Consider the following 54686-nt stretch of genomic DNA (forward strand, 5'->3'; position numbering starts at 1 on the left):
ACGTCAAAAGACGGAAGAAGAGGCGGCATCGTGACCGATGCGGTTAGAATTTAGACCCCGCGCAATGGGGTGGAGGGATCGGTCACGTTGTTAGCGAAATGACCGGTCACGATGAGCGAAATACGCACCCTCAGTCGCCGGAACCAGGAGGCATAGGGGATGTGCACCCGGATAGTCGCACGGGAAAAACAACGCGCCCTTTGAGTCGAATACAACGGTAGGTGGCCTGTTCGCCTGCGCAAAAGGTGGGTCCTTGGTTAGCGGAAATTCATCGAGCAACCCTGGCGAGCAACACCAATGCCTTTAAAATTGCAAAAGGGATCGCATAGTTAAGGTGCGTACGAAGCATCTGAAAGGCCGAGCCCCCATGTTAGAAATACTGGACGATCCAGAATTTCCGCGGAAGTTTATGTCCCATGCCTTATCTAACAACAAGTGGGAACGAGTTGACTCGACAAGCAGATCAATAGCAAACCGTGAAGTTTTCGACATAGACAATGATTCGCACGTGTTTTACCGGTGGACAGCGTTCTAGCAGTTCAGCCCAGCCAGCCACCCCTTGAGCGGGCGTTTCCGGTCAAGGGGATCAGCCCCCTGCTTCATGCCTGACCTGGCCAGCGCGCCGGGATCCCCAGGCGCGCTGTACAGGTCATGCTGCTCTACTGATTCAGCGATTCCAATCAGCTTGGAGTTACGGGCCACCCAAGGCCTGCTCTAACCACGCCCCATAAACAAACCCATCAATTTGAGATTCGGGTTTATAGAACTCCCGTATCAAACGGATTCTCCAAATACCCGCCTGAACAAACAAGGGCGACAGGCCATGCCATGGCGCGCACGTACAGGTGCCCCCTCCCCTTTTGACTTACGGAAGTCGACAGCCAATACGGCAATAGCTTTCGGAATGGAAAGAAGAGGTAACTGCTTCACAAACGCAGACTAATGAGCGAATCATGCCTCACCTTCGACGAGACAACTTGTCAAAAAAGCGGATGGGGGGACAAATGGGGGAACAAAACAGCCAAGCACAAAAAAGCCCCGTAAAAACGGGGCCTTTTAGTAGAATTTGGCGGAGAGATAGGGATTCGAACCCTAGGTACTGTCGCCAGTACAACGGATTTCGAATCCGTCCCATTCGGCCACTCTGGCATCTCTCCAACGGCGCGCATCATAACAGCCCATTTGCTGGAAGCGAAGCCCCCAGGCAAAAAATTTCCGTGCTATCAGATGCTTGCGTCGATTAAAGCGGTACGCCCAGACGCTTGGCAACTTCTTCGTAGGCTTCGATAACGTCTCCGAGACCCTGGCGGAAGCGGTCTTTGTCCATTTTCTTGCCGGTGGCTTTGTCCCACAGACGGCAACCGTCCGGGCTGAATTCGTCACCCAGGACGATTTCACCGTGGAATACGCCGAATTCAAGTTTGAAGTCGACCAGCAGCAGGCCGGCGTCGTCGAACAGCTTGTTCAAGACTTCGTTGACCTTGAGCGACAACTCTTTCATGCGAACCAGTTGCTCAGCCTTGCCCCAACCGAACGCCACGACGTGGGATTCGTTGATGAACGGGTCACCCTTGGCATCATCCTTGAGGAACAGTTCGAAGGTGTAAGGCTCGAGCTTGAGGCCCTCTTCGACGCCCAAGCGCTTGACCAGACTGCCGGCTGCGTAGTTACGCACGACGCACTCGACCGGGATCATGTCGAGTTTCTTCACCAGACATTCGTTGTCGTTCAGCAGTTTGTCGAATTGAGTCGGCACACCGGCTTCTTCGAGTTTCTGCATGATGAAGGCGTTGAACTTGTTGTTCACCATGCCTTTGCGGTCGAGCTGCTCGATGCGCTTGCCGTCGAACGCCGAAGTGTCGTTGCGAAACAGCAGGATCAAGCGGTCAGCGTCATCGGTCTTGTAAACCGATTTGGCTTTGCCGCGGTAGAGTTCTTCACGTTTTTCCATGATGGGCTCCGCTTGCTAAGTAGGTGGGCTAGGCGATATGTCGCCAGTCGAGCCCTGAATCTTGATCTGCCAATTGCAGCCAGTCCGGATCGCACCCAAGGGTGTCGACAAAACATTGCCGGGCCAGCTGCGGCAGGTTGTTCTTGCTGCTGAGATGGGCCAGCACCAAATGCTGCAAATCCTGCCATCCCAACTCTTCCACCAGGCGTGCGGCCTGATGGTTGTTCAAATGTCCCTCGTCCCCGCCAACCCGCTGCTTGAGAAAGTACGGGTAGTGGCCTCGGGCGAGCATGTCACGGCAATGGTTAGCCTCGATCATCAACGCATCCAGGCCGCGATAGCTGTCGAGCACGGTGGCGCAATACGAGCCCAGATCGGTCAACAGGCCGAATCGCCGTTGACCATCACTAAAGACGAACTGCGTCGGCTCCTGCGCATCGTGGGAGACGGAGATCACGCTGACGCACAAGGCTCCAACCTGAAATTGCTCACCACCTGCCACGAAGGCCGCCGGCTCAATGGGTTTGCGCATCCCGCGCAAGGTCCCGCGACTGAGATAGACCGGTAGATTGTAACGCCGAGACAGCAAACCCACGCCATGCACGTGATCGGCATGTTCGTGGGTTACCAGTATGGCGCTCAGTTGCGTCGGGCTTACACCCAGGCGCAGCAGGCGCCGCTCGGTTTCGCGCAAGGAGAAACCACAATCCACCAGAATGTACGTGTCATCACTGGCTATCAGCGTGCCATTCCCTTGGCTACCACTGCCGAGAACGGCAAAACGCATTTGATCAGCCCAGGTTGTCCTGAATCACGCCCAACACTTTGCGCGCCACGCTAGCTGGCGCAACGGTGTTGATGTTCTTCTCGACGGTGACTTGCACGGTATCGCCGACCTTGCTCAGGCGAACCTGATAACGCTCGGCGCGGGCTTCGATTTCTTCTTTGGCCGGCTTGCTGCCAAACAGCTTGCCGAAGAAACCTGGCTCGTCGTTTTTCTTCTCGGCTTTTTCAGCAAGGTTGATGTAGTACAGGCCCAGGCTGCGGTTGATGTCTTCAACACGCCATTCGCCGTGCTCCAAGGCACGGCCGACACTCGACCAGGCGCGGTCAAGGTCTTCACCGAGGTTAAGCACCACGTTACCGCTACCGTCTTCGGTGAGGCTGACGCGGTTAGGCGTATCGAAATCGCGCGCGGCCAACAAGGACACCGAACCACCCTTCTCGGAGGTCCGACTCATGCTGGCAAGCATTTCGTCGACCAGTGCCGCATCCAGGCCGGTGTTGACCGAACGGTTGGTAAAATCAACGTTGGCAGTGCTGCCGGCAGGACGCTCGGCACTGATCACGTAGACCTCACTGGTGTTGCGCTGTACGCCCGGCTCGATACGAACCCGCACACGGGTTTCGCTGTCGGACGCGATTCCAGCGCTGCTCAGGCGCTTGGCCATCGAAGCGGAAAGTTCGTCGGAGTGCTGCCAGGCAGTGGTGAACTCGCCGGTTTGTGGGCGCTGCTCATCGAGGCGAAAACCGTTGTCCTGGAAGAACTGCACGGCCACGGGCCAGACTTCAGCAGGTGGTCGCTGAGCCATTACCCAACGCGAGTCGCCGCTTTTCTGCAGGCTGTAATCGCTGGCATCGGCTACCGCCGACAATGGCTGAGGACGTGGAACTACGTATTCACCTTTGGCGGTGTCGTCGGCCACGTTGCGCGGAATCGGCAACAGTGGGTCGAGACGCTTGGCGGTGCTGACATTCGGCGGCAATTGCATTGGCGCGGTTTGTTGCGACTCCAGGTAATCGCTGCCACGGTCACGGAAGTAGCCTTCCGGGCCCCAAACCCAACCGCAGCCACTGGTGCTGGAGATAATCAAGGCAAGTGCGGAAAGTCCGGCCATTCGCTTCATGCGTAGTACTTCCTCAATTAAACCAATACGCCGGACTGGCGCATGGCCTGTCGCAGCGGTTCGTGACAGGCGGCACTGAGCCAAGTGAGCGGCAGACGGATACCGTCCGGCATCAAGCCCATCTCGTGCAGAGCCCATTTCACGGGAATAGGGTTGGATTCGATAAACAGGGTTTTATTGAGCGGCATCAGCTTTTCGTGGATCGCGCGAGCAGTCACGGCATCGCCACGCATCGCAGCGGCGCACAGGTCGCTCATGGCACGCGGGGCAACGTTGGCAGTTACCGAGATGTTGCCTTTACCGCCGAGCAGCATTAGCTCGACCGCGGTCGCGTCGTCACCGGAATACACCAGGAAGTCGCTGCTGACGCCAGCCAAGATGTCCTTGGCACGTTGCAGATCGCCAGTCGCTTCCTTCACACCGATGATATTTGGCACGGTGGACAGACGGATTACCGTCTCCGCCAGCATGTCGCACGCAGTGCGGCCTGGCACGTTATAGAGAATCTGCGGAATATCGACCGCTTCAGCAATGGTGCGGAAATGCTGATACAGGCCTTCTTGCGTCGGCTTGTTGTAGTAAGGCGTTACCAGCAGGCATGCATCAGCGCCGGCGTTTTTCGCATTAGTGGTCAATTCGATCGCTTCACGCGTCGAATTGGCGCCCGTACCGGCGATCACCGGAATACGCCCTGCAACTTGAGCTACCACGCGACGAATCACTTCGATGTGTTCGTTCACATCAAGGGTGGCCGACTCACCTGTAGTGCCGACCGCCACGATGGCGTTGGTGCCCTCTTGCAGGTGGAAGTCCACCAGTTTGCTCAGGCTGTCCCAGTCGAGACGACCCTGTGCATCCATGGGTGTGACCAGTGCCACCATACTGCCCGCAATCATGCAACCGCTCCTGCCGGAAAAAGAGAGCGGTAATGGTACTGGCGCCAAGATGCTTGTACAAGCAAAGTACTGCGCTCGCGCCATTCCCCTGAGCGATGGTTTTCGCTACCCTTCAGACTTTGATCGGTACTGATAAGCTTGTACGCCAGGTTTCAGCCTCCCTTTTCGGCATCCGAAGCCCCGATCCTGCGTTGCCACCCTTCGCTCTCGCCTCACTGGAGCTCGTTGCAACCTCTAGACTCAGGGTTTCTGAATTCGTATCCGGACGCTCGCACCCAGTACTCGAGCCCGCAGAAGTATCGACCGCTCATCGTTTTAGGAATGCTGCATGTCCACCCCCACAGTCCGCGAACAATTCCTTGTTATCAGTGCCCTCGGCGCCAACCCCATGGAGCTGACTAACGTCCTGTGCCGCGCCAGCCATGAAAATCGCTGCGCCGTGGTGACCTCCCGCCTGACTCGCCATGGCGAATGCAGCGCGTTGGTCCTGCAGATTTCAGGCAGCTGGGACGCCCTGGCGCGCCTGGAAGCCGGCTTGCCCTCTCTTGCCAAGAAGCACGCTTTCACCGTTAACGTAGTGCGTAGCGCGGCGCTGGAAAATCGTCCTGAGGCACTGCCTTATGTGGCGTATGTCAGTTCGGCCTATCGCTCGGACATCGTCAACGAGCTGTGCCAGTTCTTCATCGACCATAACGTCGAGCTGGAAAACCTGACCTGCGATACCTATCAGGCCCCGCAAACCGGCGGCACCATGCTCAACGCGACGTTCACCGTAACGTTGCCGGCTGGCGTACAGATCAGTTGGTTGCGTGACCAGTTCCTGGACTTTGCCGATGCGCTGAACCTCGACGCGCTGATCGAACCGTGGCGCCCACAGAACCCAATGTAAGGAAGCTTTCATGGCCGTTGCTATCGACCAACCTGTCGCCGACTTCGAAGCGCCTGCCACCAGCGGGCAATCCGTCAGCCTCGGCGGGCTCAAAGGCAAGCAAGTGGTGATCTACTTCTACCCGAAGGACAGCACACCTGGCTGCACCACCGAGGGCCAGGGCTTTCGCGATCAATACGCTGAGTTCAAGGCAGCCAACACCGAAGTGTTCGGCGTGTCCCGCGACAGCTTGAAGTCCCACGAGAACTTCAAGTGCAAGCAGGAGTTTCCGTTCGAGCTGATCAGCGACAAGGACGAAGCCATCTGCCAGCTGTTCGACGTGATCAAGTTGAAAAAGCTCTACGGCAAGGAGTACATGGGCGTAGACCGCAGCACCTTCCTGATCGACAAGGATGGCGTCCTGCGTCAGGAATGGCGCGGCGTGAAAGTACCTGGTCATGTGGATGCTGTACTGGCTGCAGCTCAGGCCCTGAACAAGGCCTGATCCGAACAAGCGGCACTCCAAAAGATCGCAGCCTGCGGCAGCTCCTACAGAAAACCGTGATCGGCGTAGGAGCTGCCGCAGGTTCGGGCCGCGTTCGGACGATCTTTTCAGCGGCAGCCACCGGCGTTTTACCTGGCAATGACATTTACAACAACGGCGCCACAATCGGCTCCTTGCGCGGCCAGGCATCCAGCACCGCTTTGAACAGGGTAGCCAGCGGGATCGCGAAGAAAATTCCCCAGAAGCCCCACAACCCGCCAAACAACAACACCGCACAGATAATCGCCACCGGGTGCAGGTTGACCGCCCCCGAGAATAGCAGCGGCACCAGCACGTTGCCGTCCAGCGTCTGAATGATTCCGTAGACCGCCATCAGATAGATGAACTGATCGCTCCAGCCCCACTGGAACAGCGCAATCAGCATCACCGGCACGGTCACGACCACCGCCCCGACGTAGGGCACCACGACCGAACCCCCTACCAACAGCGCAAGCAATGCCGCGTAGTTCAGACCCAGCGCAACGAAGGCAATGTACGTAACACCACCGCAAATGAAGATTTCGATGACCTTACCGCGGATGTAATTGGCGATCTGACGATTCATTTCCTGCGCCACCCGGGTGATCAACGCTCGCTCGCGGGGCAGGTAGCCACGGACCCATTGCCCGATCATTTCCCGGTCCTTGAGGAAAAAAAACACCAGGATCGGCACTAGAACCAGGTAGATCATGATATTGACCAGCAACGGCAGGCTGGACAGCGAGAACGTCAGTGCCCATTGGCCGAATTTGCCGATTTCACCGCGCGCCACTTCGATGGCCTGTAGCACCTGCTCATCGGACACTAGATGCGGATAACGCTCCGGCAGCAGCAACAGCAGTGATTGCCACTTGGCGAGCATGCCCGGCAACTCGTTGAACAAGGTGATCAACTGATGCCAGAGCAATGGCACAACCACCACGATGAACACCAGCAACACGCCCATAAACAAAGCGAACACCAGGCCAACCGCTGCCCCACCGGGCAAGCGCAGGCGCTCAAGTGTGCTGACCAGCCCTTGCATCAGATACGCCAGCACCATACCTGCCAATACCGGTGCCAGCATTCCACCCAGGGTGAGCACCGCGGTAAAGGCCAGGAACAAGAGAACGGCCAGCACCACGGCCTCTTCATCGGAGAAGTAGCGCTGAATCCAGTCGCGTAACACCTTGAACATCAATGATCCTTAAAAATGGGCGCTGCAGATTTCAGGCTTTGCGCAGCCAATAGCGATAGACACCGGCTTCATCTTCTTCACGAAGCAGCGTATGACCGGCCAAACGGGCAAACGTGCGAAAGTCGCGCTGGGAGCCGGCATCGGTGGCGATCACCTTGAGCACCGCACCGCTGGGCAGGCTATTGAGCGCAAGCTTGGCCTTAAGCAATGGCAGCGGGCAGTTCAGACCGCTGGCGTCCAACTCGGCGTCGTGCTCTACAGCGTCTGTCATCATTTTACTCCTGGCAGGTATTCGAGCCGCCTAGAATATCTGGTCCCAACGCAAGTGTCCGGCTACAGTAAGCTCTTTGTCGACTAAGGCTTTGTGCATGACTTTTTTGCGCCCTACCCTGCTGACGCTCGCTTGCCTGCTCGCCTCACCGGGCTTCGCCGACGACCTGCCGTCACTCGGCGACGCCAGTTCTGCCATCGTCTCACCGCAACAAGAACACCAATTGGGCCGTGCCTGGCTGGCGCTGTTGCGCAGTCAGGTGTCACAACTTAACGACCCGCAACTCAAGGATTACGTCGAAACCAGCGTCTATAAGCTGGTGGAAACCAGCCAGGTCTCTGACCGGCGCCTGGAGTTCATTCTGATCAACAGCCCGCAACTCAACGCCTTCGCGGCGCCGGGCGGGATTGTTGGGGTCAATGGCGGGCTCTTTCTGAATGCCCAGACCGAAGGCGAATATGCGTCAGTGCTGGCTCACGAATTGGCTCACTTGTCGCAACGCCACTTTGCTCGCGGCGTAGAAGCCCAGCAACGCATGCAGGTGCCGATGATGGCCGCCTTGTTGGCTGGTATCGTGATCGCCGCCGCCGGCGCCGGTGATGCCGGGATTGCTGCCATCGCTGGCACCCAGGCTGCAGCCATTCAAGAGCAACGACGCTTCTCGCGCCAGAACGAGCAGGAAGCCGACCGCATCGGCATTCTCAACCTGGAAAAAGCCGGTTACGACCCGCGCTCCATGCCGACCATGTTCGAAAGACTGATGCGCCAGTACCGCTTCGATGCCAAACCACCGGAATTCCTGTTGACTCACCCGGTCACCGAATCGCGGATCGCCGACACCCGCAACCGCGCCGAGCAATCCAAACCAGGCGGCACCGAAGACAGTCTGCGCTATCAATTAATTCGCGCACGGGTCCAGCTGAACTACGAAGAAACCCCAGGCCTTGGCGCCAAACGCTTCCGTGCCCAGCTCGATGAAAACCCGAAAAATGAAGTAGCCCGCTACGGCCTGGCGATCGCCCAGATCAAAGGCAGTCAGCTGAATGAAGCGCGCGAGAACCTCAAGCAACTGCTGGCCAAGTCACCGAACGACATCACCTATAACCTGGCGCAGATTGACCTGGACATCACCAACAACCGCCTGCCAGATGCCCAATCACGAGTCGATCGGATGCTGACGCAATATCCGGGCAACTACCCGCTGAACCAGGTGCGTGTTGATTTACTGCTCAAACAGAACCGTCCAGCTGACGCCGAGAAAGCACTAGAGGGCTTGCTCAAGACTCGTCCGGACGATCCGGATGTCTGGTACATGGTGGCGGAAACCCGCGGGCTTTCCGGCAATATCATCGGCCTGCATCAGGCCCGCGCCGAGTACTTCGCACTGATCGGCGACTACCGTCAGGCGATCCAGCAACTCGACTTCGCCAAGCGCCGTGCTGGCACCAACTTCCCACTGTCTTCAAGGATCGATGCGCGACAAAGGGAGCTGATGGATCAGGAGCAAATGGTCAAAGACATGATGCACTGACATTTATCCAGCCCACAAAAAAGCCCGTCTCTTTCGAGACGGGCTTTTTAATACCGCGAACAATGGGTTGCCCGATTATTCAGCCAGTTTAAAGGTGATAAAGCTGGCATGACCTTGACGCAGAACCCGCATCGACACCGAACGATTCTTCGGCAGCGCCTTGGCGATCTCCGTAAATTCCTTGGTCGAACCAATTGCCTGGTTGTTCAAGTGGGTAATCACGTCGCCCGGCTGCAAGCCGATCAAGGCTGCAGGACCATCCTGAATTTCCTTGATGACTACGCCGCCCTTAAGGTCGTTGGCCTTCTTCTGCTCATCGGTCAGCTCAACCACGGCAACGCCTAGACGGTTACTGCTGCGCTCGATGCCGGACTTAGGCAGGGAGTCCAACTCTTTACCTTCTTCCGGAATAGCGCCGACGGTCAGCTCGACATTTTTGTGTTTGCCGTCACGGATGACTTCAAGGTTGGCTTTGGAACCAGCCTTGAGCGCGCCCACAAGATGCGGCAGATCCGCAGACATGACGATCGGCTGATTGTTCATGCTCAGAATCACGTCACCCACCTGCAGACCACCTTTGGCCGCTGGACCGTCATCCTGGATCTGCGCCACCAGCGCACCGGCCGGTTTGTCCAGACCGAAGGACTCAGCCAGGTCTTTATTCACTTCCTGGATCACTACGCCCAGCCAGCCGCGGCTGACTTTGCCACCGCTCTTAAGCTGATTGGAAACGTCCATCGCGACATCGATCGGGATAGCGAACGACACGCCCATGAAGCCACCGGAACGGGTGTAGATCTGCGAGTTGATCCCGACCACTTCACCGGCAAGGTTGAACAGCGGACCACCGGAGTTGCCCGGATTGATCGGCACATCAGTCTGAATGAACGGCACATAGTTTTCGTTCGGCAGACTACGACCGATGGCGCTGACGATACCTTGGGTCACCGTGTGATCAAAACCAAACGGTGAGCCGATAGCGACCACCCATTGCCCGGCTTTCAGATCCTGGGATTTGCCCAGTTTCAGGACTGGCAGATCCTTGCCTTCAATCTTCAGCAATGCCACGTCCGAACGCGGATCAGTGCCGATCAACTTGGCTTTCAACTCACTGCGATCAGAAAGCCGCACGATGATTTCATCCGCATCGGCGATCACATGGTTGTTGGTCAGGATGTAGCCGTCGGGGGAAATAATGAAACCCGAACCCAGAGATTGGGCTTCGCGCTGACGGTCACCGCGTGGCGAACGTGGTTGCGGCATGCCGCGCTCAAAAAACTCACGCAACATCGGTGGCAGCCCTTCCAGATCCGGCATTTGAGCCGAATTGGAGACCTTGCGATCAGGGAGTTTTTGGGTGGTGCTGATATTCACTACTGCGGGCGAGGCTTGCTCGACCAACTGCGTGAAGTCAGGAAGCTCAGCCGCTTGGGCGGCGACCGTCTGACCAAGCAACAACACGGCGGCGACAATGGATAGATAAGACTTCAAGCGTGGTATCGACATACGGCTCCCGTTACAACGAGCGTGGTTAAGCGATATGGAGCAACAAATACCAGGGGAATATACGCCGGTACTTTTGTTCCGGGAACAACAAACAAGGCCAGAGCCGAGAGGCTCTGACCTATAGAAAAATTCTGGTTATTTTGCAAATTGAAATGCTCACCAAATATTTCGACATCTCAGTTGTGGAGTAGGCATTGCTGACCTCTTACACAATCAAGCGTTTTGATGAGCATCATTTCAGAAGCTCACTGCTTGGACGCAGTGGCATCGGTGCGCATGGAAAGCGCAATCCGTTCAGCAGTGCCAATTGGTATCTCACCAACCACCGTCACCATTACCTCACCGTTCGGCGTGGTCAGTCGCCGCGAGACCGCAACGGTCGGGCCCAGCTGAGTTCGAGTATCGGTGACCACCGCACCGTTCAGCGGCTCAAGGAACACCGAGAATCGTGCCAAGCCATCGTCATACATCAGACTATTGACCAGCGTCTTGGTGTCTGGATCTTTGCGTGCGCTGCTGCTGGTCAGTTCGAATCCCGGTGGAAGCCAGTCCGAATGCCAAACCTGAGCAGTCTTCACCGCCGAAGCCTTGTCACTGTCGAGAACCACAGGCTTGCATTCGGCGCTGGCTTGCAGCTCGCTGTCCTTTGGCATATCAGCAGTATCAAGCTGGGTAAACTGGAACCGCTCAAGCAATTGCCCTTTGTCATTCAACAGCAATGACTTCAACGGCAAGCCTGTTTCACGGTCAAGATGCAGTTCGAAACCATACCGATGCTGATCACGAGGCGTCAGGGAAACTATTACCGCCGGTCGACCGGCCACACGCGACTTGCCAATAACGGCAAGGTCGTACCAATTCTTGAGCTTTTGTGGATCAAGTGCACGAGCGGCAGAATCAGGAGCATCCCCCAGCCCCGCTATCAGGGTGCCGCTTACGCATTGAGTATGCCCATCAATGCGCACAACTTCCTGAGCTGAGCCGTCGAGCTGAAGCAAACGCTCGCGGACCTTACCATCCTGGACGCGGTGCCAGATGTTATGGGTAGAAAAACTACCGTTACGCTCGTAGACGAAAGTACCGTGAAAGCTTTGCTGTTGCTCGGCCTGGCCCAGACGGGTCAACCAGTCCTGGGCTTCATCGGCATGGACTGGAACAATGAACCAGCCACTGAGCAGAAGCGTAAGTAGAGGTATGGCGCGCATGATCCTCCTTAGCGATTTTCCAGGCTTGCCGCACGGGCATAAGGCAGAGCGCTTTCAGTGCCGTTCAATGCAGCTTGTTGAGCATGTTGACGCAGGTAGCTTGGCAGACGCTGATCGTGCCAGCCTGGCTGACCTTGCAGCACGCCGTTGGCCATAGGACCAGTGGCTTCCGTACTCTCACTATAGCCTGCCAACACCGCTGGTCCTTTGACCTGCGGAACAGTCAGACCTGGTTGAGTCGATTGCTGAGCCAATTCGACTCCTGCGATCTCATCGTGGTTATACAAGCGTACACCAGCCAGCACAGCAACAGTCACCGAAGCGGCAACAGCCAGACGACCCAGGCTGCGCCATGGACCACGAGTAGCTTTGGCAGGTACGGCTTCGTCAGCCAGAGCCGCAGAAACTGCTGCAGCGATGTCCAAACGAGGAAGCAACAAGTCTTTGTGCATCACTGCCCGAGCGATCTGATAACGAGCCCAGGTGTCGCGGGTTTCAACATCGTCAAAGGCATTCAATACCCGACGTAATTCCAGTTCGTCCGCTTCGTTATCCATCACTGCGGACAGCGATTCCTGCAGGGCTTCACGACTCATGGCGGTTCCTCTCTTGGCTGTCGCCGCTGTCTCGGTTAATCCTGCAACAACGGCTGCAGGGCTTTATCGATGGCTTCCCGAGCGCGGAAAATCCGGGAGCGCACGGTACCCACCGGACATTGCATGACGCTCGCAATGTCCTCGTAACTCAGACCATCGAATTCACGTAAAGTTAACGCCGTACGTAAATCTTCTGGCAGTTGCTGAATGGTTCGATGGACGGTGCCTTCGATCTCATCGCGCAATAATGCACGCTCCGGCGACTCGAGATCCTTGAGACCATGATCGCCGTCGTAGAACTCCGCATCTTCAGAACTGACATCGCTATCCGGCGGCCGGCGGCCGCGTGAAACCAGATAGTTCTTCGCCGTGTTGATGGCGATGCGGTACAGCCATGTATAAAACGCGCTGTCGCCGCGAAAATTACCAAGTGCACGGTAAGCCTTGATAAAAGCTTCTTGTGCGACATCCTGGGCTTCATGGGTGTCGTGCACAAAACGCACGATCAACCCGAGAATTTTGTGCTGGTATTTCAGCACTAGCAGATCGAAAGCTCGCTTGTCACCGCGCTGAACGCGCTCTACAAGCTGCTGATCCTCTTCCTGGGTTAGCATGAACACTCCTCGGTAAACTTGGAGGAGGCTCGCATTACCAAACGATCTAGCTTGCAAACATAGACTCGGGCTTTTCGCAAAAGTTCTCCCCCTCCAAGCAAGTTTCCTGCGCGCTCTGATTTGGCACGCACGAAAAGCGCAGCTCTGGCAAGGCCGGCTGCGCGAATAATCCTGTCGTCGAAAGCACCCACAAAGACCGGTATACCAGTCCTGCATGATTCCGACGCTGTTCCCTTCCATCGGGCAACCTTCTATTGAGCCTGTCTGCTCAGCAAAAGTTCCCAAAATTTATAGTCATGCGAAATGAACATTGTGCGACTCTGAAGCGAAAAATACCGGTTTATCCTCGATACAGTCGTCTAATCGACGATTTACCTGATAAATCAACCGGCGCCTTCTCTACCTGAAAGCAGCCTTTGAGCCACAGTAGTTTCACAATGCCACGACAGCCTGGCTATTGTGCCGATCCCCCCCTCTATATACTAGTAGGCTGTATGGCTGCTTGACTCGCCGATCCAGGTGTCTTGCGCCAACCCCGACCCGGGTCGCTTTGAGCGGAATCTGAAATGAGCCAACAGTTTCAACACGATGTTCTGGTGATTGGCAGCGGTGCTGCCGGCTTGAGTCTTGCGCTGACCTTGCCCGGTCATCTGCGCATTGCCGTATTGAGCAAAGGCGACCTCGCCAACGGCTCGACATTCTGGGCCCAGGGCGGTGTTGCTGCCGTACTGGATGACACCGACACTGTTGAGTCCCATGTCGATGACACACTCAATGCCGGCGGCGGCCTGTGCCATGAAGATGCAGTGCGCTTTACCGTCGAGCATAGTCGTGAGGCGATTCAGTGGCTGATCGATCAGGGCGTCCCCTTCACCCGCGATGAACAGTCCGGCACCGAAGACGGTGGTTTCGAATTCCACCTGACCCGCGAAGGCGGCCACAGCCATCGGCGCATCATTCATGCTGCCGACGCTACAGGCGCAGCGATTTTCAAGACGTTGCTGACCCAGGCGCGGCAAAGACCGAATATCGAACTGTTAGAACAACGGGTTGCAGTCGATCTGATCACTGAAAAACGTCTGGGCCTGGGTGGCGACCGTTGCCTTGGCGCTTACGTGCTGAACCGCGGCACTGGCGAAGTCGACACCTTTGGCGCGCGCTTCACCATCCTCGCCTCCGGTGGCGCAGCGAAAGTCTATCTCTATACCAGTAACCCCGACGGCGCCTGCGGTGATGGCATTGCTATGGCCTGGCGCTCGGGTTGCCGGGTGGCGAATCTGGAATTCAATCAGTTCCACCCCACCTGCCTGTATCACCCTCAAGCCAAGAGTTTCCTGATCACTGAAGCCCTGCGCGGCGAAGGTGCGCACCTGAAACTGCCTAACGGCGAACGCTTCATGCAGCGCTTCGACCCTAGAGCCGAACTGGCGCCGCGCGACATCGTCGCCCGCGCCATCGACCATGAGATGAAGCGTCTGGGCATCGACTGCGTGTACCTGGATATCAGCCACAAGCCGCAAGCGTTCATCAAAAGCCACTTTCCGACCATGTATGAGCGCTGCCTGGAATTCTCCATCGATATCACCAAGCAGCCGATCCCGGTGGTCCCGGCGGCGCACTACACCTGCGGCGGGGTGATGGTCGATCAACATGGCCGTACCGATGTTCCGGGCCTTTATGCCATTGGCGAAACCAGCTTTACCGGTTTGCACGGGGCCAATCGCATGGCTAGCAACTCGCTACTGGAGTGTTTTGTCTATGCCCGCTCGGCGGCGGCGGACATTCTTGAGCAGTTACCGCAGATCTCGCACCCTGTCGCCCTGCCCGCCTGGGACGCCAGCCAGGTCACCGACTCCGACGAAGACGTGATCATTGCGCACAACTGGGATGAGTTGCGGCGTTTCATGTGGGACTACGTCGGTATCGTGCGCACCAACAAACGCCTGCAACGGGCGCAGCACCGTGTGCGTCTGCTGTTGGATGAGATCGATGAGTTCTACAGCAACTATAAAGTCAGCCGCGATTTGATCGAGTTGCGCAACCTGGCTCAGGTTGCCGAACTGATGATCCGCTCAGCCATGGAGCGCAAGGAAAGCCGAGGCCTGCATTACACCCTCGATTACCCGAATATGCTGCCGGTTGCCCTCGACACTATTCTGGTGCCGCCCACCTACGCCGACTGAATTTGAGCCGAACCCGCAGGCGCCGGTGCACATCCGCCGCCTGCGAGTCACGCGGCACGCAGATCGACCGCACGCGCCGCTCACCGCGCAGACGAAAACGCAGCACGACAATCACTGGCAATGCCAGGCTATCAGGCCGCAACTGCACAGCCTGCCAGCCATGGGCGGCATTCCACAGTTGCCAGCCATCGGCATCACGGCGCAAACCGGTGAACGATGCGGGATGAGTCAACAGTATCTGCCGCGGTAGCGCCCACAGGCCATGAGTCAGGCACAGCGCAACACCGAGCAGACTCGCCCAGATCGGTATAGAGAGAAGAGACAGCGAACCCAGCGCGAACAGCTGAGCCAGAAGATAAGCCGCCAGCAACTGCCGCGAGGCATGCCAGCGGCATTCGAAATAACTACTTGGGCTGGACACGGTCCAGAATCATCCGAACCATGCGCTGCAGCTCAGGATCTTCCGATTCGGCGCGTTCCATGAACCAGCCGAACATGTCCTGATCTTCACACTCAAGCAGCCGGGTGTAGCATTCGCGGTCTTTGGCATTCAGATGCGGGTAGACCTCTTTCACGAATGGCACCAGCAATACATCCAGCTCAAGCATGCCGCGGCGGCTGTGCCAATAGAGGCGATTCAGTTCAACATCTTCGACCATGGAGCGCTCCTCAAATTAGAGCGCAAGTATACAGCCCGAGGCCACGGCGAACAGTCGGCTTTGGTCGGGACCAACTATCCTTTGTGAACTACCCATTTCAAGGGCGCCCCCTTATGATGTCCCTCAGACTCTTTACCCTGCGATGACCCATGGCTGATTCTGCTTTTTTCTGCACGTTGTCCCACGAAGGTGTTCTCGCCGTTCGCGGCCCGGACGCCAGCAAATTCCTTCAGGGGCAACTGACCTGCAACCTCAATTACCTGAGCGAAACCCAGGCCAGTCTCGGCGCACGCTGCACGCAGAAAGGCCGCATGCAATCGAGCTTTCGCATCCTGCTTGAAGGCGATGGCTACCTGCTGGCGATGGCCACCGAGTTGCTGGAGCCGCAACTGGCGGATCTGAAAAAGTACGCCGTATTCTCCAAATCCAAACTGACCGACGAAAGCACTGCCTGGGTTCGCTTCGGTCTCGGCCAGGCTGATGCCGCGCTGGCCGCCCTGGGTCTTGATCTGCCGCCAGAAACCGACGCCGTAGTGCGCGGTAACGGCCTGATCGCGATTCGTGTCTCCCCCGACAGAGCCGAACTCTGGACGGCCGCGGATCAGGCCCAAACCCTGCGTGGTCAATTGTCCGCGCAGCTAATCGAAGGCGATTTGAATCAGTGGTTGCTCGGACAAGTTCGAGCTGGCATCGGTCAGGTCATGCCAAGCACCCGCGAGCTGTTCATCCCGCAGATGCTTAACCTGCAAGCCATCGGCGGCGTGAGCTTCAAGAAAGGCTGCTACACCGGCCAGGAAATCGTCGCGCGCATGCAGTACCTGGGCAAACTCAAGCGTCGTCTGTATCGACTGCAACTGGACACTGCCGAGTTGCCAGAGCCCGGCACGCCGCTGTTTTCCCCGACCCATGGCAGTTCTATCGGCGAAGTGGTCATCGCCGCCCGTACCGAACAAAACATTGAACTTCTGGCAGTGCTGCAAGCCGAAGCCGCAGAAGGTGGCGTCATCCATCTTGGCGCCCTCGAGGGCCCTGCCCTGCAACTGCTTGACCTGCCTTACCAACTGGATCGCGATCGCGAAATCCAGCGTTAATTGCAGCACCTTTTTTGCAACACCCTAGAGAACAGAAATGAGTGAGCTGGCGGAAAAGGTCCAACAGGATTTGGTTGAGGCCATCGATAACGATGACCTGGTTCTGCCAACGTTACCGGAAGTGGCCCTCAGGATTCGCAAGGCTGCTGAAGACCCGGAAATCAGCGTCAGTACGCTAAGCAAAGTGATTGGGCTCGATACGGCGTTGTCGGCGCGCCTGATCAAGGTGGTCAACAGCCCGTTGCTGCGTGCGACCCAGGAAGTGACCGACCTGCACACAGCGATCACCCGGCTGGGCATCAACTACAGCAGCAACCTCGCCATCGGCCTGGTCATGGAACAGATTTTCCATGCCCGCTCCGAGGTGGTGGCGCAAAAAATGCGCGACGTCTGGCGCAGGAGCCTGGAAGTGGCGGGAATCAGTTATGCCCTGTGCCGCAGCCATACTCAACTGAAGCCGGATCAGGCGGCCCTCGGCGGGCTGGTGCATCAGATCGGGGTACTACCGATTCTGACCTACGCCGAAGATCACTATGAGCTGTTGTCGGACCCGGTCAGCCTCAACCATGTGATCGAGCACATTCATCCGTTGCTCGGTGACAAGCTGCTCAGTGTCTGGGAATTTCCGGAAATGCTGGTGAAGCTGCCGGGGCAATACCTTGACTTCAAGCGTCAGTCAGAGCGGGTCGACTATGTCGATCTGGTGCAGATCGCCACGCTGTACTGCCACAAAGACACCGAGCACCCACTGGCCAGGATCGACATGATCAACGTGCCGGCCTTAAAAAAGCTGGGCATTGACCCCGAAAACAAGGCTATGTGCGTCGATCTGGAAGAATCTCGGTCGATGTTTTACTGATCAAGACCGAGGCGCCCCCATCGCGAGCAAGCTCGCTCCCACATTGAATCGAGCCGTACACAAACATTGTGTCCATTGAAGATCAACTGTGGGAGCGAGCTTGCTCGCGATGGGGTCAGTCCAGACACTGAATAACTACCCCGCAATAAAACTCACCCGAACCTTCAAGCCTGCCTGCGCACCGTCGTGCAGGCTAATCTGCGCCAAATGGGCGCGGCAGATTTCACCGACAATCGCCAAGCCCAATCCTGAACCAACGCCCTGCTGGTTACTCCGGTAAAAACGTTCGAACACCCGATCACGCTCCTCCTGTGGAATCCCCGGCCCGTCATCTTCTACTTCCAGCACGGCAGGAGCGGTGACGCGCAAGATCACATTGCCGCCCGGCGGTGTATGGGCCAGTGCGTTATCCACCAGATTGCTCAACAGCTCATTGAGCAACGTTGGTTCGCCCCGCAACCACACGGGTTCATCGGCCTCCAATGCCAAAGCAACGCCCCGAGCGTGAGCCAGCGGCGCCATGGCCATGCCCAACTCGCGGGCCAACTGGCTGAGATCAAGCAACTGCGCACCACCCTCGGCAATCGCCCGAGCGCCGTTTTCGATACGCGCCAGCGAGAGCAGTTGATTGGCAAGGTGCGTCAGGCGGTCCGTGCCCTGAGCGGCGCTTTGCAGCGTGGTGTGCCAGGTTTCGGGTTCCGTAGCACGCAGGCCCAACTCAAGACGCGCCTTTAAGGCTGCCAGCGGCGTGCGCAGCTCATGGGCCGCATCAGCAATGAACTGCGCCTGACGCTCGAACTGCCCGCGCAAACGCTCGGTAAAGTGATTGAGTGCCCGCACCAGCGGCCACAACTCGCGCTGCACTTCCACCAGCGGCAAGGCGCGCAGATCATCAGGTTGACGCTCCTCCACCGCGGTACGCAACCGCTCCAACGGGCGCAACGCGGCACTGACGGCAAACCACACCAACAGCAACGCGCCCATGGCCAGTAAGCCCAGACGCAGCAGGGTGTCGGTCATCAGGCTGCGGGCCATGCGGACCCGTGCCTCGTCGGTTTCCGCCACGCGGATTTCCGCCATGCCGTTCATGTTCGGCTCACTGACGGGCTTGAGCAGGCTCACCACCCGCACGTTTTGCCCTTGGTATTGGGCGTTGTAAAAGCGCGCCAACGCCGGGTAATCATCGGTACGTGGCGTACCTGGCGGCGGCCCGGGCAGGTTTTCGTAACCGGAAATCAGCTTCTGGTGAATGTCGTTGACCTGGTAGTAAATCCGCCCGGCGCTGTCATAGGCGAAGGTGTCGAGGGCGACGTAAGGCACGTCGGCACTGAGACTGCCGTCGCGCTGGGACAAGCCGGCGGCAATGGTTCTTGCCGAGGCCAGCAAGGTCCGATCATAAGCAGTGTCGGCGGCTTCTCGACCGTTCCAATAAGCGCTCAAACCGCTGGCCAGCATCAACACCACCAGCAACAGCGCAAGGTTCCACAGCAACCGCCAACGCAGGCTGCTGGGCTTATGCATCGCGGGTTTCCAGCAGGTAGCCAAGCCCGCGGAAGGTCACGATCGCCACAGGCTGACCATCGAGCTTCTTGCGCAAGCGGTGGACGTAGATTTCGATAGCGTCGGGACTGGCCTCCTCGTCCAGACCAAACACCTGGGAGGCCAATTGTTCCTTGCTCATCACCCGGCCGGGCCTGGCGATCAGTGCTTCGAGTACCGCCTGTTCGCGGGAGGTCAGGGTCAACAGATCATCGCCTAGAGTGAAGCGCCGCGTGTCCAGGTCATACACCAATACGCCGCAACGCTGCTGGCGCTCGCCGCCAAGCACGCTGCGGCGCAGCAATGCCTTGACCCGTGCTTCAAGCTCCGTGAGTTCAAAGGGTTTGGCCAGGTAATCGTCGGCGCCAAGGTTGAGCCCATGAACCCGATCCTTGACGTCGCTGCGGGCAGTCAACATCAGCACCGGCAGGTTTTTCCCGCGAGCGCGCAATCGCGCCAGCACCTCGAAACCGTCCATGCGCGGCAGGCCGACGTCGAGGATCGCCACTGCGTATTCCTCGCTGCTCAGGGCCAGGTCGGCGGCCACTCCATCGTGCAGCACATCGACGGTCAGACCGATGCTTTTCAGCGCCTGGGCGACACTTTCGGCTAGCTGAAGATGGTCTTCGACGAGAAGAACACGCATGGATCACTACCTCATTCAGGAACGGTCGACGCCATTCTTTGGCGCGGAGTTTACAGCCGCATCCGCCGCTGTGAAGCCTGAAAACAGTGAAAGTCTGCTGAAAGGTTAGCGAAAGGTTGGCCCGTTAGAGTCCAGCCACGGACAGTTTCGACTGCCGTGACTACTGAGGAGTAGTTACCGAAAAACGCCTCGAAGCGTTTTCGCCAATAAGAACAATAACGGAGTACTTCACCATGCTGTCCATGCAGCCTCAGGTTCGCCCACCTGTTCGTTTTTCCCGAATCAGCCAGACCACCCTTGCCAGTGTCGCCGCCCTCGCAGGCTTCTCGCCGTTAAGCCAGGCAGCCTTCTTCGAAGACAGTAGCGGCACGCTTGAAACCCGCAACATGTATTTCAACCGAGACTTCCGCGATGGCACCAGTGCCCAGCAATCCAAGCGTGACGAATGGGCTCAGGGCTTCATGCTCAACCTGCAATCGGGTTACACCGACGGCACCGTAGGTTTCGGCGTCGACGCGCTGGGTATGCTCGGGGTCAAGCTCGACTCCAGCCCCGACCGCACTGGCACCGGCCTATTGCCGACTCACGATGACGGGCGTGCCGCTAACGAATACTCCAAGCTCGGCCTGACTGGCAAAATGAAGATCTCCGCCACCGAACTGAAGATCGGTAGCCTGATCCCGGAACTGCCGATCCTCAAGCCCAACGACGGGCGCATCCTGCCGCAGACTTTCGAGGGCGGTCTGCTGACCTCCAAGGAAATCAAGAACCTGACCTTCACCGGCGGGCGTTTGAATAAAGCCAAGGATCGCGACAGCACCGACTTCGAGGACATTGCCCTCAACAACAAGAACAGCCGTTTCGTGTCGGGTGCCACCGGCAAACATTTCGACTTCGGCGGCGTAGATTACAAGTTCACCGACAAGATCACCGGCAGCTACCACTTCGCCCAACTCGATGATGTGTACAAACAGCACTTCATTGGCGCGGTCGCCTCGCAACCCTTCGGCCCCGGCACTTTCGCGACCGACCTGCGTCTGGCTATCAGTGACGACCAGGGTGCGGCCCGTGGCGGCAATATCGACAACAAATCCCTCAACGGTCTGGTCAGCTATGCCTTGAACGGGCATAAACTCACCGCCGGCTATCAGCACATGTCCGGCGACAGCGCATTTCCCTATGTCGATGGCAGCGACCCTTACCTGGTCAACTTCGTCCAGATCAACGACTTTGCCGGCGCCGAAGAGCACTCCTGGCAGGCCCGCTACGACTATGACTTCGCCAAGCTCGGTATTCCTGGCCTGAGTTTCATGAGCCGTTACATCAGCGGTGACAATATCAAGCTGAAAAACGGTGAGACCGGTAAAGAGTGGGAACGCAACAGCGAGATCAAGTACGTGGTGCAAAGCGGCACCTTGAAAGACGTCGCCGTGCGCCTGCGCAATGCTACCTACCGCTCCAACTACTCAGCTCGCGACGCTGATGAAATGCGTCTATTAGTCAGTTACAGCGTTGCACTCTGGTAATCAAAAAACCAATAACAACTCCCGTGGAGACAACAATGAACTTATCACTGCGTACATTCGCCCTGGCCGCCAGCTGCATGCTCTTTGCTGGCCAATTGCTCGCCGAGCCGAAACGCCCGGAATGCATTGCCCCGGCCTCGCCGGGCGGTGGTTTCGACCTGACCTGCAAACTGGCGCAAAGCGCGCTGGTCAACGAAAAACTGCTGAGCAAACCGATGCGTGTGACCTACATGCCCGGCGGGGTCGGCGCGGTGGCTTACAACGCGGTGGTCGCTCAGCGCCCGGCCGACGCCGGCACGCTGGTCGCCTGGTCCAGTGGTTCGTTGTTGAACCTGGCCCAAGGCAAGTTCGGGCGTTTCGATGAAAACGCCGTACGTTGGCTGGCAGCGGTCGGCACCAGCTATGGCGCCATCGCAGTGAAAAGCGACTCGCCCTACAAGAACCTCGACGACCTGGTCCAGGCGCTGAAGAAAGATCCGAGCAAAGTGGTGATCGGTTCCGGCGGCACCGTCGGCAGCCAGGACTGGATGCAGACAGCACTGATCGCCAAGGCCGCCGGGATCAACCCGCGAGACCTGCGTTATGTCGCTCTGGAGGGTGGCGGTGAAATTGCCACGGCTCTGCTCGGCGGCCACATCCAGGTGGGTAGCACCGACATCTCCGACTCCATGCCACACATCCTGAGCGGTGACATGCGCCTGCTGGCGGTATTTGCCGAAAACCGCCTGGACGAGCCGGAAATGAAAAACATTCCGACCGCCAAGGAACAGGGCTATGACATCGTCTGGCCGGTGGTACGTGGTTTCTACCTCGGGCCAAAAGTCAGCGACGAAGACTACGCCTGGTGGAAAGCCGCCTTCGACAAACTGCTCGCCTCGGAAGACTTCGCCAAGCTGCGCGATCAGCGCGAACTGTTCCCCTTCGCCATGACCGGCCCGGAGCTGGACACCTACGTGAAGAAGCAGGTCGCCGACTACAAGGTGCTGGCCAAAGAGTTCGGTTTGATCCAGTGATCGCCTCTGTCTAGCGGTTGCGCCCCTGCGCATCAGGGGCGTGACCCAGGAGTTTCCCATGCTCTTACAACGCATTTTCGCGTCCGTGCTGCTACTGGTCTGCATTGGCCTGGCACTGATGGCGTGGCCGTATCAGGCCGCATTTTCCTACGAACCGGTCGGGCCTCGGGCCTTTCCCCTGCTGATGCTCAGCCTGATGGGGCTGGGTCTGCTTTACATGATTTTTCGCCCGGCGCCGATCGTGCACAGCGAAGACGAACCGCAACTGGACCGCGAAACGCTGACCAAGATCGGCATCTGCGTGGTGCTGTTGCTGGTATTCGCCGGAACTTTCGAACCGCTCGGATTTGTTGTTTCCAGCATCCTCGTCGGCATTCCAATGGCGCGTCTGTATGGCGGACGCTGGTTACCTAGCGTTGTGATCATCAGCCTGATGAGTATCGGTCTGTACCTGCTGTTTGATCGGGTAATGGACGTGCCACTGCCTTTGGGCCTGCTCGACGTTCTGGAGAATTGATATGGATACCCTGAATTATCTCGGCCAGGGTTTTGGCGTTGCGTTGACACCGTACAACCTGGTGACCGCGCTGTGCGGCACCCTGATCGGTACGGTGGTCGGCCTGCTGCCAGGCCTGGGCCCGATCAACGGCGTGGCACTGTTGATCCCGATTGCCTTCGCCCTCGGTCTGCCGCCGGAATCGGCGCTGATTCTGTTGGCTGCGGTTTATCTGGGCTGCGAATACGGCGGCCGCATCAGTTCGATCCTGTTGAACATCCCTGGTGAAGCCTCCACCGTAATGACCACCCTCGACGGTTACCCAATGGCCCGCCAGGGCATGGCTGGTGTGGCGTTGTCATTGTCGGCCTGGAGCTCGTTCATCGGCGCCTTTATCGCCACCTGCGGCATGGTGTTGTTCGCCCCGCTACTGGCGAAATGGGCAATCGCCTTCGGCCCGGCGGAATACTTTGTGCTAATGGTCTTCGCCATTGTCTGCCTCGGCGGCATGGCCGGCGATCGACCGCTCAAGACCTTCATCGCGGCGCTGATCGGTTTGTTCCTGTCGTCTGTCGGTATCGATGCCAACAGCGGCGTATACCGGTTCACCGGTGACAACATCCACCTCACTGACGGCATTCAGTTCGTCGTACTGGTGCTGGGTCTGTTCTCCATCAGTGAAATCCTCTTGCTGCTGGAAAAAACCCATCGCGGCCAGGAAGCGGTGAAAGCCACCGGCCGCATGATGTTCAACTTCAAGGAAGCGGCGTCGGTATTCACGGTGAATATCCGTTGCGGTGTGCTGGGTTTCATCATGGGCGTGTTACCGGGTGCCGGTGCGACCCTGGCCAGTGCCGTGGCCTACATGACCGAGAAACGTATCGCCGGTGCCAGCGGCACGTTCGGCCAGGGTGACGTGCGTGGTCTTGCGGCACCGGAAACCGCCATCGGCGGTGCTGCCTGCGGCGCGCTGGTGCCAATGCTGACGCTGGGTGTACCCGGCTCAGGAACCACCGCGGTGATGATCGGCGCGCTGTCGCTGTACAACATCACCCCCGGTCCGCTGCTGTTTCAACAACAGCCGGACATTGTCTGGGGCCTGATCGCCTCGTTGTTCGTCGCCAACGTTATGCTGGTGATCCTCAACATCCCGATGATCCGCATCTTCACCCGCATCCTCGCAGTGCCGAACTGGGCACTGGTACCGGTGATCGCCATCATCACCGGGATCGGTGTTTACGCCGTGCATGCCACTACCTTCGATCTGTTCCTGATGATCGGCATCGGCATCTTCGGCTACATCCTGCGCAAGCTCGACTTCCCGCTGTCGCCGGTCCTGCTGGGCTTCATTCTCGGCGGCCTGATGGAACAGAATCTGCGTCGTGCACTGTCGATTTCCAACGGTGCACTGGAGATTCTCTGGTCGAGCCCGATCACCTTCGGCGTCTGGGTGCTGACGGCGATCATGCTGTTGATGCCAATCCTGCGAATCTGGCGCAAACGTTCCGTAGCGCGGCGTGCAATCGCCGATGTTTGATCGACCCTTCAAAAGCTGGTGGGGAACACCGCTAGTCGGTCTGCTTGGCGGTTACCTCGCCAGCCAGATTGGCTGGCCGCTGCCATGGATGGTCGGCTCGTTGCTGGCGATCATTCTGGTGCGCTGCCTGACACCCTGGCAGCTGGCGGGCGTAAATGCGGTCAGTGGATCGTGGGCATCGGCATAGGCCTGCACTTCACCCCTGTGGTGATCGAGCAGGTCATGAGCCACTTCGGTTTGATCTTCTTCGGTGCCTTGGTCACCAGTCTGTCCAGCGTGGTCGGGGTCTGGTTGCTGCGACGCACCGGAGAGGATCGCGCCACCGCATTTTTCTCCAGCATGCCCGGCGGTTCCGGTGAGATGGTCAACCTCGGCGCACGCAATGGCGCGGTGCTCAGTCGCGTCGCGGCCGGGCAGAGTTTGCGGGTGCTGGTGGTGGTGTTATGTGTGCCGGCAGCGTTCAAGTACGTGTTGGGAGAAGGCGCTCCGGTGCTTCATCCAACGGCTGTCGATTGGCGCTGGCTGGCGGTGCTATTTCCGGCGGGCGCCCTGCTCGCCTGGCTCTGGCAGCGTTTGCGCCAACCTAACCCGTGGTTGTTCGGGCCGTTGCTGGTGAGTGCGGCGGTGAGCATTACCTGGGATCTGCATATCGGCCTGCCGAATGGCGGCAGCCAGATCGGTCAGTGGTTGATTGGCAGCGGTTTGGGGTGTCACTTCAATCGGCAGTTCTTCCGTCGAGCGCCATCGTTCATGGGGCGGACCTTGATCGGCACGGCATTGACCATGTTGATCGCCACCCTGGCGGCACTAGGCCTTAGCGCCCTGACGCAGCTGGACCTGCGTTCACTGACGCTGGGCATGATGCCCGGTGGCATCGCTGAAATGAGCCTGACCGCCGAAACCTTACAGCTGTCGGTACCACTGGTGACCGCGATGCAGGTGATGCGGTTGCTGTTTGTGTTGTTTCTGGCGGAGCCGTTGTTCCGGTATTGGAACCGACAACCGGATTCCGTCTGATCGACCGAGGTGCCTTCATCGCGAGCAGGCTCGCTCCCACACTGGATTTTCAGTGTTCACACAATCAATGTGGGAGCGAGCCTGCTCACGATGAGGCCCTACCAGTCAGCGCATCAAACCGGCGGCAATCGCCACTCGATCGGCGTCTCGCCATTCTGCTCAAGAAACTTGTTGGCCCGGCTAAAGTGCCCACAACCGAGGAACCCGCGATAAGCGGACAGCGGCGATGGATGCACTGAGGTCAGCACCAGGTGTTTGGTCGCGTCGATCAGTTTCTGCTTGCCCTGGGCATGGGCGCCCCATAGCAGGAATACCAGGTGCGGTTGGTGTTCGCTGACGATCTCGATAACCCGGTCAGTAAAATGCTGCCAGCCCTTGCCCGCGTGGGAGTTGGCGTTGGCGCGCTCGACGGTCATGGTGGTGTTGATCATCAGCACGCCCTGCTCGGCCCAGCTTTGCAGGCAGCCGTGTGTGGGGATGTCGATGTTCAGATCGCGTTTGAGCTCTTTATAGATGTTTACCAGCGACGGCGGTGCCGGAACGCCTGGTTGCACCGAAAAGCATAAGCCGTGAGCCTGGCCCGGACCGTGATACGGGTCCTGACCGAGGATCACCACCTTGACCTTGTCCAGCGGGGTCAGGTTAAGCGCGTTGAAAATCATCGGGCCCGGCGGGTAGATTTCCTTGCCGGCAGCATGTTCCTGACGCAAAAATTCGCGCAACTCTGCCATGTACGGCTGGTCGAACTCAGCACGCAGTGCCTCCTTCCAGCTCGGTTCGAGTTTGATACGGTCGTCAGAAGTCATCGCTTGGTCCAGAAAAAACAATGGGCGCACCCTAGGAAAGCTCGCCACGCTTGTCAATTGATCTGATGCAGAACCGGCACTTTCCCACACAGCGATCATACTGAACGCTCAATTCAGTCATCGAGGTCAAAATGAATCTGCACTTCGAAGAACTCACAGGCACCGACGGCGCACGTATCGGCATCGCCAGCCTGGATGCAGAAAAGTCCCTGAACGCCCTCTCCCTGCCAATGATCAACGTCTTGAGCGAACGCCTGGACGTCTGGGCCAAAGACCCGCAGATCGTTTGCGTATTATTACGCGGTAATGGCGCCAAAGCATTCTGCGCCGGCGGTGAGGTACGCAGTCTGGTTGAGGCCTGTCGTGCTCATCCGGGTGAAGTTCCGCCTTTGGCTGCGCACTTCTTTGCGGCGGAATATCGCTTGGACTACAGCCTGCACACCTACCCAAAACCGCTGATCTGCTGGGGCCATGGCTACGTGCTCGGCGGCGGCTTGGGGTTGTTGCAAGGCGCCAATATCCGCATCGTGACGCCGAGTAGTCGTTTGGCCATGCCGGAAATCAGCATCGGCTTGTACCCGGATGTCGGCGCCAGTTGGTTTCTCTCGCGCCTGCCGGGCAAACTCGGGTTGTTCCTCGGTTTGACCGGCGCCCATATGAATGGCCGCGATGCGATCGATCTGGACCTGGCCGACCGCTTTCTGCTGGATGAACAGCAAGAAGAACTGATCGAAGGCCTGCTGCAACTGAACTGGCAAGAACAGACGCCAATGCAGCTGAACAGCCTGCTCAAGGCTTTACAACAAGAAGCGGTCGGGAAGATGCCCGAGCCACAATGGTTGCCGCGGCGTCAGCAGATCGACGAGTTGCTGGATGTGAGTGATGTGCGCTGTGCCTGGCGCGCCATCAGCCTGCTGCGTGAGCACAACGACCTGCTGCTCAGCCGCGCTGCGAAGACCCTGAGCGAGGGTTGCCCGCTGACCGCACATCTGGTCTGGGAGCAAGTCAGCCGCGCTCGGCACCTGTCACTGGCCCAGGTGTTCCAGATGGAATACACCATGAGTCTAAACTGCTGTCGTCATCCGGAATTCCGCGAAGGGGTACGCGCGCGGTTGATCGACAAGGATCAGAAGCCGCATTGGCATTGGCCCGATATCAATGCAATTCCGGACGCGGTGGTCGAAGCGCATTTCCACAAAGTTTGGGAAGGTCGGCATCCGCTGGCGGATTTGTCCAACTACTGAAATCCCAGGCATAAAAAAGCGGCGCTTGATGCGCCGCTCGATAACAGTAGTGCTTAGCGGTTCCAGTCGCCTCCGTGGCCGCGGTCTCCGTGATCACGGTCGCCGTGACGGTTGTCGCCATGACGCTCCTCATGCCGATCCTCATGACGACTCTCACGACGGTCATCATGGCGATCATGGGAATCCCAACCGCGGTTTGGATAAGGCCGGTACGCCGCACGTGGAGCCTCGTAATACCGTGGAGCTGACTGGTAATACCGAGGCGCTGGGTAATAACGCGGCGACGGTGCGTAGTAGCGACTGCGGTCTTGATAGTAGGACCCGCCACCGTAGTAATAAGCCGGAGCAGGCGTGGTGTAGACCTCGGAACGGTAGTAGCTCGGTCCTCCATCGTAGTAAGGCACGCACGCAGTAAGAGACAAACCCAGTAAAGCAATCAGAATAAGTCGACGATACATGGCGGCCTCCTGGACCGCGAAAGAGCACACACCAGCGACGCTGGTCGGCGACAGCCAGCAATTAGCTGGCTGTCGAAACATCTGACAGCAAAAACGGAATCTGGTGCGATTGCGCACTACATAAATACAAGTGGCGTAAAGCCATGATCGCCCCATCCCAGTGCGAACAAGCGCCACAACAAAGCACGATAACCCACGTACATCTCCCAATGTTTTCGCCAAGCCTTCTAGATCGGAGCTCGACAACACAATTTGCAATAGCCGATTGCGGTAAAGGTTTGGGAGTTGCCGAGCAGTGAGTTGGGTTCGTTTCTGACCGGGATTCCCGCGCCGTTGGGATTGGGCAAGGTGCAGTTGGCGGATGGCCGTTGGGAAAGCGGGTTTATCTGTGAATCCTACGGACTGGAGGGCGCGACGGATATTAGTCATCTGGGCGGCTGGCGGCGGTATCTTGAGACCGGGGTCTGATCCGGCATCCGCCCCTCACCCTAACCCTCCCGGAACGCCGGACCGCCCCAAAGGGTAGAGGGGACTGACCGAGGTGTTTGGTCGATCTGCTGCGACCTGGAATTCGAGGTCGAACTCAAGCGTTGAAAGGCATGAAGATCGGCTCCCTTTCCCCTCGCCCCCTTGGGGAGAGGGCTGGGGTGAGGGGTGGATTTTCCAGACACCAAAATTTCAACGCATGTGCACCGCAGCCCCCACCATTCCCTCCACAAATGAAACGGTTATTTCCGTGCCGTGCCATTAGAATGCCCCCACCCGGTCTCTGCCAACGGAATCGCTATGCTGCTTCGCTCTGCGCTGTATTCGCAACGTTCGTTGGTGTTCACGCTGATCGCGCTGCTGGGCTGTGGCTTCCTCGCCACCTCGCTGCTCAGTTACTACGCGTCGCGGACGTCGATTCGCGACAACATCGTCAATACCGAGCTGCCGCTGACCTCGGACACGGTCTACTCGGAGATCCAGAAAGACCTGGTCCGGCCGATCCTGATTTCCTCAATGATGGCCCGCGACACCTTTATGCGTGACTGGGTGGTGGCCGGTGAACACGACCCCGAGCAAATGACCCGCTACCTCAACGAGGTCATGACCCACTACGACGCCTACACCGCGTTCTTCGTCTCCAACAGCAGCCTGACCTACTACCACGCCAAAGGTGTGCTGAAAAAAATCAGCGCCGAGGCGTCCCGTGACGCTTGGTACTTTCGCGTGCGCGACTTGGCCGAGCCGTATGAGATCAACGTCGATCTGGACATGGCCAACCATGACAGTCTGACCGTCTTCATCAACTACAAAGTCTACGACTACAAAGACCAGTTCATCGGCGCTGCCGGCGTCGGCCTGACCGTCGACGCGGTGATCAAGCTGATCGACAAGTATCAGCAGCGCTACCAACGCAGCGTGTACTTCGTCGACACCTTCGGCCGTCTGGTGCTCACCGGCGCCGAAGGCGGGCCACAAGGCGCACGGGTCGGGCAGACCCTCAGCGAACTCGATAGCATGAAAGACCTGCTGACCAAACAGCCCAAACCCCATAGCGGCAGCTATGAGTATTCGGCCCAAGGCCAGGGACATTTCCTCAACGTGCGGTTTATCCCCGAGCTGAACTGGTACCTGTTCGTCGATAAACGCGAAGACAGCGCCTTCGGTGAAGCCCGCCAGTCGCTGTACCTCAACCTGCTGATCTGCCTGATCGTCACGCTAATTGTCCTGACCCTGCTCAACCGCGTGGTCAACCGCTACCAACGCAAGATCGAAGCCCAGGCGACCCTCGACAGCCTCACCGGCCTGCCCAACCGTCGCGGCTTCGACCTACTGGCGATCCAGGCCATGCACGAAGCCCAGCGCGAACCGAAACCGCTGACGGCCTTGCTGCTGGACCTCGACCATTTCAAGCGTTTGAACGACACCTACGGGCACCTCGCCGGTGACCAGGTACTGGCCGGTTTCGCCCGTAATCTGGAAAGCTGCCTGCGCCAGTCAGACATCGTCTGCCGCTGGGGTGGCGAAGAGTTCATCGTGCTGCTCAAGGACACCGACAGCACTAATGCTCAGATGATTGCCGAGAAGATCCGTCAACAGATTGAGCAACAACGCTATGCCTATGAAGGGCAAGCACTGCAGATCACTGTCAGCATCGGTCTCACGACCCTGCAACCCGACGACACGCTGCACAGCCTGCTATCGCGCGCCGACCATGCGATGTACCGTGCGAAACAAACTGGCCGCAACCGAACCTGCGTGGAAATGCCTCGATCAAGCTATGAATAAACCTGACTTCTGCCCGGCCTGTGGCGCCCGCAACGACTGCGCCCTGGCCGATCCGCGAACCGCCGACCACGCCTGCTGGTGCTACGGCGTCAGCATCGACCCGTCGGTACTCGAAGCGCTGCCCGCCGAACTGCGCGACAAATCCTGCCTGTGCCCGCGCTGCGCGCAAGTCGAGGCGCAGTTATAAGCAGCCACCAAGCTGATCACGTAAGATGCGCGACCCTTTTCCGATCAGACGATATCCATGCGCGTTGACCGCTTCCTCAGCAACCTGCCCCGCTTCAACCGCAAACAAGTACGCTTGCTGCTGGTGGAGCGACGGATCAAGGTCGACGGGCAAGTGGTCAGCGATCCTCACTTTGATGTGCGCGAGTTCAGCCGCGTCGAGTGCGACGATGAAGTGCTGCAAGCCGGAAAACCGCCGCGCTACTTCATGCTGCATAAACCACCGGGCTGCGTCAGCGCCACCAGCGACCCTGAGCATCCGACCGTGCTCGACCTGATGGATGAGCCAGACAAACACGAACTGCACATCGCCGGACGACTGGACTTCAATACCACCGGCCTGATGCTGATAACAAACGACGGCAGTTGGTCGCGACGCCTGACCCAGCCGCAGACCAAACTGCCGAAGGTCTACTACGTCGAAACCGAACAAGATATCGGCCCCGAGTACGCGCAGACCTTCGCCCACGGCCTGTACTTCGCCTTCGAAGACCTCACCACCCAGCCGGCCGAACTGCTTGTGCTCGGGCCAAAGAGCGCGCGGCTGAGCATCGTCGAGGGCCGTTATCACCAAGTGAAACGGATGTTCGGCCACTTCAATAACAAAGTCCTGCGCCTGCACCGTGAACGCATGGGGCCACTGGTGCTCGACGACACCCTTGCATCCGGCGAGTACCGTTCGCTGACCGCTAAAGAAATCCAGCAAATCTAAAACCCGCTGCCGAGTCACGACCATTCAGCAGAAGTTGTCGAACAATTCACAAACGGCACTTGCGGGATGAGCCTCTCCCTGCTTGAATCAAGCCGTCGGCCTAAATGTGACCGATGAGTCACCACCATACTTCTAAGAAACCTTTTGCCGGCAGTGAGCCCTCAGGCTCCGCATTCCCCCGGCAGATCGCCCGCCTATAACAATACCCGTCGACCTGATTTCACCGGATCGACATGGGCTCAAAAATTCCAGGCGTATGCCTACCTGTCACAAAGCTCGTGCAATCTCATTGCGCGCATACCCGCTTGCCAGGAGTCTTATGACATGAGGCCAGAAATCGCCGTGCTGGATATACAGGGTCAGTTCAGGGTTTACACGGAGTTCTATCGCGCAGATGCCGCAGAGAAGACCATCATTCTGGTCAACGGCTCAATGGCCACCACTGCGTCCTTTGCTCAGACTGTGAAAAACCTTCATCCGCAATTCAACGTCGTGCTTTACGACCAGCCCTACGCGGGCAAGTCCAAAGCCCACAACCTGCACGAGAAAATGCTCACCAAGGAAATTGAGGGGCAGATTCTCCTGGAGCTGATCGACCACTTCGCCGCCGAACACGTGCTGTCATTCTCCTGGGGCGGCGCAGCGGCATTGGTCGCCTTGGCGCATCGTCCACGGCGTATTGAAAAAGCTGTGATCAGTTCGTTCTCCCCAGTGATCAACGAACCGATGCGTGACTACCTCGAACGCGGTGTCGACTACCTCGGCAGCCTGGACCGCGACCGTGTCGGCAACCTGGTCAACAGCACCATCGGCAAACACCTGCCGTCGTTGTTCAAACGCTTCAACTACCGGCACGTCAGCAGCCTGGCCGAACACGAATACGGGCAGATGCACTTCCACATCAGCGACGTGCTCAATGGCGATCGCCTGTGCTACCTCAACGTTGCCAAGAAAATCGACGTACCGGTGCTGTTCATGAACGGCGAATGGGATGAATACACCGCCGCCGGCGATGCCAAACTCTTCGCCAACCATGTGCAACACAGCACCTTCAGCACCATTCAGGCCACCGGGCACTTTCTCGACATGGAACACAAAGCCGCCTGCCGAGACAGCCGCCACGCCCTGATGGGATTCCTGAAACCTGCTCAGCACGAAAACCGACCGCGCTACCAGTTCGTCCAGGATCACCATGCATTCGCAATTTGATGAAACGTCATCGCGAGCAAGCCACGCCCTACAGAACTAATACATCTCTGTAGGAGCGAGGCTCGCCCGCGATAGACCGCAACGCGGTCTCTCATTTCATATGCGCCCCAGATCGTCAGCGCTGACCCCAGCCGCCGTCGACGATTGAATGCTGCCTGCCGCTCCCCGAAAAAACCACGTAAACACAGATACTCCAAAGAAAAACTTCAAATCCTCGCCCACATCTGGTACAAAGTCAGCCGCTCTGAGCGGGTGTCGTATAATGGTATTACTCCAGCTTCCCAAGCTGATCACGCGGGTTCGATTCCCGCCACCCGCTCCACTCAATTGAGTCCAACGTCGCGATGTTTTGACGAGGGACGTAGAAACAAAAAACCGGCCCACGTGGCCGGTTTTTTTGTGGGTGCCGTTTAAGTGCTGCTTTCAAGGCCCGCATACAGCCCGTGCCGAAAGAGTCTGGAAGGACGAGCGCTTTTACCGCGTCGCCACAATAAACAACCGTGGAAATGGCAGCAGCACTACACCATCAGCCAATGTGGGATACGCCTGTTCGATCGCAACGGTATAGCGCCTCAGGTACTCCTCGCGCTCAGCCTCGTCGAGTGGATCAAGAAAAGGCCGCAGGCCACTGCCCTTGAACCACTCCACCACCGCAGCGGCGCCGCCTGCAAGGGGGTGATGGTAGGTAGTACGCCAGACATCCACCCGGGCACAGCTTGAACGCAACACACCGTAGTAGCTGCTAGCATCGGCCATCGCCGTTCGCTGACCCGCGACGCCGGCGAGTTTGTCTGCCCAGGGACCTTGGCCAGCAGTTTCGCGCATCAGGCGGTGGGCAGGCTCGTTGAGGTTGTCTGGCATCTGAATGGCCAGGCTGCCACCCGGAGCGAGCCGAGCCACAAGAGACGGCAGCAGGGTCGTGTGGTCAGGCAGCCATTGAAGAACGGCGTTGGCCAGAATCACATCAAACGGACCAGGCTCATCCCACCCTTCGATGGCCACCGTGTCGAACTGAACATCCGGTAAGCGCTTGCGGGCGGCTTCGATCATGTCGAGCGAACTGTCCAACCCACGGACCGTCGCATTCGGAAAGCGCGCCGCCAGCAGCTCTGTTGAATTACCGGGGCCGCACCCGATATCAATCACGGAACGGGCTTGGGTCGTGGGTACGGCGGCCAACAGATCACGTGCCGGACGCGTACGCTCATCTTCAAAAGCAACATATTGCTTGGCAGACCAGCTCATCGCGTGCTCCTCGGTTCTTTGTCCTGATGGGTAGACCACTCTTCAGGTTAAACACGCTACATCGACAAACGTGCTTTGCCCCTGCGCTCGCCAAGGTATGCCGTGGCTGACATTCAGGCAATCACTGCCAAGCCCCGAAAAAATTCAGAAACACTCCAAGCCCCCCGCAATCCACACTATCGCGCCTCACCTTTCTACACTTGGACCCTTATGGCTTATCACCAACCATCAAATTTGTCGGTGGTTATAGTGTTGATAGGATTTTTTTCAGTAAGTATAGTAACCACCGACACACCACAAGGAGGTGATGTGAATAGCCGATTTTTGATATGCCAAATCGTCGCTGACGGTTGGTATCTGGTAAGGGTCAGAGGCCGTCATCACCACTTCAAGCATCCAACGAAGCCCGGACTGGTGACGATCCCACATCCGAAAAAGGATTTACTGAAAAAGACGGCCACCAGCATTCTGAAACAGGCCTTGCTTTGATGAGCCGGGCGCACAGCGCCCGCGGAGGACAACGAACATGCTTTACCCAATTGCGATTTCAATGGGCGATGACGCACACGCCTGGGGCGTAGAAGTGCCGGATATTCCTGGCTGCTTCTCGGCCGGCGATGACCTGGACGATGCCATGGCCATGGCACGGGAAGCCATCGAAGGGCACTTCGACATTCTGGCCGAGGACGGCGCCCCGATCCCGCAGGCCAACAAAGTCACTGTTCACGCGGCCAATCCACTATACGCGGGCTGCACCTGGGCTGTGGTTGATATCGATGTGACCAAGTATCTTGGCAAAGCCCAAAAACTCAACATCACCCTCCCCTGCTACCTGTTGACCCGTATCGACGAATACGTGCTGCATCACCCGGAAGAGAAAAGCCGCTCGGGATTTCTGGCCTCGGCAGCGCTCAAGGTGTTACAGCAGGGTTGAACGTCAGCGAAATGGAGCACCAAAAAAGATGACTCAAAACATCTACGACAACCCCGACTTCTTTGCAGGCTACAGCCAACTCGGCCGCTCTGTTGAAGGCCTGGCCGGTGCCGCCGAATGGCCTGCGCTCCAGGCGATGCTGCCGCCGATGACTGGCCTCAACGTCGTAGACCTCGGTTGCGGTTACGGCGCTCGACATCGAGGCACTCTTGCAGATTTAAACAAGACAGAACCGGCCTTGATCGCCGGTTTTTTATCGCCAATTGTTCACCAACCATACCATTCGTCTAGCTAATTGCCGTTTGTTTTGACAGCCATCCTTTCAGATCTATAGTCCAACCGCGGCCTGTTGGAAGGAACTCGGACCGTCACGTTAAAGGCAAGGAGCCAGGCCAGCTCGTACCCTGTGTTAGGTGGGTCCCGATAGTTTTGTGTAATTACAACAGCCGCAATGGAGTTTGTGCTGTCGTGTCTGGTTGATGCCAGGCATTCACTATGAAAAGGAGCTTTACGATGTCTAGAGTCACGGATGTGTTGGTCTCTATCGATACTGAAACCATTCTGAAAAACTACCCGAACATCAGTAAAAACCCCGCCTCGCCTACGCTTATCGATGTCAATCATGTGTACATGGTCACCAACCAGAACAACGTGATCAGTGGCCAGGCTGGCGGCGAGCTCAATCTGAAAGCCCAGGTCGGCGATCTGATTCGCTGGCGCGAAACCAGCCTGTCGCAGAGCTTCGAAACCGCAGTGATTTTCTACAAGTTCGTCGGCAACCAGGGCAATGACCTGATCTCGACACCCACGCCGCGCAAGGCTACCGCCTGCGTTGCAGTCCCCAATACCAGCAACCCGTCTGTGCCCAGCTGCCAGAAAGTCGATAACCATTACTGGTCTTCGGAAACCCTCTCCACCGGCAGCGTGACGTACCATTTCCACTTCCTGATCGTGGATCGCGACTGCCAGATCGTTGGCTGCTGCTCGTGGGATCCGTTCATTACCATCCGTAACTGACGTAGGCGGCCCCTTGGCGACAAGGGGCTTTCCGATCTCGCTTCCGCCCCCACTGGAACTGGATGTCGTGCTTGAGCCGGGGCGGCTGTCGCAATCCGTCTACATCATGAAAGGAATCCGTGATGTCCACAGACACGCTCCTCCCTCCTTCAAAAAATACCGAACCCGCCAATAATTTATTGCTCATCGTCGACGCTGAAACCTTGCTGTCACGCTATCCACAACCCAGCCTTGAACCGGACAGCCCGACACTGATTGACGACGGACTCATCTTCGTTACAGGTGGTACTCAAACAAAAAAATCCGTAAAAAATGACAGCCTTATTACACTGACCGCGACCAACGGAAAAACCTTTCACATCCGCGGCCGCACCGTCGGTCTGCAGGCTGAACACAGCGTGGTGTTTTACGACGTTACAGTCGGCGATGCCGGCGTGCTTTCGCCCCCGCAGCTGATTGTCCACAGTGGCCTGACCTTGCCTGCGCCCAACCCTGAGAATCCAACCCAACCGGTCAGTCAGAAGGCTGATGACCATTACTGGCAATGCAAGCAGCTAGCCCCCGGTGTGGAGAAGTGCGAGCTGAGTTTTGTGGTGGTTAACACGCGTTGCGAAGCGATGGGTTACTTCAGTTGGGTGGTTGAGGTGAAGCTGTCTAGTTAAGAAACACGCAGTACTTCGACGTAAACCGGAGACTTTCGGCGCATGCCAGATCTTTTTGGGGGGGCGTCCAGTGCTTAACTAACAGGCATTAGAACCCCCCTCGTCACAGGTTTTGCGCCCGGCGGTGCTTTTATCAGCCATCCATCCGGGTTGGCTGGCGGCTGACCTGCAACGCCCTGGCCATTTGCAGATGGTTTTCGAGTTTGGGCAAAGTTTCTTCGGCGAAGGCTTTAAGCTCAGGAACCTCAGAAGTCTGCGCTTGCTGTTGAATCTGTTGGATCGCCTCTTCAGTGGCTTTGACCTGGCTGGCGGCATAGGCCGCGTCGAAGGCGTCGCCGTCCTGTACATCAGGCATCAGCGTTTTGGCCTTGCTCACCACCTCTTCTCTGTCAGCGACCGGCAGCTCGAGTTTCTTGGCGATTTTGGCCAAATGCTGATTGGCCGTGGTGCGGTCATTGATGACCTGGATCGTGTAGTCCTTGACCTCTTTTGAGGAGGTTTTCTGGTGGGCCAGGCGACTGATTTCGATATCGGCGATGCCTTTGGCGGAGGCGTCGTTAATGAATTCGGCAGGCGATTGTGCAAAGGCACTGCTGGCGCCAAGACCGAGCAGCATGGCGAAACTGACGGTGCGTAATCGGGTGGCCATCCGACTCATTGGTCGCGCCCTCCTTAAAATGACAATTCAAGCGGGAGCTTGCGCCCCCGCCTCTCAATCAATGACTAGCTGCGTCCACTACCATGACCATGCTGGCCACCTTTGCGACCGGTTTCAGCTTTGGCAGGGTCTTTATCGACGGTCGTGGTGGTGGTTTTTCCACCTTTACGACCGGCTTCAGAGGCCTTGGTGCGGTCGTTAGGGGCGTGTCCCATGTTCGGGTTTTTTGAGGTAGGCATGATTCTCTTCCTCTTGTTGAATGTTTGTGGCGAGCGATGCCCGCATAGGATCTGAATTTTTTCGGCCGCAAAGGTTTAAAAAAGTTGCACCTGCCGCGACGAGCGGTGCCGATAAAGACACGAAAACCCGATCGGTGATCGGGTTTTCTGATTAAAAGGCGCCAGTGACAGGCTCCGCCAATTGATTGAGCTCAGGCGTGTATTCGCTGCGCCCACTTGACCGTATACATCGCCTCATCGGCGTGTTTGAACAGCTGCTTTTCTTCACTGCCGTGTTCGGGATAGAGCGCAATACCGATGCTCGGCAAGATGCTCAGGCTGTGACCGTCCAGACGCAGCGGCTGATTAAGGACGTGACAGATCTTATTGGCCACGGTGGTGGCGTCTTCCGGCGCCTGAACACTTTCGAGCAGGACCACAAACTCATCGCCGCCGATACGTGCCACGGTGTCGGTTTCACGTACACAGCCTTTGAGCCGATTGGCGACGGCTTGCAGCAGCAGGTCGCCAACAGCGTGCCCGTAGGTGTCGTTGACCTGCTTGAATTTGTCCAGGTCGACATACAGCAACGCCATTCGCCCAGACTCTTTTTGAGCGCCCAACAACGCTGCTTTCACCCGTTCGTGGAGCAACTCCCGGTTGGGCAGATGGGTCAACTGGTCGTACTGGGCCATGTACTGCAGCCGGGCATGCAGTTGCTTGCGCTCAATGGCCGCCGCGACCTGAACGCACACGTATTGCAGCAGCTCTTTGTCTTGTTCGGTGTAGCGCTCGCCACCCGGCGTGCTTTTTACAATCAGCGCACCGATGGTGCCCTTCTGTGAGTTGAGCGGCACCCCGAGCCAGCAGGGTGAATCCGGGGCGTTGATCAACCCCACAAACTCGGGCAACGGGCCATAGTTACCGGGGGTCAGCAATATCGGTTGGCCATTTCGAATCACTTCGGCGCACAGGCTGCCGGTCGTCGTACCCGCAGGCTCCGGACATAGCTCGTGGTCGCCGACATGGTAGGGAAAACTGATTTGCCCGCATTGTTCGTCGTACAGCGCCACAGAGAAGTTCAGCGCTGGCAGCCATTCGCCGATGATCCGGTGGATGCGCTCGAACAGCGCCAGCAAATCCTCGGCCGCATGAGCAGCCTCAGAGATCGCATAGAGCGCCGCCTGCTTGGATTCAGCCTGCTTGCGCTCGGTGATGTCGTGGGCCACGGCGATGCGCAGTTGATCGACCTCGGACCAACGCGCCGACCACATGATGTGCGCCACTTGCCCATCCTTGCGCACATAGCGGTTCTCGAAATTGGGCTTGGGTTGGCCATTCATAATTTCCCGGGCAGCTTGCAAGGTCCGGGCACGATCGGCGGGATGGACCATATTGATCATCTGCTGGCCGATCAGCTCATCAGGCGTATAGCCAAAAATACGCTCGCAAGCAGCGCTGACAAACACGAAGCGACCTTGGGCATCGACCGCACACACGGCGTCCAACAACAGGTCGATGTAGCTCGCCAGCGGCGCGGAGTTCTTGGTTGCCATCAGGAATCGATACTGTCCGTAAAAAATAAAACGCTGAGTATCAATCCATCGATCCGATCAACGGCTTTCGCCGATGAGCTGTTTTAGCTGCCGCAGCCTTGCAATCAGCCTCAAACCTTGTTCGCTAACAACCCTGGTACCGCGTGCAGCAATGCATTGATGGCAAAGCCAATAAACATCACCCCGCAAATACGGGTGATCGCCAGCTCATGCCGTTGGTACACCGTGCGCACCCGCTGCGCGCCGACCACTGCGATGAGGATAGCGTATGCGGCGATCCCGCCAACGAAACTCAAAAAAATCAGCCAAGGCAGCATCGACCAGTGCAACAACTCCACACGGCTGGAGAGCAACGCAGTGAAGGTCGCTACCGCCACTGGATAGGCTTTGGGGTTGGTCAGGCCAAACATGATCCCGTGCCAGAACGGTTGCCGTGCCGGGCCTTGAGGTGTTTCAGAGCTGCTGCGACGGGCGCGAATGGCTCGAGCGCCGAGCCAAAAGAGGTAGAGCCCACTGAGCACGCCCAATACATCAAACGCGGTGCTGCCGATTTCCCGCGCACCGACGATAGCGATCAGCGCAGTGCTGCACCAGACCACATCACCCAGCAGATGCCCACAGAGAAACCCCGCCCCGGCACGCCGCCCCCGGGCCGCGCCGATACCGAATACCGCCAGCACACCTGGCCCCGGAGTGATGCCATAGATAAAACCGGAAGCGAGTACAGCCAAGAGTAACGAAGGTGTCATCAAGGGTTTCTCATCAAGAACAATGCCCCAATCGGCGGGCGAATGGGCCGGATTCTATCGTAAGCCCGACGGGTTGCGGGATACCGTCCAGCAAGCGCTCATCAATACGCAAAAAACTGCCCCCGCCATTCCCGCACCGCCTCTCACCTTGAACCGCGCCCTACCACTTTCTCGATCTGCCCATTCAACCAATTCAGCGCCTGATCGCCGCTGCGGCGTTTGTGCCAGACGAGGTCGAAGGTGAATGAAGGGATGCTGAAGGGCGGTGACACTACGAGCAGTTCCTGCTGATCGATGTTGCGCAGGCCGCGAGAAGCGACGGTGAGGATCAGGTCGGTGCCACTGATGAATTCCGGGGCGACGCTCCAGTGTGGCAGGCTGATGGCGACATGGCGGCGAGAGCGAATGGCGGTCAGGGCCCGCTCGATTTCCGGAGTGCCGCTGCCGCGCATTTCCAGCTGGACGTGGGGGCGGGCCAGGTAAGTTGGCAAATCAAGAGCGTCGTCTGACGGCAAGCTGCTGCGATCCACCAGGCAAGCAAATTGTTCTTCGAACAACGGAGTGCAGCGCAGCTCGTTTGGCAGGTCGGGAAAGACCCCGGCGGCCATGTCGATGTCACCATTGAGCACTCCATCGAGCATACCTTCGCGACTGGCGTAGCTGATCACCAGATCGATGCCCGGCGCGTCCCGGCGCAATGCCCGGATCAACCCCGGCAGCAGGATCGCCGCGCCGTAGTCGGACATCGCCAGGCGGAAGGTGCGTTTGGCCGAGGCCGGGTCGAACTGGCTGGGCGCCAGTAACGATTGCACCTGAGCCAAGGCTTGCGCGAGCGGTGCGGCCAGCTCCAGCGCGCGCGGTGTCGGCACCAGACCTGCGCCCACCCGCACCAGCAATGGATCGCCCAGCATGTCACGCAGCCGCGCAAGGGCGTGGCTGACCGCCGGCTGGCTCAGGTGCAGACGCTCGGCGGCGCGGGTCACGTGTTGCTCGCTGAGCAAGGCGTCGAGGATGACCAACAGGTTGAGATCGATACGCCGAAGATCATTCATCAGGTGCATATTCTGGATAGGCAATTGGAATTTAAATTTGCGTGACGAATACCTTAGAGTCCAGCAAAACCTGTTGGAGAACGATCATGAGTACATTGCATTGGACTGGGTTGTTGCTGCTGGCCGCCATCGCCGGGGCTGTGGTGCCCTTTCAAAGCGCAATTAACGCCAATCTCGGGCGAGGCCTCGGGCATCCGCTGTGGGCGACTCTGGCGTCGCTGCTGGTGAGCATCGCGGTGTTGCTGCCGATTATCGTGATGATGCGATTGCCGTTGCCTTCGCTGGGGTTTATCAGCAAGGCACCACTGTGGATGTGGGCAGGAGGTGTGTTTGGAGTGTGCTTTATTTCGTTGGCGCTGATTCTGCTGCCCAAGCTGGGAGCGTCAGGGTTTATTGCGCTGGCACTGGCCGGGCAGATTGTTGCGTCCCTGGTGCTCGACCACTTGGGTTTGTTCGGTTTGATGGAACGGCAATTGACGCTGCCGCGATTGCTGGGCGCGGCGTTGTTGATTGCCGGAGTCGCGTTGATTCAGTTCAGTGGCACGTCGGGCAAAGTGATGGTGGCGGTGAGCTGACGCTCCACAGGCAAAGATCAAAAGATCGTCCGAACGCGGCCCGAACCTGCGGCAGCTAGCCGATCTCATTCGCTACCGAATCAGCGGATGCCTACAGGCATCGACCTATCAGTCGAGGCGTATGTTGATCTGGCTCAACACCCGGTCGTGATAAAGTCTGCGCCCTGCACACCTTCAGCCTTGAGACGACGAACCGCGATGATGGATTTCCAGGAATTTGATGCCGAACTTGAAGACTGGAACGCGTTGCGCGCAACCACCTCGTTCACCGGCCTGCTGGTGGGTAACGGCGCCAGCCGCGCGGTGTGGGACGACTTCGGCTATGACTCGCTGTTCGAAAACGCCCGAACCGTCGAAGAAAAACCCCTGAGCCAGTCCGAGCTGAGCGTCTTCGAGGCCATGGGTACCCGCAGTTTCGAGCAAGTACTGAGCGCGTTGAAGACCACCAGCCGAGTCAACAAGGCGCTGGCCATCAGCTCGGCTTCGCCGCGCAATCGCTACTACGCGATCAAGGAAGCGCTGATCAACACCGTTCATGGGGTGCACATTCCTTGGCGCCTGGTAGAGGCGTCGAGCCTGGCGAAGATCAATCAAGAGCTGGGCAGCTACCCAACAGTGTTCACCACCAACTACGACCTGCTCAATTACTGGGCGATCCTGCATGACTCACAGGCCATTACCGACCTGTTTATAGGCGCTGATTCAAATTTCGACTTGAGCAAAACCCAAACGGACAAGGCACGCATTCTCTACCTGCATGGCGGCCTGCACCTGGTGAGAAATTCGGACGGCACCGCGCGCAAGCTGACCTCGACTGAAGGCACGCTGCTCGGCAGTTTTGCCATCAACAACACCATCAAGACACTGGACGATGTGCCGCTGTTCATCAGCGAAGGCACGGTCCAAGACAAGCTCAAGACCATCCGCAGCTCGGACTATCTGTCGTTCTGCTACGAACAGCTGCTAACCCACAATGGCGCGCTGTGCATTTTCGGCCATAGTCTCGGCGAGCAGGACAGCCATATCGTCCACGCCCTGCGCCAGGCAAACCTCAAGACCATCGCCTTCTCGATCTACCCGCGCAGTGCGGCATTTATCCAGCATCAGAAGCGGCATTACACGAAGTTGTTCGAAGGGATGGATGTGACGTTGCGGTTTTTTGATTCCAAGAGCCATGGGTTGGGCAATCCGCAGCTTTCGGTGCCGGTGGAGCGTTGAGACAAAGATCAAAAGATCAGAACACTGGCAAGGTCTTGTCCTTCACCACTGTGCTCGGTCCATTGGCCTTGACGCTTGCAATGCCTTTTTGCAGTGCCGACTCAGACGAATACGCTTCACTGCTACCAATGATCTGATGATTGGCAGCCTTGAGGTTGAAGTACGGATGACCATCCTTGGTGGTTTTTTTCTCGTAGCGTTCATCCAGCGGACTATTGACCTGAACCGAGGCGATGCCGCTCTCGGCAGCATTGTGGGTGGTGTACAGCTCGCTGGTGAGAATGGTTTCGGCGTTGGCCGCTTTAAGCACAAAGCGGAACTGACCATTACTGCTTTTGCTCAACTCATACCATCCAGACATGCTATTACTCCTGCCGATTGATAAGGCTTGCTGCGCCATCAGAGTAAAGACCGCGCCCAGCGTTTAGCCAATATCGCGACCGGATTTCCAAGGGGTTTTTCTGTAGGCCAAACGCGCTCCCTGTAGCAGCTGGCGGAGCCTGCGTTCGGCTGCGAAGCAGTCGTCATTCGGTCAACGCGGTGATTCTGAGGGACCGCGATTGCAGATTTACGACTGCTTGCAGCCGAACGTAGCCTTCGGCAACTGCTACGGGGATTATTCTCTGCACGCTCTACTTCACCGCCGAACGCACCACGCTCAACTCTGGCGTCACCGCACGCCTCTGGGTCAGATAGCGCGTGCAACTGACCCGCAGGAATGAGGCGAAATTCACCACTTCCCCGCGATAATCCATCACCTCTTCATACAGTTTGGCGATCAGTTGATTGGTGGTCATGCCGTCGACCTCGGCGATCTCGCTGAGGATGTCCCAGAACTGGTTTTCCAGACGCAAGGTGGTTACCACCCCGCAGATGCGTAGCGAGCGGGAGCGTGACTCGTAGAGAATCGGGTCGGCTTTGACGTAGAGCTCGCACATGCGATGTGTCTCCTACAGCGTGATCCTGGTACCCAGCAAACCGAGGAAACCCGCCAACCAGCTTGGATGCGCAGGCCAGGCCGGAGCCGTCGCCAGATTGCCCTGAACGTGGCCTTCGGTCACCGGGATATCGATGAACGTACCGCCGGCCAGGCGTACTTCCGGGGCGCAGGCCGGGTAGGCGCTGCACTCACGACCTTCAAGAATGCCAGCCGCCGCCAGCAATTGCGCACCATGGCAGACCGCCGCAATCGGTTTGCCGGCCTTGTCGAAGGCTTGCACCAGCTGCAGGACTTTTTCGTTCAAACGCAGGTATTCCGGAGCGCGACCGCCGGGAACCAGCAGTGCGTCGTAATCCGCCGCATCGACCTTGGCGAAGTCGAAATTCAGCGCAAACAGGTGGCCCGGTTTTTCGCTGTACGTCTGATCGCCTTCGAAATCGTGGATTGCGGTGCGTACCGTTTGCCCGGCGGTTTTATCCGGACACACTGCATGCACGGTGTGGCCGACCATCAGCAGCGCCTGAAACGGCACCATCACCTCATAGTCTTCGACGTAATCACCGACCAACATCAGAATTTTTTTAGCGGCCATGGGAATGACTCCTCAGGGAAATACGTGGGCGTGCAGTAGTATCCAAGGTAGTCCTAATCCGCAGGGTCGGGTAATAACCAGCTACTACGGCGTTATCGTTCATCGCGAGCAGGCTCGCTCCCACAGGGGAACGCATTTCAATGTGGGAGCGAGCCTGCTCGCGAAAGCATCCTCAAACTGTACGGATAACTCTGCGCCTAGCTGTAACACCGCAGCCTGCGCGGTTTGTGGCTAGATGAAGTCACGTCCAATCACCCCTGATTCTGGTTCCCGTTATGTCTTCGCGCGAAAACACCGGCATGGCCCTGGGCCTGCTCGGCGTCATTATCTTCAGCCTGACCCTGCCCTTCACACGGATCGTCGTGCAGGAAATCCATCCGCTGCTCAACGGCCTCGGTCGCGCGCTGTTTGCAGCGATTCCGGCAGCGCTGTTGTTGCTCTGGCGTCGGGAAAAATGGCCGACCTGGAAGCAGATCAAAGGCCTGAGCCTGGTGATCGCCGGGGTGATTCTAGGGTTCCCGGTGCTCTCGGCCTGGGCAATGCAGACATTACCGGCGTCCCATGGCGCGCTGGTCAACGGTTTGCAGCCGCTGTGCGTGGCGCTGTATGCCGCGTGGTTGTCCCATGAACGACCGTCGAAAGCCTTCTGGGCCTGTGCGGCGCTGGGCAGTGCACTGGTTCTGGCCTATGCCTTGATCAGCGGTGCAGGCAGTATCCAGGCGGGTGATTTGCTGATGCTCGGGGCGATTGCCATCGGTGGTTTGGGTTATGCCGAAGGTGGCCGGTTGGCCAAGGAGATGGGCGGCTGGCAGGTGATTTGCTGGGCGCTGGTGCTATCGACGCCGCTGCTGATCGGGCCGGTGGCCTATCTGGCGCTGCAACATCAGGGGGAAATTTCCAGCAAGACCTGGTGGGCGTTCGGTTATGTGTCGCTGTTCTCGCAGTTCATCGGCTTTTTCGCCTGGTATACCGGGCTGGCCATGGCCGGCATCGCCCGGGTCAGCCAGATCCAGTTGCTGCAGATCTTCTTCACCATCGCCTTTTCGGCGCTGTTCTTCGGCGAGCACATTGAACCGATCACCTGGCTGTTCGCCGCCGGTGTGATCGTCACCGTGATGCTCGGACGCAAGACCAGCGTGCGCCCGGCTCAGCCAGGCACACTGCCATCAGGGATTAAGCTCAAGCCCTTTAAATAAGAAGCCCGTCGGCCCGCAACAGGGTTTCCAGGCAGTGCTCACTGATGTTGTAGAAGGCTTTGAGCTCCTGAATCTTCACCAGCAGCTGAGCCGGATCGACCGGCTCGGCGCGCTTGATCGCAAGAATCATCTTGTTCTTGTTGGTGTGCTCCAGCGAGATGAACTCGAACACCTTAGTCTCGTAACCGCAGGCTTCGAGGAACAGCGCCCGCAGACTGTCCGTCACCATTTCCGCCTGCTGGCCCATGTGCAGGCCGTATTGCAGCATCGGCTTGAGCAGCGCCGGGCTCTGAATTTGCAGGCGGATCTGCTTATGGCAGCACGGCGAGCACATGATGATCGCGGCACCGGAGCGGATACCCATGTGGATCGCGTAATCGGTGGCGATATCGCAGGCATGCAGCGCGATCATCACGTCGATCGCGGTCGGGGTGAAGGTGCGCACGTCACCGTGCTGGAAAGTCAGCCCCGGATGCTCAAGCCGCGCCGCAGCGTTGTTGCACAGGGTCACCATGTCTTCGCGCAGCTCGACGCCGGTCACCAGCCCTTCGGCGTGCAAGGTGTTGCGCAAGTAATCATGGATGGCGAACGTCAGGTAACCCTTGCCTGAACCGAAGTCTGCGACCCGCACCGGCTGATCCAGCGCCAGCGGTGAGGACGTCAAGGCGTGACTGAACACCTCGATGAACTTGTTGATCTGCTTCCACTTGCGCGACATCGCCGGGATCAGCTCGTGCTGCTTGTTGGTCACGCCCAGATCGGCAAGGAATGGTCGGCTCAACTCCAGAAAGCGGTTCTTCTCGCGGTTGTGCTCAGCCGAAGGCACTTCGCGCTCCTGCTGAGTCTTGCCCTTGAACAGTGAGCTTTTGCCTTTTTTGCTGTATTCGAGCTGCACTTCATCGGTCAGCGACAGCAGGTGCGCATTCTTGAACGACTCGGGCAACAGGTCGGCAATCGCCGCCACACCGTCGACCAGCGAAAAGTTCTTGGTGATGTCGCGAGTCTTATAGCGATAGACGAAGGACAGGCACGGCTGCTCCTTCACGGTCAGTTGCTTGATGATCACTCGTTGCAGATCCGCCTCGGCCCCGACGTACTTGGCCAATACCAGTTTGATAAAGGAGTTCTGCGCAAGGCTGGTGTCCAGCAGACTCAAGAACTGCGCATGATGATCCGGCACAAGGCTGGCGGGGGTTGCGGTGACTGACATGTAAAAAAGTGCCTCGGGCGGTACGGGGGTGTGAATCGGGAATGGCGGGTATTTTAGGGGGGATAGGGTTTGAGGGCACGGGGTTATTTTCCAACGAGCCCGGATCGCGGAATCCAGGCCCCGAAGACAGCGGCCGTAACCTTACGGATCAACCAGTCTAAGCCGACGACTCGTAGGGGAATTGATGATGTGCTTGACGATCAGCCCCACCGGCACCGCCCAGGTGAGGCCGCTGGCCGGGTCCGTGACCACGGCTACGGTTTCGGAGCTGGCGGCGATGTCCAGGCGCCGACGGTCGTTGATGGATTTCAGCGTTCCATAGGCATGGCTAACCAATTTTTCCGCCAGATGCAGCGGTACATTCAATCCCTGCAAGTGCTTCACGGCACGGCAGAACAGTACTTGATCGTCGTTAGGGTGATCGCTTTCATGACGTGTCAGAAACGCTTGGGCCGTGGCCAATAGCTCCGAACTCAGCTCCAGGCTCTCGCCAATGCCATTCATGCTGACGACTCCACTTCTTTTTCCGTCAGCGGCTTGCTCGCCTCTACCGGCCGCGCTGCACGACGCAGATCGGGCCCTGCGCACGGCAACCTGACGGTTGGGTTGGGCATGCCGCTCGGAGAAAGCTCATGGGTCATCTCGAACTCTGCCCGGACTGACCAGCCGCATGCTTCTGACGTACATTGCAGGTACGCCACACGCAAGAAAATATGTCTGCCTTCGCTGGTTCGAATGCGCATTCGATTCAAGCAGTGCGGGCAAACCATTTTGTAGGTACTCATGTTTGACTCCCGGTCGTTAGTGGGTGGCAATCAACTTGATCAAACGCAATACTATTTAAAACATTGGCCAATCCAGTCCGCCCCTGTGGATAACGCTCGCCAAGCATAGGGAAGTGAAGCTGGCAGGCGCGTAGTAGATATGCGCAAGGGTTGCAGGAATTTTCCCTGTTACTATTCGGAAGTTTCAAAGCTAAGCTCGTCTGATTCATAGTTAATGACTGATTAAACACCCAAGAAAGTACTCATTACGCATAAATTAGTCACTCAAAACGAATAAGTCAAAAGGAAGAGACTCAAATTGCGTAGCAAGAAATCACAAGCTGTTCTAACTCGCTTAAAGCTGATCACCGGTACAAGTACCGATGCTGCTTTATCTTCAGCGCTGCAGATCAGTCCCCAAACCCTCAGCAGCTGGAAAGGTCGTGACAGCACGCCATACGCAATATGCATAGATATCGCGCAGACTCGCGGCATCTCCCTTGACTGGTTATTGCTTGGCGAAGGGCCGATGTTGCGGCACGTGGAAACCAACGCCACGGCAGTCATTCAGGAAGGCAACACGCGGGAAAGTACAATTCTCGCGTTGTGGCGGCTGTTGAACGAAGACGATCGGTTCGCCATTCAGAGTGCACTGGAAGAGAAGAAGCGCCTGCGGGATCTGGAACTCAAACTTGCAGAAATGGCCTCTACTCTGTCGACACTCCAATATTCGATCAATTCGCAAAAATCATAGTGGTTGGGCACCCGCTCATTTCGCGGTGCGCCAGAGCGCGACAACATTGCCGCCAGAGCGAATGATCAGGCCGCAAAACAAGACACTGATGAGCGCGCTCCACAGGCTGACGGGGTGACGAGCCAACAATACGTCGATGCCAGCAAGGCAAAAAATGACACCACACAGGCTGGTCAGCAGGCACCCATGCCAACCATTACGTTTTTCATCGCGCTGGTAGCACGCCAGCCTGAAAGCGCTAAGTAAGTAAGAAGCGGCTGTTACAAGCGTAAGAATGAACATCAGGATCCCCATTTCACCTCCCCCCCTTCAGACGCCGGATAATCTCTCCGAGAGTGGCGCCGTCGACCCACTGCATCGCCTTGATGCTGATCGGAATGACCATCAACGCGCACAAGAACGCAGCGACGCCGCTGGTCAGGAAGGGAGCGATCGGCAACGTGACCGGGGTGAACAGGTAGCCGACACCCGCGGATAGCAGCAATGAGCCAATGCGCTGCCAGGCCTTGACGTTTTTCCGGGTGGTGGTGACCAGCCACGCCCCAAGGGCCGCCCCAAGCAGGGCTTCGCCATCAATCGGCGGCAGTGTCGTTGCGACACCCAACCCAAGTAGCAGTCCGCTGATGCTGCTGTAGGTCGAATCAGTCATGCTCATGGGCGTCTCGATTGTTGCCACCCGTGGAAATAATCCCCAGCTCGATGGCCTTGAGCACTGCCGCGCTGCGCGAGCAGACTGCGAACTTTCGGCGGATATTGGAAAAATGAAAGTTGATCGTGGCTTCTGTGCACTTCTGAATCCGCGCGATCTCCCAAGAGGTTTTCCCTTGAAAACTCCACAGCAGAGCTTGCGTTTCTTTAGCTGTCAGCGTGACAGGAGTGTTTTTATCGGCCCCATGACGCTGAGCCTGACAGACGACGGGATCGTCCGATTGACGGTATGACATGATACAAATTCCCTCTATAGCTGAACGCCTGTGTGCAGAGCACTCATTAATAAAGAGAGATGTTGGACACACGCCTCGACCCCGGCAATGCACCGGGGTTGTAGCGTCGAAAGGGACAAGACCGGGGGTAGATACCTAGCCGAGAACCACCAACCGATTCGGCAATTCATTGCGCACATGAGTCACCGGCACATGCACTTTGAGCAGTTCACCACAGGCCTCGATACAGGTGAGGAAGCCCTGCAAGGTCTGGCCCTGTTTCACTTGCTGGGTAAAGACGGCGACGATTGCGTCCCAGCTTTTGTTGTCCAGGCGTTTGGAAATGCCCTCGTCCACCAGGATTTCCACATAACGCTCCGCCTCGCAGACGAAGATCAGCATGCCGGTGCTGCCGACGGTGTGGTGCAGGTTCTGTTCGAGGAACTGCCGACGCGCCAGGTTCGAAGCACGCCAATGGCGTACCGAGCGCGGGATCAAGTGGGTGGTGATCTTCGGGATTCGGAACACCAGGCAGAAGATGATAAAGCTGACCCACTGCACCAGCAGCAACGTATGCATGTTCATCCAGCCGGACAGGTAGTGCACGACGCCCGGCACGATCAGCGCCAGCAGGCTGGCCCAGAGCAGCGGGATATACGCATAGTCGTCGGCCCGTGCAGCGAGGACGGTGACCAGTTCGGCATCGGTGTGTTGCTCGACCCGCGCAATCGCTTCGGCGACCTTGCGCTGTTCGTGTTCACTCAGTAATGCCATGTCTTCAAATACCCATTCATTATTTTAGTTACCAGCCGCCGGACGATCCGCCGCCGCCAAAGCTACCACCGCCGCCACTGAAGCCTCCCCCACCGCCGGAGCCGCCGCCAAAGCCACCGCCTCCGAAACCGCCCGAGCCTCCCCGGCCACCACCACTGGGAAGAATACCGAGCATCTGGCAGACGAAAATCGTCACGATAAACAGCAACACCAAAAAGATGAATACACCTGGGTGGCTTTCGACAAAGTCACTGCCGCGCCCCCCTCCTGACCCGACTACGTTGGCAGGCTCATCCAACGGGTTACCGCCCAACACCACGAGCATTGCGGCAACCCCATCGCTGATGCCCTTGCTGAAGCTCCCGGTTTTGAAGGCGGGTGTGATGACCTGATTGATGATCACCGACGTCTGGGCATCGGTCAGGCGCTCTTCCAGACCGTAACCGACTTCAATGCGCAGTTTGCGCTCGTCGCGAGCAACGATCAGCAGCGCACCGTTGTTCTTGTCTTTCTGACCGATCCCCCAGTGCCGACCCAACTGATAACCGAAGTCTTCGATACTGGTGCCTTGCAGGTCAGGCAGGGTGACCACCACCAATTGCTCGCCGGTGGCTTGTTCGTGAGCCATGAGCTGTTGCGTCAACTGCTCGCGCACCGACGGCTCGATCATTTGGGCGTTGTCCACCACCCGTCCGGTCAACGCCGGAAATTTCAGCTCGGCCTGGGCCGTGACTGCAAACACCCAGAGCAACAGCACCAGGCCAACTCTCAACACGCGCATTGAAACCTCATCCGTGGTGACGCATAGCGTGATCTACCTGCAAACGCCCGACGCAGCCGTACGCGGCAGCCGGGAGCCCCGTACGAATCAGAACTTCACTTGCGGAGCTTTATCGGCATCCGGGCTGGTCGCCTCGAAGTTCTCACGAATAGGCAAATCGCTGTACATCAGGGTGTGCCACAGGCGACCGGGGAAGGTGCGGATCTCAGTGTTGTATTTCTGCACGGCGAGGATAAAGTCGCGACGCGCCACACTGATGCGGTTCTCGGTGCCTTCAAGTTGTGATTGCAGCGCTAGAAAGTTCTGGTTGGCTTTGAGGTCCGGATAGCGCTCGGACACCACCATCAAACGGCTAAGGGCACCGGTCAACTGGTCCTGTGCCTGCTGGAACTGCTTGAGTTTTTCCGGGTTGTCCAGGGTGCTTGCATCGACCTGGATCGAGGTGGCCTTGGCACGGGCTTCGACCACCGCTGTCAGGGTGTCCTCCTCGTGTTTGGCGTAGCCCTTGACCGTTTCTACCAGGTTGGGGATCAGGTCAGCGCGGCGCTGGTATTGGTTCTGCACCTGCGACCAGGCCGCCTTGGCCTGTTCGTCAAGGGTCGGAATGGTGTTGATGCCGCAACCGCTGAGGAATGTGCTCAACAGCATCAATACCGTGATTTGCCAGCCCGAGCGATAGCGCTGTTGTCCGTTCATGTTGGTGACTCTCCCTTATACAACCCTATGAAATGGAACCTGCGACCCTTTAAATCGAGCTCTTGGGGCATAATCTGCCGCCACTACTGGATTGCATCGAGCCAATCGGCTAAAAGATGCCCAGTGCGAAAAAGCTTCAGAAGTGTGCTGCATTTGTCCGAACAACAATAGTCGCTCCCTAAATTTTGGCTATTCAGCGCGTTTCAACAGCGACTGCTTATAAGCCTGCGAGAATAATATTCATGAAGAAGTTGTGTTTGCTGGGCCTTGTTATCAGTCTGGCCAGTCACTCTGTCTTGGCCGACACAAAGCCCGCACCCATTCAGAACAAGGACGCCTTCATCGCCAACCTGATGAAGCAGATGACCCTCGATGAAAAGATCGGCCAATTGCGCCTGATCAGCATCGGCCCGGAAATGCCCCGCGAGATGATCCGCAAGGAAATCGCTGCCGGGCGCATCGGCGGTACGTTCAACTCGATTACCCGCCCGGAAAACCGTCCGATGCAGGACGCTGCCATGCGCAGTCGGTTGAAGATCCCGATGTTCTTCGCCTATGACGTGATCCACGGTCACCGGACGATTTTCCCGATCAGCCTGGCCTTGGCCTCAAGCTGGGACATGGACGCGATTGGCCTGAGCGGGCGCATCGCCGCCAAAGAAGCCAGTGCCGACGGCCTCGACATCACCTTCGCGCCGATGGTCGACATCTCCCGCGACCCACGCTGGGGCCGCACCTCCGAAGGCTTCGGTGAAGACACTTATCTGGTCTCGCGGATCGCCAAGGTGATGGTCAAGGCCTTCCAGGGCGCCACTCCGAGTGCGCCGGACAGCATCATGTCCAGCGTCAAACACTTTGCCTTGTATGGCGCGGTCGAGGGCGGTCGCGACTACAACACCGTGGACATGAGCCCGGTCAAAATGTACCAGGACTACCTGCCGCCTTATCGCGCCGCCATCGATGCCGGTGCGGGCGGGGTAATGGTTGCCTTGAACTCGATCAACGGCGTGCCGGCCACCGCCAACATATGGCTGATGCAGGACCTGCTGCGCAAAGAGTGGGGCTTCAAGGGCCTGGCAGTCAGTGACCACGGGGCGATTTTCGAGCTGATCAAGCATGGCGTTGCCAAAGACGGCCGCGAGGCCGCCAAGCTGGCGATCAAGGCTGGCATCGACATGAGCATGAACGACACCTTGTATGGCCAGGAACTGCCGGGGCTGTTGAAGTCCGGGGAGATTGCCCAGAGCGATATCGATAACGCCGTGCGTGAAGTGTTGGGCGCCAAATACGACATGGGCCTGTTCAAAGACCCCTACCTGCGTATCGGCAAAGCCGAGGATGATCCGGCCGACACCAATGCCGAAAGCCGCCTGCACCGTAGCGAAGCCCGCGACGTGGCCCGCCGCAGTCTGGTACTGCTGAAAAACCAGGGTGAAACCCTGCCGCTGAAAAAGACTGCCAAAATCGCTCTGGTCGGCCCGCTGGCCAAAGCCCCGATCGACATGATGGGCAGTTGGGCCGCCGCCGGCGTACCGGCCCAGTCGGTCACCCTGCTCGACGGCATGACCCGGGCACTCGGCGATCAGTCAACGCTGATCTACGCCCGAGGCGCGAACATCACCGACGACAAGAAAGTCTTCGACTACTTGAACTTCCTCAACTTCGACAACCCGGAAATCGTCGACGACCCGCGCTCGGCAGCGGTGATGATTGATGAAGCGGTCAAAGCCGCGCAGCAGGCCGATGTGGTCGTGGCTGCAGTCGGCGAGTCCCGCGGCATGTCTCACGAGTCTTCGAGCCGCACCGACCTGAATATCCCGGCCAACCAGCGCGAGCTGATCAAGGCCCTCAAAGCTACCGGCAAACCGCTGGTGCTGGTGTTGATGAACGGCCGTCCGCTGTCGATTCTCAACGAGAAGGAGCAGGCTGACGCGATTCTCGAAACCTGGTTCGCCGGCACCGAAGGCGGCAACGCGATTGCCGACGTGCTGTTCGGCGACTACAACCCGTCCGGCAAATTGCCGATCAGCTTCCCGCGTTCGGTTGGGCAGATTCCGACCTACTACAACCACTTGAGCATCGGCCGGCCGTTCACCCCGGGCAAGCCGGGTAACTACACCTCACAGTACTTCGACGACACCACTGGTCCCCTGTACCCGTTCGGCTACGGCTTGAGCTACACCGACTTCAGCCTGTCCGACATGGCGCTGTCGGCCACCACGCTGAACAAGACCGGCAAAATAGACGCCAGCGTGAAAGTTAGAAACACCGGCAAGCGCGATGGTGAAACCGTGGTGCAGCTGTACATTCAGGATGTCACCGGTTCCATGATCCGCCCGGTCAAGGAGCTGAAAAACTTCCAGAAGGTGATGCTCAAGGCCGGCGAAGAGAAAGTCGTGCACTTCAGCATCGAAGAGAACGACTTGAAGTTCTACAACACCCAGCTTAAGTACGCTGCTGAACCGGGCATGTTCAACGTGCAGATCGGCCTGGATTCCCAGGACGTGAAACAGCAGAGTTTTGAGTTGTTGTAAGCATAAGGGGCTGACCCGAATTGAAGGTCGGCCCGCTTTACGTAGCCGCTGCCGAAGGCTGCGTTCGGCAGCGCAGCGGTCGTAAAACCTGACGACGCGATTCAACCTGGATGATGAGCCGTCTGGATTGCGAGCGCTGCGCACTCGAACGCAGCCTTCGGCAGCTGCTACGGGTTCTGCGTCGCCCTTACTTTCAGCACTTCACCCCCGCCGATCCAGCAGATTCACTACTAGCCGATCCACCCACCCCCAAACCCGCTGTTTGACCCGTCGCCACAGCGGCCGGGTTCTCCACGCTTCAAGGCTGACCACCTGGCTTTGGGCAAAGTCCGCCTCAAAACTAGCCGCCACAGCGCGTGTCAGGTCAAGATCGAGCGCCTCCAGATTGGCTTCCAGATTGAAGCGCAGAGTCCAGTGATCGAAGTTGCACGAACCGATGCTCACCCAGTCATCGATCAGCACCATTTTCAGGTGCAGAAAGCACGGCTGATACTCGAAGATCTTCACGCCGGCCTTGAGCAGACGCGGGTAGTAGCGATGCCCGGCGTAACGCACTGACGGGTGATCGGTGCGCGGCCCGGTGAGCAGCAAACGCACATCGATGCCGCGCGCTGCGGCTCTGCGTAACGAACGACGGACTTTCCAGGTCGGCAGGAAGTACGGCGTTGCCAACCAGATGCGCCGCTGCCCGCTGTTCAAAGCGCGAGTCAGCGATTGCAGGATATCCCGATGCTGACGGGCGTCGGCATAAGCCACCCGGCCCATGCCCGGGCCTATCGCGGGTACCTGAGGCAGCCGTTGCAAGCCGAAGTTCGAGGCAGGCTTCCAGGCCCTGCGATGACGGTTGGCGATCCATTGCCGGTCGAACAGCATCTGCCAGTCGAGCACCAGCGGGCCGGCGATTTCCACCATCACTTCATGCCATTCGCTGGTGTCCTCGCCAGGGGTCCAGAACTCATCGGTGACACCCGTGCCGCCGACCACCGCCAGACGTTGATCGACCAACAGCAGCTTGCGGTGATCGCGGTAAAAGTTGCGCACCCAATGCCGCCAGCTCAATCGATTGTAGAAACGCAGC

General features: G+C 57.9%; 59 protein-coding genes, 2 tRNA genes and 3 pseudogenes (1 of these 64 running past the window's edge). 28 read left to right on the forward strand and 36 right to left on the reverse strand.

The window, feature by feature from the left end:
* Positions 1-1067: 1067 nt before the first annotated feature.
* The 5 genes from ACZYSM_RS15535 to dapA form a co-directional block, all read right to left on the reverse strand.
* A tRNA-Ser gene (locus ACZYSM_RS15535) sits at positions 1068-1157 on the reverse strand.
* A gap of 83 nt (positions 1158-1240) precedes the next feature.
* Complete coding sequence (gene purC, locus ACZYSM_RS15540; RefSeq protein ID WP_489072367.1) at positions 1241-1951, reverse strand: phosphoribosylaminoimidazolesuccinocarboxamide synthase; 711 nt, start codon at positions 1949-1951, stop codon at positions 1241-1243.
* Between the two features lie 28 nt (positions 1952-1979).
* On the reverse strand, positions 1980-2738 hold the full coding sequence (locus ACZYSM_RS15545; protein ID WP_489072368.1) for an MBL fold metallo-hydrolase: 759 nt from the start codon (positions 2736-2738) through the stop codon (positions 1980-1982).
* Between the two features lie 4 nt (positions 2739-2742).
* Entirely contained in the window at positions 2743-3858 is a 1116-nt protein-coding gene (bamC, locus tag ACZYSM_RS15550) for an NlpB/DapX family lipoprotein (RefSeq protein WP_489072369.1), read from the reverse strand.
* A gap of 17 nt (positions 3859-3875) precedes the next feature.
* Positions 3876-4754 (reverse strand): 4-hydroxy-tetrahydrodipicolinate synthase, encoded by an 879-nt coding sequence (gene dapA / locus ACZYSM_RS15555; RefSeq protein WP_489072370.1) that lies wholly within the window; start codon positions 4752-4754, stop codon positions 3876-3878.
* Positions 4755-5082: 328 nt separating this feature from the next.
* On the opposite strand from dapA, the gene ACZYSM_RS15560 reads away from it, so the two are divergent.
* The gene (locus ACZYSM_RS15560) at positions 5083-5643 is read left to right on the forward strand and encodes a glycine cleavage system transcriptional repressor (protein ID WP_489072371.1); all 561 of its coding nucleotides are present in this window, start codon (positions 5083-5085) and stop codon (positions 5641-5643) included.
* Positions 5644-5653: 10 nt separating this feature from the next.
* Complete coding sequence (locus ACZYSM_RS15565; protein ID WP_489072372.1) at positions 5654-6127, forward strand: peroxiredoxin; 474 nt, start codon at positions 5654-5656, stop codon at positions 6125-6127.
* A 145-nt stretch (positions 6128-6272) separates the two neighbouring features.
* Here the strand turns inward: ACZYSM_RS15565 and ACZYSM_RS15570 are convergent, their stop codons facing one another.
* Both ACZYSM_RS15570 and ACZYSM_RS15575 read right to left on the reverse strand, forming a co-directional pair.
* Positions 6273-7343 (reverse strand): AI-2E family transporter, encoded by a 1071-nt coding sequence (locus ACZYSM_RS15570; RefSeq protein WP_489072373.1) that lies wholly within the window; start codon positions 7341-7343, stop codon positions 6273-6275.
* Between the two features lie 31 nt (positions 7344-7374).
* Positions 7375-7614 (reverse strand): sulfurtransferase TusA family protein, encoded by a 240-nt coding sequence (locus tag ACZYSM_RS15575; RefSeq protein ID WP_489072374.1) that lies wholly within the window; start codon positions 7612-7614, stop codon positions 7375-7377.
* A gap of 97 nt (positions 7615-7711) precedes the next feature.
* On the opposite strand from ACZYSM_RS15575, the gene ACZYSM_RS15580 reads away from it, so the two are divergent.
* Positions 7712-9145, forward strand: a complete 1434-nt coding sequence (locus ACZYSM_RS15580) for a M48 family metalloprotease (RefSeq protein ID WP_489072375.1) — start codon at positions 7712-7714, stop codon at positions 9143-9145.
* 75 nt (positions 9146-9220) lie between these two features.
* Here ACZYSM_RS15580 and ACZYSM_RS15585 read toward each other — a convergent pair whose 3' ends face one another.
* The 4 genes from ACZYSM_RS15585 to rpoE all read right to left on the reverse strand — a co-directional run bounded on the left by ACZYSM_RS15585 (position 9221) and on the right by rpoE (position 13066).
* Positions 9221-10651: a DegQ family serine endoprotease gene (locus tag ACZYSM_RS15585; RefSeq protein WP_489072376.1), complete on the reverse strand. Its 1431-nt coding sequence runs from the start codon at positions 10649-10651 to the stop codon at positions 9221-9223.
* Between the two features lie 245 nt (positions 10652-10896).
* Positions 10897-11856 carry a MucB/RseB C-terminal domain-containing protein gene (locus ACZYSM_RS15590; RefSeq protein ID WP_489072377.1) on the reverse strand — a complete coding sequence of 320 codons (960 nt, stop codon included), beginning with the start codon at positions 11854-11856 and terminating at the stop codon, positions 10897-10899.
* Positions 11857-11864: 8 nt separating this feature from the next.
* Positions 11865-12452, reverse strand: coding sequence for a sigma-E factor negative regulatory protein (locus ACZYSM_RS15595; protein WP_489072378.1), 588 nt, complete (start codon positions 12450-12452; stop codon positions 11865-11867).
* A 35-nt stretch (positions 12453-12487) separates the two neighbouring features.
* Positions 12488-13066, reverse strand: a complete 579-nt coding sequence (gene rpoE / locus ACZYSM_RS15600) for an RNA polymerase sigma factor RpoE/AlgU (RefSeq protein ID WP_150642086.1) — start codon at positions 13064-13066, stop codon at positions 12488-12490.
* A gap of 566 nt (positions 13067-13632) precedes the next feature.
* Between rpoE and nadB the strand changes: the two genes are divergently transcribed.
* Complete coding sequence (nadB, locus tag ACZYSM_RS15605) at positions 13633-15249, forward strand: L-aspartate oxidase (protein ID WP_489072379.1); 1617 nt, start codon at positions 13633-13635, stop codon at positions 15247-15249.
* On the opposite strand, the gene ACZYSM_RS15610 is transcribed toward nadB, so the two are convergent.
* Both ACZYSM_RS15610 and ACZYSM_RS15615 read right to left on the reverse strand, forming a co-directional pair.
* Complete coding sequence (locus ACZYSM_RS15610; protein WP_489072380.1) at positions 15218-15670, reverse strand: protein YgfX; 453 nt, start codon at positions 15668-15670, stop codon at positions 15218-15220. The two genes, nadB and ACZYSM_RS15610, sit on opposite strands and share 32 nt — an antisense overlap.
* A complete protein-coding gene (locus tag ACZYSM_RS15615; RefSeq protein ID WP_150642083.1) occupies positions 15654-15908 on the reverse strand; it encodes an FAD assembly factor SdhE in 255 nt (84 codons plus the stop codon). The genes ACZYSM_RS15610 and ACZYSM_RS15615 overlap by 17 nt, the downstream gene beginning before the upstream one ends.
* A 149-nt stretch (positions 15909-16057) precedes the next feature.
* Here ACZYSM_RS15615 and ygfZ point away from each other — a divergent pair, with 149 nt between their 5' ends.
* Together ygfZ and ACZYSM_RS15625 are read left to right on the forward strand one after the other, a co-directional pair.
* Positions 16058-16999, forward strand: a complete 942-nt coding sequence (gene ygfZ / locus ACZYSM_RS15620) for a CAF17-like 4Fe-4S cluster assembly/insertion protein YgfZ (protein WP_489072381.1) — start codon at positions 16058-16060, stop codon at positions 16997-16999.
* A gap of 37 nt (positions 17000-17036) precedes the next feature.
* A complete protein-coding gene (locus tag ACZYSM_RS15625) occupies positions 17037-17858 on the forward strand; it encodes an HDOD domain-containing protein (RefSeq protein WP_489072382.1) in 822 nt (273 codons plus the stop codon).
* 135 nt (positions 17859-17993) lie between these two features.
* Here ACZYSM_RS15625 and ACZYSM_RS15630 read toward each other — a convergent pair whose 3' ends face one another.
* Together ACZYSM_RS15630 and ACZYSM_RS15635 are read right to left on the reverse strand one after the other, a co-directional pair.
* Entirely contained in the window at positions 17994-19379 is a 1386-nt protein-coding gene (locus ACZYSM_RS15630) for a sensor histidine kinase (RefSeq protein ID WP_489072383.1), read from the reverse strand.
* Positions 19372-20043, reverse strand: a complete 672-nt coding sequence (locus tag ACZYSM_RS15635; RefSeq protein WP_489072384.1) for a response regulator — start codon at positions 20041-20043, stop codon at positions 19372-19374. The genes ACZYSM_RS15630 and ACZYSM_RS15635 overlap by 8 nt, the downstream gene beginning before the upstream one ends.
* A 233-nt stretch (positions 20044-20276) precedes the next feature.
* Between ACZYSM_RS15635 and ACZYSM_RS15640 the strand changes: the two genes are divergently transcribed.
* The 5 genes and pseudogenes from ACZYSM_RS15640 to ACZYSM_RS15660 all read left to right on the forward strand — a co-directional run bounded on the left by ACZYSM_RS15640 (position 20277) and on the right by ACZYSM_RS15660 (position 25632).
* Positions 20277-21569, forward strand: coding sequence for an OprD family porin (locus tag ACZYSM_RS15640; protein WP_489072385.1), 1293 nt, complete (start codon positions 20277-20279; stop codon positions 21567-21569).
* A 35-nt stretch (positions 21570-21604) separates the two neighbouring features.
* Positions 21605-22582 carry a Bug family tripartite tricarboxylate transporter substrate binding protein gene (locus ACZYSM_RS15645; RefSeq protein ID WP_489072386.1) on the forward strand — a complete coding sequence of 326 codons (978 nt, stop codon included), beginning with the start codon at positions 21605-21607 and terminating at the stop codon, positions 22580-22582.
* 58 nt (positions 22583-22640) lie between these two features.
* Positions 22641-23099 carry a tripartite tricarboxylate transporter TctB family protein gene (locus tag ACZYSM_RS15650; protein ID WP_489072387.1) on the forward strand — a complete coding sequence of 153 codons (459 nt, stop codon included), beginning with the start codon at positions 22641-22643 and terminating at the stop codon, positions 23097-23099.
* A 1-nt stretch (position 23100) separates the two neighbouring features.
* Entirely contained in the window at positions 23101-24615 is a 1515-nt protein-coding gene (locus tag ACZYSM_RS15655) for a tripartite tricarboxylate transporter permease (protein WP_489072388.1), read from the forward strand.
* A pseudogene (locus tag ACZYSM_RS15660) lies at positions 24608-25632 on the forward strand (AbrB family transcriptional regulator). Before ACZYSM_RS15655 ends, ACZYSM_RS15660 begins: the two are co-directional and overlap by 8 nt.
* Positions 25633-25745: 113 nt before the next feature.
* On the opposite strand, the gene ung reads toward ACZYSM_RS15660, so the two are convergent.
* Positions 25746-26438 carry a uracil-DNA glycosylase gene (ung, locus tag ACZYSM_RS15665; RefSeq protein ID WP_489072389.1) on the reverse strand — a complete coding sequence of 231 codons (693 nt, stop codon included), beginning with the start codon at positions 26436-26438 and terminating at the stop codon, positions 25746-25748.
* 131 nt (positions 26439-26569) lie between these two features.
* Here ung and ACZYSM_RS15670 point away from each other — a divergent pair, with 131 nt between their 5' ends.
* Positions 26570-27682, forward strand: a complete 1113-nt coding sequence (locus tag ACZYSM_RS15670; RefSeq protein WP_489072390.1) for an enoyl-CoA hydratase/isomerase family protein — start codon at positions 26570-26572, stop codon at positions 27680-27682.
* 53 nt (positions 27683-27735) lie between these two features.
* Here ACZYSM_RS15670 and ACZYSM_RS15675 read toward each other — a convergent pair whose 3' ends face one another.
* A complete protein-coding gene (locus tag ACZYSM_RS15675) occupies positions 27736-28140 on the reverse strand; it encodes a hypothetical protein (protein ID WP_489072391.1) in 405 nt (134 codons plus the stop codon).
* A 264-nt stretch (positions 28141-28404) separates the two neighbouring features.
* On the opposite strand from ACZYSM_RS15675, the pseudogene ACZYSM_RS15680 reads away from it, so the two are divergent.
* The 6 genes and pseudogenes from ACZYSM_RS15680 to ACZYSM_RS15705 form a co-directional block, all read left to right on the forward strand.
* Positions 28405-28608: pseudogene (locus ACZYSM_RS15680) on the forward strand (allophanate hydrolase-related protein); the annotation flags it as partial.
* A gap of 318 nt (positions 28609-28926) precedes the next feature.
* Positions 28927-30414: a sensor domain-containing diguanylate cyclase gene (locus ACZYSM_RS15685; RefSeq protein ID WP_489072392.1), complete on the forward strand. Its 1488-nt coding sequence runs from the start codon at positions 28927-28929 to the stop codon at positions 30412-30414.
* Positions 30407-30601 (forward strand): cysteine-rich CWC family protein, encoded by a 195-nt coding sequence (locus tag ACZYSM_RS15690; protein ID WP_489072393.1) that lies wholly within the window; start codon positions 30407-30409, stop codon positions 30599-30601. The genes ACZYSM_RS15685 and ACZYSM_RS15690 overlap by 8 nt, the downstream gene beginning before the upstream one ends.
* 57 nt (positions 30602-30658) lie before the next feature.
* A complete protein-coding gene (locus ACZYSM_RS15695) occupies positions 30659-31351 on the forward strand; it encodes a pseudouridine synthase (protein ID WP_489072394.1) in 693 nt (230 codons plus the stop codon).
* A 324-nt stretch (positions 31352-31675) separates the two neighbouring features.
* The gene (locus ACZYSM_RS15700; protein ID WP_489072395.1) at positions 31676-32560 is read left to right on the forward strand and encodes an alpha/beta fold hydrolase; all 885 of its coding nucleotides are present in this window, start codon (positions 31676-31678) and stop codon (positions 32558-32560) included.
* A gap of 248 nt (positions 32561-32808) precedes the next feature.
* Positions 32809-32882, forward strand: a tRNA-Gly gene (locus ACZYSM_RS15705).
* 152 nt (positions 32883-33034) lie between these two features.
* On the opposite strand, the gene tam is transcribed toward ACZYSM_RS15705, so the two are convergent.
* A complete protein-coding gene (gene tam, locus ACZYSM_RS15710; protein ID WP_489072396.1) occupies positions 33035-33805 on the reverse strand; it encodes a trans-aconitate 2-methyltransferase in 771 nt (256 codons plus the stop codon).
* A gap of 309 nt (positions 33806-34114) precedes the next feature.
* Here tam and ACZYSM_RS15715 point away from each other — a divergent pair, with 309 nt between their 5' ends.
* From ACZYSM_RS15715 to ACZYSM_RS15735, 5 genes and pseudogenes are all read left to right on the forward strand, one after another.
* On the forward strand, positions 34115-34294 hold the full coding sequence (locus tag ACZYSM_RS15715) for a type II toxin-antitoxin system HicA family toxin (protein ID WP_489072468.1): 180 nt from the start codon (positions 34115-34117) through the stop codon (positions 34292-34294).
* Positions 34295-34331: 37 nt separating this feature from the next.
* Positions 34332-34739: a type II toxin-antitoxin system HicB family antitoxin gene (locus ACZYSM_RS15720; protein WP_489072397.1), complete on the forward strand. Its 408-nt coding sequence runs from the start codon at positions 34332-34334 to the stop codon at positions 34737-34739.
* A 28-nt stretch (positions 34740-34767) separates the two neighbouring features.
* A pseudogene (locus ACZYSM_RS15725) lies at positions 34768-34929 on the forward strand (SAM-dependent methyltransferase); the annotation flags it as partial.
* Between the two features lie 323 nt (positions 34930-35252).
* A complete protein-coding gene (locus ACZYSM_RS15730; RefSeq protein WP_489072398.1) occupies positions 35253-35756 on the forward strand; it encodes an inclusion body family protein in 504 nt (167 codons plus the stop codon).
* 122 nt (positions 35757-35878) lie between these two features.
* Complete coding sequence (locus ACZYSM_RS15735; protein WP_489072399.1) at positions 35879-36418, forward strand: AidA/PixA family protein; 540 nt, start codon at positions 35879-35881, stop codon at positions 36416-36418.
* A gap of 133 nt (positions 36419-36551) precedes the next feature.
* On the opposite strand, the gene ACZYSM_RS15740 is transcribed toward ACZYSM_RS15735, so the two are convergent.
* The 5 genes from ACZYSM_RS15740 to ACZYSM_RS15760 all read right to left on the reverse strand — a co-directional run bounded on the left by ACZYSM_RS15740 (position 36552) and on the right by ACZYSM_RS15760 (position 40660).
* A complete protein-coding gene (locus ACZYSM_RS15740) occupies positions 36552-37076 on the reverse strand; it encodes a DUF4142 domain-containing protein (protein ID WP_489072400.1) in 525 nt (174 codons plus the stop codon).
* Positions 37077-37141: 65 nt separating this feature from the next.
* Positions 37142-37315 carry a con-10 family general stress protein gene (locus ACZYSM_RS15745; protein WP_489072401.1) on the reverse strand — a complete coding sequence of 58 codons (174 nt, stop codon included), beginning with the start codon at positions 37313-37315 and terminating at the stop codon, positions 37142-37144.
* Between the two features lie 191 nt (positions 37316-37506).
* A complete protein-coding gene (locus tag ACZYSM_RS15750; RefSeq protein ID WP_489072402.1) occupies positions 37507-38850 on the reverse strand; it encodes a sensor domain-containing protein in 1344 nt (447 codons plus the stop codon).
* Positions 38851-38960: 110 nt separating this feature from the next.
* On the reverse strand, positions 38961-39599 hold the full coding sequence (locus tag ACZYSM_RS15755) for a LysE family translocator (protein ID WP_489072403.1): 639 nt from the start codon (positions 39597-39599) through the stop codon (positions 38961-38963).
* Between the two features lie 143 nt (positions 39600-39742).
* Positions 39743-40660, reverse strand: a complete 918-nt coding sequence (locus tag ACZYSM_RS15760) for a LysR family transcriptional regulator (RefSeq protein ID WP_489072469.1) — start codon at positions 40658-40660, stop codon at positions 39743-39745.
* A gap of 77 nt (positions 40661-40737) precedes the next feature.
* On the opposite strand from ACZYSM_RS15760, the gene ACZYSM_RS15765 reads away from it, so the two are divergent.
* A complete protein-coding gene (locus ACZYSM_RS15765; protein WP_489072404.1) occupies positions 40738-41226 on the forward strand; it encodes a DMT family transporter in 489 nt (162 codons plus the stop codon).
* A gap of 198 nt (positions 41227-41424) precedes the next feature.
* Positions 41425-42444, forward strand: a complete 1020-nt coding sequence (locus tag ACZYSM_RS15770; protein WP_489072405.1) for a DUF4917 family protein — start codon at positions 41425-41427, stop codon at positions 42442-42444.
* Between the two features lie 16 nt (positions 42445-42460).
* Here ACZYSM_RS15770 and ACZYSM_RS15775 read toward each other — a convergent pair whose 3' ends face one another.
* The 3 genes from ACZYSM_RS15775 to ACZYSM_RS15785 all read right to left on the reverse strand — a co-directional run bounded on the left by ACZYSM_RS15775 (position 42461) and on the right by ACZYSM_RS15785 (position 43976).
* Positions 42461-42805 carry a YegP family protein gene (locus ACZYSM_RS15775; protein WP_489072406.1) on the reverse strand — a complete coding sequence of 115 codons (345 nt, stop codon included), beginning with the start codon at positions 42803-42805 and terminating at the stop codon, positions 42461-42463.
* A gap of 271 nt (positions 42806-43076) precedes the next feature.
* Positions 43077-43382 carry a ribbon-helix-helix domain-containing protein gene (locus ACZYSM_RS15780; protein ID WP_489072407.1) on the reverse strand — a complete coding sequence of 102 codons (306 nt, stop codon included), beginning with the start codon at positions 43380-43382 and terminating at the stop codon, positions 43077-43079.
* A 12-nt stretch (positions 43383-43394) separates the two neighbouring features.
* Positions 43395-43976: a DJ-1/PfpI family protein gene (locus ACZYSM_RS15785; RefSeq protein ID WP_489072408.1), complete on the reverse strand. Its 582-nt coding sequence runs from the start codon at positions 43974-43976 to the stop codon at positions 43395-43397.
* Between the two features lie 275 nt (positions 43977-44251).
* Between ACZYSM_RS15785 and ACZYSM_RS15790 the strand changes: the two genes are divergently transcribed.
* Complete coding sequence (locus ACZYSM_RS15790) at positions 44252-45172, forward strand: DMT family transporter (RefSeq protein ID WP_489072409.1); 921 nt, start codon at positions 44252-44254, stop codon at positions 45170-45172.
* On the opposite strand, the gene ACZYSM_RS15795 is transcribed toward ACZYSM_RS15790, so the two are convergent.
* The 3 genes from ACZYSM_RS15795 to ACZYSM_RS15805 form a co-directional block, all read right to left on the reverse strand.
* The gene (locus ACZYSM_RS15795) at positions 45165-46382 is read right to left on the reverse strand and encodes a class I SAM-dependent methyltransferase (RefSeq protein ID WP_489072410.1); all 1218 of its coding nucleotides are present in this window, start codon (positions 46380-46382) and stop codon (positions 45165-45167) included. The two genes, ACZYSM_RS15790 and ACZYSM_RS15795, sit on opposite strands and share 8 nt — an antisense overlap.
* Positions 46383-46523: 141 nt before the next feature.
* Positions 46524-46886 (reverse strand): hypothetical protein, encoded by a 363-nt coding sequence (locus ACZYSM_RS15800; protein WP_489072411.1) that lies wholly within the window; start codon positions 46884-46886, stop codon positions 46524-46526.
* Complete coding sequence (locus tag ACZYSM_RS15805) at positions 46883-47167, reverse strand: Ogr/Delta-like zinc finger protein (protein WP_489072412.1); 285 nt, start codon at positions 47165-47167, stop codon at positions 46883-46885. The genes ACZYSM_RS15800 and ACZYSM_RS15805 overlap by 4 nt, the downstream gene beginning before the upstream one ends.
* A gap of 298 nt (positions 47168-47465) precedes the next feature.
* Between ACZYSM_RS15805 and ACZYSM_RS15810 the strand changes: the two genes are divergently transcribed.
* A complete protein-coding gene (locus ACZYSM_RS15810) occupies positions 47466-47900 on the forward strand; it encodes a helix-turn-helix domain-containing protein (protein ID WP_489072413.1) in 435 nt (144 codons plus the stop codon).
* A gap of 15 nt (positions 47901-47915) precedes the next feature.
* Here ACZYSM_RS15810 and ACZYSM_RS15815 read toward each other — a convergent pair whose 3' ends face one another.
* The 6 genes from ACZYSM_RS15815 to ACZYSM_RS15840 form a co-directional block, all read right to left on the reverse strand.
* Positions 47916-48194, reverse strand: a complete 279-nt coding sequence (locus ACZYSM_RS15815; protein WP_489072414.1) for a phage holin family protein — start codon at positions 48192-48194, stop codon at positions 47916-47918.
* 1 nt (position 48195) lies between these two features.
* Complete coding sequence (locus tag ACZYSM_RS15820; RefSeq protein WP_489072415.1) at positions 48196-48555, reverse strand: putative holin; 360 nt, start codon at positions 48553-48555, stop codon at positions 48196-48198.
* On the reverse strand, positions 48542-48844 hold the full coding sequence (locus ACZYSM_RS15825; protein WP_489072416.1) for a response regulator transcription factor: 303 nt from the start codon (positions 48842-48844) through the stop codon (positions 48542-48544). Before ACZYSM_RS15825 ends, ACZYSM_RS15820 begins: the two co-directional genes overlap by 14 nt.
* 135 nt (positions 48845-48979) lie before the next feature.
* Positions 48980-49597, reverse strand: a complete 618-nt coding sequence (locus tag ACZYSM_RS15830; RefSeq protein ID WP_489072417.1) for a TPM domain-containing protein — start codon at positions 49595-49597, stop codon at positions 48980-48982.
* A gap of 28 nt (positions 49598-49625) precedes the next feature.
* Complete coding sequence (locus ACZYSM_RS15835; RefSeq protein ID WP_489072418.1) at positions 49626-50378, reverse strand: TPM domain-containing protein; 753 nt, start codon at positions 50376-50378, stop codon at positions 49626-49628.
* A gap of 87 nt (positions 50379-50465) precedes the next feature.
* Entirely contained in the window at positions 50466-51074 is a 609-nt protein-coding gene (locus tag ACZYSM_RS15840; RefSeq protein WP_489072419.1) for a LemA family protein, read from the reverse strand.
* Between the two features lie 242 nt (positions 51075-51316).
* On the opposite strand from ACZYSM_RS15840, the gene bglX reads away from it, so the two are divergent.
* On the forward strand, positions 51317-53608 hold the full coding sequence (bglX, locus tag ACZYSM_RS15845) for a beta-glucosidase BglX (protein WP_489072420.1): 2292 nt from the start codon (positions 51317-51319) through the stop codon (positions 53606-53608).
* Between the two features lie 201 nt (positions 53609-53809).
* On the opposite strand, the gene ACZYSM_RS15850 is transcribed toward bglX, so the two are convergent.
* On the reverse strand, positions 53810-54686 hold the 3' portion of the coding sequence (locus ACZYSM_RS15850; protein ID WP_489072421.1) for a phospholipase D-like domain-containing protein. It continues 281 nt past the right edge of the window; only the last 877 of its 1158 coding nucleotides appear in the window; its start codon lies beyond the right edge, outside the window; its stop codon occupies positions 53810-53812.

The sequence above is a fragment of the Pseudomonas sp. F220 genome (genome assembly GCF_057813935.1).

Coding starts and splice junctions, on each gene's coding strand:
- ygfZ (WP_489072381.1), top strand. CDS start 16,058: ATGGCTGATTCTGCTTTTTTCTGCACGTTGTCCCACGAAGGTGTTCTC.
- bamC (WP_489072369.1), bottom strand. CDS start 3,858: ATGAAGCGAATGGCCGGACTTTCCGCACTTGCCTTGATTATCTCCAGC.
- ACZYSM_RS15830 (WP_489072417.1), bottom strand. CDS start 49,597: ATGGCATTACTGAGTGAACACGAACAGCGCAAGGTCGCCGAAGCGATT.
- bglX (WP_489072420.1), top strand. CDS start 51,317: ATGAAGAAGTTGTGTTTGCTGGGCCTTGTTATCAGTCTGGCCAGTCAC.
- ACZYSM_RS15595 (WP_489072378.1), bottom strand. CDS start 12,452: ATGAGTCGTGAAGCCCTGCAGGAATCGCTGTCCGCAGTGATGGATAAC.
- ACZYSM_RS15630 (WP_489072383.1), bottom strand. CDS start 19,379: ATGCATAAGCCCAGCAGCCTGCGTTGGCGGTTGCTGTGGAACCTTGCG.
- ACZYSM_RS15575 (WP_489072374.1), bottom strand. CDS start 7,614: ATGACAGACGCTGTAGAGCACGACGCCGAGTTGGACGCCAGCGGTCTG.
- ACZYSM_RS15645 (WP_489072386.1), top strand. CDS start 21,605: ATGAACTTATCACTGCGTACATTCGCCCTGGCCGCCAGCTGCATGCTC.
- ACZYSM_RS15750 (WP_489072402.1), bottom strand. CDS start 38,850: ATGGCAACCAAGAACTCCGCGCCGCTGGCGAGCTACATCGACCTGTTG.
- ACZYSM_RS15760 (WP_489072469.1), bottom strand. CDS start 40,660: ATGCACCTGATGAATGATCTTCGGCGTATCGATCTCAACCTGTTGGTC.
- ACZYSM_RS15730 (WP_489072398.1), top strand. CDS start 35,253: ATGTCTAGAGTCACGGATGTGTTGGTCTCTATCGATACTGAAACCATT.
- ACZYSM_RS15590 (WP_489072377.1), bottom strand. CDS start 11,856: ATGCGCGCCATACCTCTACTTACGCTTCTGCTCAGTGGCTGGTTCATT.
- ACZYSM_RS15740 (WP_489072400.1), bottom strand. CDS start 37,076: ATGAGTCGGATGGCCACCCGATTACGCACCGTCAGTTTCGCCATGCTG.
- rpoE (WP_150642086.1), bottom strand. CDS start 13,066: ATGCTAACCCAGGAAGAGGATCAGCAGCTTGTAGAGCGCGTTCAGCGC.
- ACZYSM_RS15735 (WP_489072399.1), top strand. CDS start 35,879: ATGTCCACAGACACGCTCCTCCCTCCTTCAAAAAATACCGAACCCGCC.
- ACZYSM_RS15690 (WP_489072393.1), top strand. CDS start 30,407: ATGAATAAACCTGACTTCTGCCCGGCCTGTGGCGCCCGCAACGACTGC.
- ACZYSM_RS15815 (WP_489072414.1), bottom strand. CDS start 48,194: ATGGGGATCCTGATGTTCATTCTTACGCTTGTAACAGCCGCTTCTTAC.
- ACZYSM_RS15840 (WP_489072419.1), bottom strand. CDS start 51,074: ATGAACGGACAACAGCGCTATCGCTCGGGCTGGCAAATCACGGTATTG.
- ACZYSM_RS15800 (WP_489072411.1), bottom strand. CDS start 46,886: ATGAATGGCATTGGCGAGAGCCTGGAGCTGAGTTCGGAGCTATTGGCC.
- ACZYSM_RS15820 (WP_489072415.1), bottom strand. CDS start 48,555: ATGAGCATGACTGATTCGACCTACAGCAGCATCAGCGGACTGCTACTT.
- ACZYSM_RS15825 (WP_489072416.1), bottom strand. CDS start 48,844: ATGTCATACCGTCAATCGGACGATCCCGTCGTCTGTCAGGCTCAGCGT.
- ACZYSM_RS15545 (WP_489072368.1), bottom strand. CDS start 2,738: ATGCGTTTTGCCGTTCTCGGCAGTGGTAGCCAAGGGAATGGCACGCTG.
- ACZYSM_RS15700 (WP_489072395.1), top strand. CDS start 31,676: ATGAGGCCAGAAATCGCCGTGCTGGATATACAGGGTCAGTTCAGGGTT.
- nadB (WP_489072379.1), top strand. CDS start 13,633: ATGAGCCAACAGTTTCAACACGATGTTCTGGTGATTGGCAGCGGTGCT.
- ACZYSM_RS15795 (WP_489072410.1), bottom strand. CDS start 46,382: ATGTCAGTCACCGCAACCCCCGCCAGCCTTGTGCCGGATCATCATGCG.
- ACZYSM_RS15640 (WP_489072385.1), top strand. CDS start 20,277: ATGCTGTCCATGCAGCCTCAGGTTCGCCCACCTGTTCGTTTTTCCCGA.
- ACZYSM_RS15560 (WP_489072371.1), top strand. CDS start 5,083: ATGTCCACCCCCACAGTCCGCGAACAATTCCTTGTTATCAGTGCCCTC.
- ACZYSM_RS15775 (WP_489072406.1), bottom strand. CDS start 42,805: ATGTCTGGATGGTATGAGTTGAGCAAAAGCAGTAATGGTCAGTTCCGC.
- ACZYSM_RS15675 (WP_489072391.1), bottom strand. CDS start 28,140: ATGTATCGTCGACTTATTCTGATTGCTTTACTGGGTTTGTCTCTTACT.
- ACZYSM_RS15565 (WP_489072372.1), top strand. CDS start 5,654: ATGGCCGTTGCTATCGACCAACCTGTCGCCGACTTCGAAGCGCCTGCC.
- ACZYSM_RS15755 (WP_489072403.1), bottom strand. CDS start 39,599: ATGACACCTTCGTTACTCTTGGCTGTACTCGCTTCCGGTTTTATCTAT.
- ACZYSM_RS15570 (WP_489072373.1), bottom strand. CDS start 7,343: ATGTTCAAGGTGTTACGCGACTGGATTCAGCGCTACTTCTCCGATGAA.
- tam (WP_489072396.1), bottom strand. CDS start 33,805: ATGAGCTGGTCTGCCAAGCAATATGTTGCTTTTGAAGATGAGCGTACG.
- ACZYSM_RS15615 (WP_150642083.1), bottom strand. CDS start 15,908: ATGGTCGAAGATGTTGAACTGAATCGCCTCTATTGGCACAGCCGCCGC.
- ACZYSM_RS15650 (WP_489072387.1), top strand. CDS start 22,641: ATGCTCTTACAACGCATTTTCGCGTCCGTGCTGCTACTGGTCTGCATT.
- ACZYSM_RS15635 (WP_489072384.1), bottom strand. CDS start 20,043: ATGCGTGTTCTTCTCGTCGAAGACCATCTTCAGCTAGCCGAAAGTGTC.
- ACZYSM_RS15765 (WP_489072404.1), top strand. CDS start 40,738: ATGAGTACATTGCATTGGACTGGGTTGTTGCTGCTGGCCGCCATCGCC.
- purC (WP_489072367.1), bottom strand. CDS start 1,951: ATGGAAAAACGTGAAGAACTCTACCGCGGCAAAGCCAAATCGGTTTAC.
- ACZYSM_RS15770 (WP_489072405.1), top strand. CDS start 41,425: ATGATGGATTTCCAGGAATTTGATGCCGAACTTGAAGACTGGAACGCG.
- ACZYSM_RS15585 (WP_489072376.1), bottom strand. CDS start 10,651: ATGTCGATACCACGCTTGAAGTCTTATCTATCCATTGTCGCCGCCGTG.
- ACZYSM_RS15805 (WP_489072412.1), bottom strand. CDS start 47,167: ATGAGTACCTACAAAATGGTTTGCCCGCACTGCTTGAATCGAATGCGC.
- ACZYSM_RS15745 (WP_489072401.1), bottom strand. CDS start 37,315: ATGCCTACCTCAAAAAACCCGAACATGGGACACGCCCCTAACGACCGC.
- ACZYSM_RS15685 (WP_489072392.1), top strand. CDS start 28,927: ATGCTGCTTCGCTCTGCGCTGTATTCGCAACGTTCGTTGGTGTTCACG.
- ACZYSM_RS15835 (WP_489072418.1), bottom strand. CDS start 50,378: ATGCGCGTGTTGAGAGTTGGCCTGGTGCTGTTGCTCTGGGTGTTTGCA.
- ACZYSM_RS15695 (WP_489072394.1), top strand. CDS start 30,659: ATGCGCGTTGACCGCTTCCTCAGCAACCTGCCCCGCTTCAACCGCAAA.
- ACZYSM_RS15785 (WP_489072408.1), bottom strand. CDS start 43,976: ATGGCCGCTAAAAAAATTCTGATGTTGGTCGGTGATTACGTCGAAGAC.
- ACZYSM_RS15625 (WP_489072382.1), top strand. CDS start 17,037: ATGAGTGAGCTGGCGGAAAAGGTCCAACAGGATTTGGTTGAGGCCATC.
- ACZYSM_RS15670 (WP_489072390.1), top strand. CDS start 26,570: ATGAATCTGCACTTCGAAGAACTCACAGGCACCGACGGCGCACGTATC.
- ACZYSM_RS15720 (WP_489072397.1), top strand. CDS start 34,332: ATGCTTTACCCAATTGCGATTTCAATGGGCGATGACGCACACGCCTGG.
- ACZYSM_RS15790 (WP_489072409.1), top strand. CDS start 44,252: ATGTCTTCGCGCGAAAACACCGGCATGGCCCTGGGCCTGCTCGGCGTC.
- ACZYSM_RS15580 (WP_489072375.1), top strand. CDS start 7,712: ATGACTTTTTTGCGCCCTACCCTGCTGACGCTCGCTTGCCTGCTCGCC.
- ACZYSM_RS15780 (WP_489072407.1), bottom strand. CDS start 43,382: ATGTGCGAGCTCTACGTCAAAGCCGACCCGATTCTCTACGAGTCACGC.
- ung (WP_489072389.1), bottom strand. CDS start 26,438: ATGACTTCTGACGACCGTATCAAACTCGAACCGAGCTGGAAGGAGGCA.
- ACZYSM_RS15655 (WP_489072388.1), top strand. CDS start 23,101: ATGGATACCCTGAATTATCTCGGCCAGGGTTTTGGCGTTGCGTTGACA.
- dapA (WP_489072370.1), bottom strand. CDS start 4,754: ATGATTGCGGGCAGTATGGTGGCACTGGTCACACCCATGGATGCACAG.